Origin of the sequence: Maribacter sp. Asnod1-A12 (genome assembly GCF_045063735.1) — a bacterium.
Classification (GTDB): domain Bacteria; phylum Bacteroidota; class Bacteroidia; order Flavobacteriales; family Flavobacteriaceae; genus Maribacter.
The window spans coordinates 1,381,714-1,439,384 of record NZ_JBEFNZ010000006.1 but is presented as its reverse complement, the minus strand read 5'-3'; the positions used below and the strand labels follow the sequence as shown (position 1 = coordinate 1,439,384).

The window sequence follows — 57,671 nt, the reverse complement described above, 5'->3', positions numbered from 1 at the left end:
TAACTTTTCGATTATAACCTCATAATAGAGGTTTTCATGTCGAGTCCATATTTTAACCTCTAGAAATTTTTATATCAACCTAGACACCTAATCCTTAACATTTTAACAATGTTTCCCTGAAACTGATGAATTAAAGAGAGTGACTTATTATTTTAGATAATGAATTAATAATATTCTATAATTCTTTCAACAATTTTATTAGGAACATTGTTCTGATAGTCCTTTAATTCTATCCAATTATTATAATCATCATAAATATGTTCATAATAAAAACTATATGTTTCATCAGGTGGAAAATGATTCAATGAAGTTGTTTCATCACCATATTCGTTATATGATTTAGAAAATGTATACTCTAATTTATTTTTAGAACCATACCTTGATATTATAGTTTTTTTATCTTTTTTATTGTACTCATATTTTTCCGAAGAAATCAAATTACCGTTTGATTCAAATAGTTTCCATTCTATTCGATTTCCTTTATCATCATATTGATATATCGATTTTTTACCAATATTTTCTTTTGAATTAAAACTAACTGTTTGAATGTGATTTTCATTTTTGTCATATTCATATAATTGTCGTGAATAAACCTTTCCGTCTTGATTGTATTGTATTAACTCTTGAATATCACCGTTCGAATTATTTCGATATTCTATTTTCCATGACAACCTCCCTTTAGAATCTAAACCTTTAGTTTCTACCAAAATATTATTATCATATACCTTCAACTCCTTACTTTCAATTTCACCAGAAAAATTAAATTCTTTTACTTCAATTTCATTCAAATTATCATCGTACAAATAAGTTGTCCTATTATTAAAACTACCATCCTGATTATAATATGTATATTCAGTCATATATCCAGACTCGTTGTAACTTATCTTTGTAGTCCTTCCTCCATAATCTACTTTTTTTATTTCTCCAAAATTAGATTTAATATTATATTCTGTTTCAACAAGAGATTTAACTTTACCTTTTAACCCCCTTAAATCTAAATGGTTTTTCTGTTGATTTTCGAGTTTACATCCAAACAGAAATACAACAATTATAAATGGAACTATCTTTATATTTAGTTTATTCAAATTAACAAGATTAAGTGGTATTAGTACATTTTCATTTATAGTATTTTTTCAATTTTAGAAATTAAAAAAAGTACCTATAAGTTTTTTAAAACATTGTCACACATCCATTTTTCTAATTCTTCGTCACTACCACCTTGAGGAGAGGGACTTACAGATTCAAGAATAAGTTCAATGTTTTTTGAATTACATATCTGAAACAATTCACTCTTGAATTCTGTCCATTCTTTCTCCCTAACATTGAAACCAAGATTACCATTTGTACTACCAAGAGTATTAATAACCTTTTTAATCGATTTGGTTGAAGAAAGTATTTTTAAAATTTTCTCATTATAATTTCTTTTGATATTAATAATATGAGATTCATATGACAGTTTTGATCTCAAAATATCATTGTCACCAAAATTTCCAAATACCTTTTTTTCAAGAAATTGGTTTAGGACATGTTCATCTTCTGATGAGAATTCTATACTTTTAATTAAATCAAGAAACATGAACCCAGTTTCCTCTAATTCTTGAAATCGACTTCCTGGATTATCCTTGAAATATTTTGTGTTATCATACTTTAATTTCCCTATTGATGTCCAAAATCTATTACCTCGACCTCTTTTTGGAATTCTACTATAATAAAAATCTGTTGGTGTTTTGTCTTTGGGGTTGAAAGGATTGAAAGAACCCAAAATCAACGTCTGTGGTTGTTTTGGTTGTTTGGAATCCCAGTTAAAAACTTCTGAGATATGAGTAACTACCTTTTTCATGTTATATTTTCTATTTTAAATACAACTCAAATAAGACGTTAATATTTTAATAAGTTATGAGATAATAAAAATGGTATTGTAGTATTTTACTTAATTAGGTTTCTTGTGATTATGTAAATCATTATCAATTTACCCTTAAAAAGAGATTTTTAAATCGAGGTCATTTTTTATAATAAAAAATTAAATTAAATCTGTGATTTTTTTATGGTACACCTCTTCCGGTATTAGTCCTTTGTCAAAAAGGGATTTAAGTTCTGTTAATTTACCTTCAATATCAGAATTTGTATTTTTAATATCAACTTCTTTATCATCACTCAATAAACTTTTCATTTTGTCTAATTTGATCTGGTCTATTTCCAAAACATTAATATCAAACATTTTCATTCCTTCCTCATCAATTTCTTCTGTTAAGGTATCATAATATCTCTTGAACACTTTTTCAGTTGTATGACCACTGAGTTCCATCAATACCCTTGGTTGAACTCCAGAGTTTAACCCTTCTCTAATAAAAGTTCTTCTCATGATATGAGAAGTTAAAAAATTATAAAGAGGTTTGGGATTATCAGAATCATCTTTAACTTGACCCTCCAGATTAAATTTTGGAAAACTTACTTTCCTTTCCAAACCAACTAACTCTCCAATAGTTTTTAGATGTTTGTTAAACTTTTGGTTTGAAATTGGGTTTCCTCTTTTCGTTCTTGGAAACAAATATTCCGATAACCCTTTATTTAATGAGTATTTTTCATAAATCTCCCAAGTCATTTTATTAATTGGGACTTTAATCTCTTTACTCATTTGACTCTTAGTCATTCTATATCTTAAAAATCTTCTACCCTCATCTTCATCAATAACTATATTTCCTTTTTTAATCTTAACCAAATCACTGAACCTACACCCAATACCACAACCAAACAACAACATATCTCTAATTACTTCGAGATTAGTGTACTCCCTAATCTCATCGTTTTCTAAAACATCATTAATGTACTCTGTCGTTAGTTCAATATGGTAATCATTATCTCTATTAAACTTGGTGAATTCAATCAATTTCAAAATTTCATTCCTATTCAAAAAAATGACTTCCCTTCTGAAATCCCATCTCATTTTTACAACTCGTATTCTATGATTCGTGTACTTCTTATCTTCCCTACACCAATTAATCATATTTACAAGAATTTTTAATCTCTTTCTTATAGTTGAAGGTTGTTCCTCCAGTTTATTGAGATGTTCAATTAAAGAGTATTGATATAAATTATCTATGTCTGTTATCAATAATTTGTATCCAACCTTCTTTTGATAATTATAGGTGAAATCTTCTATTCGTTTTAAACATGTACGAATCGATTTCTTATAACCTTCACGATTTCTATTTTCTACTGAATTAACCCAATCTCTGAATTCTTGTAAAACATAGAGGAAATGTAAGTTGTTCAGAGATTTTTTTACCCTTTCTTTCTCTTTTTGATTCAAAAAGGATTTAACTGTTTCTATATTTGGAATATCTCCACCAAGTTGAATTTGATGAATTATATCCTCAACTTCTTTAACCTTATTTTTTATAAGTAGGTTTTTGGTTTTCTGATTTGTATCCGAAGATTTTATAGGGTTTTTTGAATGGGTAGATTTCCAATTATCGTTCCAATCCCTTAAAGTAGTTTTAACCCCGGTAGAAACATTCAGTTTTCTCTTATCAAAATAATAATATACATTGATTGGGATTTCTTCATTCAAAGAATAAAGAGATTTTTTCTTTTTAAGATTTAAGTTGAAGTATACACTCATAACGGTCTTTCTAAGATAGTGAAAAAACCAATATATGGAACTCTATATAGAACTTCTAGTAGATTTAAAAAAATAACCCCTTGAAAATCAAGGGGTTATTTGTTGAAAAGTGGTCCCACCTGGACTCGAACCAGGGACCACCTGATTATGAGTCAGGTGCTCTAACCAGCTGAGCTATAGGACCGGTTATAATTTTGAAATACGTATTCTGATTAAAATCAGTAAGACTGGTGCTCATACCAGTTGCATTACAAAACCCGCAAATTGCGGATGCAATATTACTACTTATTTTTAACTGACACAAACAAAATAATGCTTACTCTCTAATTTCTTGACACAACTCTACCAATACTCCATTCGCTGTCTTTGGATGAACAAATGCTACTAGCTTGTTATCAGCTCCTTTAATGGGTTTTTCATTCAATAATGTGAAGCCTTCTTTTTTTAAACGTTCCATTTCTGCAACGATATCTTCTACCTCAAAAGCTATATGATGTATGCCTTCCCCTTTTTTTTCTAAAAATTTGGCAATGGGTCCGTCTGGTACTGTGGCAGCCAAAAGCTCTATCTTATTAGGTCCGTTTTGAAAGAAAGAAGTCATTACACCCTCAGACGCTACTTCTTCTTGTTTATAGGGTGCAATACCCAATAATTTCTCGAAAAGCGCATTAGAGTCTTCCATGTTCTTCACCGCTATGCCTAAATGTTCAATCTTTTTCATGCCTTATTTGCTTCAGTGTACATCATATAGGGGTTAAGATACAATTTCTATGTATTTTTGCAGTATGGAAACGCAAAGACAACGTAAAATAGCTGGGGTCATTCAGAAAGATATTGTAGACATTCTACAAAAGGCTGCCATTGATGGCGGACTACGTAATACGCTTATCTCTGTTTCCAAGGTTTCGGTAACTACAGATTTATCTATCGCAAAAATATACTTGAGCATTTTCCCTAATGAGAAGTCCGGTGAATTGATGGAAGGTATAAAATCTAACCAACCGCTTATTAAACATGAGCTTTCTCAACGTACCCGCAACCAATTGCGTAGAGTACCTGAGTTATTATTTTACCTAGACGATTCTTTAGATTACATAGAGAATATAGAAAAGTCGTTAAAACGCGAAGAGAATCCAATAGAAAATAGAGATTTGTTACCTAAACGTAAAAAGAGCTGATCGGTTGAATTTTCCTCTCTATATCGCTAAAAGGTATGTGCGTTCTAAAAGTACCCAGAACGCGGTCAACATTATTAATTTTATCACCTTTTTAGTTATAGTTATCGGCTCTGCAGCACTTTTTATTGTGCTTTCGGCTTTCGCTGGATTAAAAACTTTTAGCCTTTCGTTTACCGAATCTTTTGATCCAGATCTAAAGGCTTCTCCCGTAACCGGAAAGATTTTTACTATAACGCCCGAACAGGAACAACGTTTGCTATCTGTTGACGGTCTCGCATTTTACGCTAAAGAAATAGAAGAAAAAGTATCTCTTGAACACCGAGGTAAAAATCATATTGCATACATAAAAGGTATCGATAGTAATTACACCAAAGTAACCGGTGTTGACAGTACACTCTATATTGGCGATTGGACCATTAATGATACCCAAGTAGTGGCAGGTTTAGGTATTGCCAATATTTTAGGTGTAACCATCAACCAGTTTCGTAGCCCAATGCAGATTTATGCTTTTAAACCCGGTAAAGGTTCTCTTTCACAAACCATGAACACATCAACGCTCTACAATCAACTACCTATGGTCATTGGCGGTGTTTATGCCGTAGAGGCTGATTTGGATAATAAATATGTATTTGCCGATTTAAGATTGACTCAGGCTTTATTAGAAAAAGATTCGCTTTCAATTTCAGGTATTAATTTTAAAATGGATGAAGGTGTTGAACCAATTTCGGTTAGAGATGAAATTCAGTCTATTCTAGGTGCCAACGTGCAATTGAAAAATAGACAACAACTGAATAGTACACTCTATAAAATGTTGAATACCGAAAATGTAGCCACCTATCTTATTTTTACCTTAGTACTTATCATTGCACTGTTTAATGTTGTAGGTGCTATTATAATGATGATTTTAGATAAGCAACAAAATTCTAAAACACTATATAGTCTTGGTACGACCATTAAAGAATTACGCCGAATTTACTTTGTACAAGGAGTTCTTGTTACTGGTTTTGGCGGATTAATTGGTGTGTTACTTGGTGTGCTGATCGTATGGTCTCAACTTGCGTTTAGTTGGTTGAAAATTACGCCTTCGCTGGCTTACCCTGTAAAATTTGAATTCATCAACATTGTCATAGTGCTGGCAACCATTTTAGTATTGGGCGTAATTGCTTCTAAAATAGCTAGCAGTAGGATCAATAAGAAATTGGTTGATTTATAAGTGACCTTGCTTTTAAGCTGAACAAGCGCTTCATTTTTATTTTATTATCTTCAACCACACTAAGTAACTAACCGACCAATGAAGATTTTAAAAGTTCAATCCAAATTTATTTATCTATCCCTTTTTTTAATAGGTTTCATTTTTAACTCCAACGCTCAAAAAGCAAGCGGATTTTATGAAAAAATGCGCGAATTCAGTTACCCGTTCTCCCCTGCACCCTCCGGAGTGACTTATTACAAAATGGATCATGATTTAAAATCAGGTAGCATTACCATGAAAGACTACCGTGGCGAAATAGTGACCATTGACAACTTCAATCATAAGCGCCCTACCTATCATCCAAATTATAAAAATTATAGCAATCCGCTAAGTGTACTTCAAAAATATGATGAACGAAAAAGCACTAAATCAAATACTATTTTTTACAATTTAAAAAGTAGTAATATCGAACTCTACTATAAGAAAGGCGAGACTGATACTATTTATGATGTCTTCGCAAATTTTACCGCTAGTTACAATGCTAAATATGACGGAAATACCATTGCCAAAGACTCTTTAATCTTTAATGATAAAGTAGGCGAAATCGTAAGCAAGCTTAATGGTAAAGATTTTGCCATTGTAGCCGTTAACAAAAGTAAAAATGCTGCTTATGACGCTAATGACAATGTACTAGTTACGGTTCATAATGCATATCAAGGTTTTATACGAAGGGCACAATTATCTTATGGCAAGAAAAATATGGCTTTTATCAAACTTAAGAAAACCAAAAAATTGAATTCCGCAGACGAGGTAAATACACTTACCGAAGCCATAAGAAATTTAAAGAACATAGATACCGGTCTTAAAGCCAGAAGCAGTAGAAATGAAGAAGTACAAAGGTTAATTGAAAAATTTACATCTTTAATGGATTCTGAAGATTACAAAGAAAATGATGATTATAAACTATTTGTACATGGTAATTTAGGTTCCTTTTACTCTCTCTTAGAAGATTTCAAAAAAGCAATTGCTCAATATGATTTAGGTACTTCTTTTAGCAGCCGCGGAGGTTTAAGTTCTTATATGTCTGACGGAAAAAAGAAAGCTCAATTTAAAATGCAACGAAAAGCGATTCTTTTTTCTCCAGGAGAAAATACAGTAAAACCCGAATACAGCGACAAGTACAATACATTCTATCAAGGCAAATAAACCTAAAATATCAAAGTAATGTTCAAGAAAATCATCGCATTAACAGCAATCGTACTTTTTCATTTTCAAATACAGGCGCAATCTTTAAAGTCTAAGGCATATAACGTTTACCTGCCCAATTATGCAGAACAACTAGCTCCTAAACAAAGTGAAACCTATTTGGCTGAGGTTATATTAGGACCTGAAGAAGTGTTGAACTTCACTAAAAGTGAGTTTAAAAAAGCACTTCAGCTTGAAGATTTTAAGGAAATTACCGGTGATCAATCACCGGATCTGTTCTTTGCCATTAACGGTATTTCAGAGAACGACTTAGAAGTTACTGGAACTATCGCTCCTGTATCAGGTGACACTTACAGCATTAATATATCTCCGAAGGATAATAAGAGTGTAAAACTACTTTTCTATTACAACGAAAAACTAACACAATTATGGCAAATACCCCTTTTACCACAAGTTGATGTAAGGGGAAACAAAATACCGACAACTATCAATTTCAAGGAAGATGAGAAAGAAAAATATCTGATGCTAGAAAGTGGTCGTGCCGTGCCAGATATTAGTCCTTATATGGTTGAAATGTTCTTGGACAAAAAACTAGGCAAAACTTTTATAAATAAGATTGTGAATACCATTCAAGGTATTTACGACAATAATATGGAGAAAACCTATACCAACTTCTATTATATAAAAGATAAGAAAAACAGTGCTTTATCCGATGAATCCAAAGAGCAACTTACGGCAATGTCGCAACTTTCTGAAGCTAAGTTTTCTACCTTGATAGATGCAAGAGCTAGCAAATCTAAGATGGTAGAACATATTGCCTATTGGAAAGGTCTCTTACCCAAGTATGAGGATACCGGTGATAAAAAAATCGCAAAAATTAGAGGGGGTATTCTAATGAACTTATACCAAATGTCTTTAATGACCGAGAATTTTAAAACAGCGAACAGCTATTTACAACAAGCTACCGATGTCAAATTTAAATCAAGTACCGTAAAACAAGCTCAAATTGATTTTGCCAAACTTTATGCTAATTATAAACTTAATTACAATGAAGCATCTGGCGAAAGAAAATACAGTACAGGTTATGAAACAAGTAAAGCTGCTAAAGTTTTAAGGGTACTTTAATTCCGAATAATACTTAAGGATTTACAAATTCGTGATCTCCAAATTTTTGCAATACCTCATCAAAAGCGGCAAATACCGATGCTGAATCATCACTGGTCACCATTTTCATACGATACTCCTTAAAGTTGGGGATACCCTTGAAATAGTTAGTATAATGCCTACGGGTTTCAAATACCCCTAATATTTCGCCCTTCCAGTCTATTGACATCTGCAAGTGACGTCGAGCAGCTTCTACGCGTTCTGCCATAGTTGGCGGTGCTAAGTGTGTTCCTGTTTCAAAAAAGTGCTTTATTTCCCTAAATATCCAAGGATAACCAATACTTGCACGACCGATCATGGCGCCATCCAATCCGTATTCATCTCGCATTTTCATAGCTGTTTCCGGGGAATTTACATCACCGTTACCAAATACGGGTATATGCATTCTTGGGTTGTTCTTGACATCCCTAATTGGGTTCCAATCTGCACTACCCTTGTACATTTGTGCACGGGTTCTACCATGAATAGCAATTGCGGCACAGCCTACATCTTGCAAACGCTCTGCAACCTCAACAATTTTTATAGAGCTATCATCCCAACCCAGTCTAGTTTTTACCGTAATGGGCAAATTGCTATGTTCTACCATTGCCTTGGTCAAAGAGACCATAAGGTCAATATCTTTCAAAATACCAGCTCCTGCTCCTCTAGAAACAACTTTCTTTACAGGGCAGCCAAAATTTATATCTATAATATCTGGTTTAGAATTCTCAACAATCTCTACAGATTGTAACATACTATCTAGATTGGCACCAAATATTTGAATACCTACAGGACGTTCTTTTTCGTAAATATCTAACTTCATGACACTCTTTGCGGCATCACGAATCAATCCTTCCGAAGAAATGAATTCTGTGTATACCACATCGGCACCTTGCTCTTTACAAAGGGCACGAAATGGCGGGTCGCTCACATCTTCCATTGGTGCTAAAAGCAGCGGGAAATCAGGCAGTTGTATGTCTCCTATTTTGGGCACTGGCGTATTTTAATTTTGGGTTGCAAAGTTATATAAAAATACGGGAAGGGCATTACTACCATTTTTGTATAAATTGTGGTCTTTTGAAGTGGATTGCTGAGGTCTGAAATACATGTTTATAGAAAGGGTGTAAATTAGTTACTAAATTAGGTCTTCGACTACGCTTAGACTGACATTTTATCACTTAATTCTCTTGCCAATTACTTTATGAACAATACACTTCTTATCGTCTCGCTTCCTTTTGAGCCTGTTGTATTTGGTGTAAAGTTAAATATGCATCTTATTCTAGAGTACCTGGCTTTCTTTATTGGATTTCGATACTATGGTTTTCTTAGAAAAAGAAGTGCTGATGTCATTTCATCTAACAACCGGCTTTCTATAATAGTAGGTGCCGTCTTTGGGGCTTTGTTTCTCTCACGCGTAGTTGCCTTTTTTGAAAATCCTGTAGCTTATATTCAAGAAGATTGGCTATACAATCTGAACAATAAAACTATAATGGGCGGACTCTTTGGTGGCCTACTGGGTGTGGAGCTTGCCAAAAAAATCATAGGGGAGAAGCATTCGTCTGGAGACCTGTTCACATTACCCATTATTCTAGGAATTATTATTGGTAGAATCGGCTGCTTTTTAGCAGGTATTAAAGAGTTTACCTATGGGAAAGAAACCTCCTTTTTTACAGGAATGGACTTAGGTGATGGTATTCAAAGGCATCCTATTGCGCTGTATGAAGTGGTGTTTTTAACGGTACTTTTTATGATTATCCGTAGACTTAAAAATTCGAATCATACTTTTAAAAACGGTGATTTATTTAAGCTCTTTATGGTTTGTTACTTTAGCCTTCGTTTCTGTATCGAGTTTTTAAAACCCAACAGTTTTTATTTCTTAGGACTGAGCAGCATTCAAATATTATGTTTAATTTGTTTGGTTTACTACTATAAATTCATCCTATAGGGAATTACATATGTCCGAAAGAAACTATACGTATTATGACTTTACTTTAAGCCTTTGCCCAGAATGTTTACGACGGGTAGATGCCAAAATCGTTTTTGAAAACGAGAAGGTATACATGCTTAAAAATTGTAAAGAGCATGGTAGATCTAAAGTACTTATAGCCGATGATATTGAGTATTACAAGAATATTAGAAACTATAATAAGGCTTCTGAATATCCTAAAACATTCAATACAGAAACGCATTATGGTTGCCCATATGATTGCGGTCTTTGCCCTGATCATGAACAACATTCTTGTCTTACGGTAATTGAACTTACCGATCGTTGCAACCTTACCTGCCCAACTTGTTATGCAGGATCCTCTCCTACTTATGGTAGACATAGAACGCTTGAGGAAATAAAAAAAATGCTCGATGTCATCGTAAAAAACGAAGGAGAACCAGATGTAGTGCAGCTGAGCGGTGGTGAACCCACTATACACCCGCAGTTCTTTGAAATTCTAGATTATGCAAAATCACTTCCTATTCGGCATTTAATGTTGAATACCAACGGAATAAAAATTGCAAAAGATTTTGAATTCGCAAAACGATTAGCCACTTATGCCCCAGATTTTGAAGTGTATTTACAGTTTGATTCTTTGGACAACAAAGTGCTACGAACTTTAAGAGGCGCAGACCTTGAGGCTGTTCGTTTACAAGCCCTTGAACATCTTAACAAATTAAACCTTTCTACCACTCTTGTTGTTGTTTTACAAAAAGAACTCAACGATCATGAAATGGGAAGCACTATAGATTTTGCACTAAAGCAAAAATGTGTGCGCGGAGTTACTTTTCAACCTACTCAAATAGCTGGGCGATTAGAGAACTTCGAAGTAGATGAAAATCGTATTACATTAACCGAGGTACGACGAAAAATATTAGAGCAATCTCCCATTTTCGAATCTGATGATTTAATACCCGTGCCTTGTAACCCTGATGCTTTGGTGATGGCTTATGCCTTAAAACTGGGAGATGAAGTGAATCCGTTAACGCGTTTTATAAATCCTGATGACTTATTAAACGAAGGAAAAAACACTATTATCTATGAGCAAGATGAACAGCTACATGGTAAAATGATCGAGTTGTTCAGTACTGGAAATTCCGTTGAAAAAGCTTCTGAAAACCTAAAGAGTATTATGTGCTGTTTACCAGAAATTGATGCGCCTGAGCTCGGGTATGACAACTTGTTTCGCATCATTATCATGCAATTTATAGATGCTCATAACTTTGATGTACGTGCCATAAAAAAATCATGTGTGCACATTGTAAATAAAGACTATAAAATTATTCCGTTCGAGACTATGAACCTCTTTTACCGAGATGATAAAATTAAGCGATTAAAGGAACTACAAAACGAAATGCTATGATTTTAGAAGTTGGTAATCTTGATGGTCTTGCTACATTTTTGTTTCTAATCATGTTCGGTCCCGCAATATTGTTCATCATAATCGGGGCGATTTTGTTTTATTATAAAAAGAAAAAAGCGGGTAAGGTCTTTATGATATTAGCAGGCGTGTATTGCCTAATAAGCCTTGGTATATGCGGTGCTATGCTATCGTAGAAAATGTTATAATCGCTTATTTTCGTCTGTATTCTTACTTTTAGAATTATCGCGAATTTTTGTGTTCCCGAATTTATATCTAAAACCCAATACAAATAATCGACTTTCAGGCCTAGTACTTGTAGCGTTATTTTGGTCAAGGTAGTTTCTTGTAGAAAAAGTATTTCCGTTATTAAATATATCTTCTACTCCTATTGAAACACTAGCATCTTTATTCCAAAAAGTCTTTCTAAAATTTATACCAAATTTACTATAGGCTCTATATCTAGCATTACCTCTAACGTACGGAGAAATATAGGTGAATGCCATATCTGCATACAACGATTCATCTTTTAATAACGTAAAATAGTTATTAGCTCTTACATATGTAGTCCAAATAGAATTCTCAATAATAGCATCTGTTGCTATATCATTAAACTTATTTTGATTATAATATTGGCTCACCAAAAAATAAAAATACCAATATGAGGTAAGGTATTTAGACACGCTTACATCTGCACCAAAATTATAATTGGTTTCTAAATTTAGATATTGTGCTTTAAGGATATTGGTATCATTATCTTGAATAAATTGTTGTACTTGTTCGTCTGATTTTATACTGGTAAATAAGGCAAACTTAAAGTCCTTGTCGTACACATAATCAACTTCTGCGTATGTGCGGTAAGCTGGTTTTAAATTAGGGTTTCCCTCAAAGATAGAATTTGCGGATAAATAATATTGAAAAGGGTTAATACTGCTATATCTGGCCCGGGTAATTCGCCTATAGTATTTTACCATGAAAGCATTTTTCTCTTTCGTATAAGACATTGACAGGTTTGGGAATAAATCAAAATAAGAAGTCGTGTTCGTCAACGATAAAACATCTAAATCTCCCTTTGTATCTGTATATTCTGCTCTAAGACCTACATTTAACTTCCATTTTTCCCAACTGTTGCTAAGACTGACATACCCTGCATAAATTTGTTCGTCGTAATTGAAAATACCAGATTCCGTAGGGTCGATACCTTCAAAGGTATCATCGAAGCCTGACTGTAATATACTTGCTTCTGAGTTTATATTGGCAAACCTTAAACCGGTTTCCATAGTAGAATGCTCTGATAATGGTAAGGTAAGGTCTGTTTGGGCACTGAAAAGATTAATGATTTGGTCTGATCCTACATTTAAAGTATTCTCAGAAGTATTCTCTGTAAAACCCTCTACAATATCATTATTTAATTCTTGACTATCTTTAGAATCATAATATGTAAAATGTGCATTTGTTGCTATTTCTGCTCCTTTATCATTCAATTTATGCACCCAATCTAAATAGTTAGAGGAGTTATAAGTATCATCGTTTAATATATTGAGACCTTTTAAACGCGCTATTAAATCTACATCTGTATTTTCTATATCGGTCGTAGAAGTATATAGGGTGTTGCCATTGGGCGAAAAACTTGAGGTGGAAGAAAGGCTAATCGCATTTTTGTCATTTAATTCAACATCTAAAAAAAGGTTTAGATTATGACTTTTTTTCTTAGTTATAGATTTTTGCTCTGCTGTCCAAATCTCACTTTCCTGTCCGTCTTCAAAAAATGTGGTAACATCAGAATATCTGGTCCAATCCTTATCATGACTAAAGCTATAATTCGTTGAAAAATCTATCTTTTTACCTTTAAAGAAGTGATCTGTACCTACAGTATGTTTTGGTAAAACTCCTTGCGTATATCTATTAAAAACAGCACCATTATACCCTGCAACCAAGTTTTTCTTCATTTTAATGTCAATCAACAATCCGCCTTCAGCACTATATTTTGCAGGGGGACTTGTTATTACTTCTATAGATTGTACATTACTTGCTGAACTGCCGCTAAGTAAATTAATAATATCACTTTCTGGTAAGTTCACTAGCTTACCATTGATCATCACATTAACATTAGGGCTACCATTAATGTACAATCGATTATTCATTACCATTACACCAGGAGTACGTTTTAGAACACCCCAGATATCTCCATCAGAAATTGCTGTGTTTTCCACATTAAAAATATGCCGGTCCGCCAGCTGTTCTAATTTTGGTTTGTTTTGAGTTACAACCACTTCGTCTAACTCTTGGGCGCTTTGAAGAATTAAAGGTTTCAGTTCTATGTTTTCTGTAACTGAAATATTAGCACTCTCAACAGTATTTGCTATATAACTAGCGACAATATTATAAGTGCCAGAGGTAACAGCTATAAACTCATAAAAACCTTGATCATTAGTAACCGTTCCTTTTATAAATTCACCTTCACCGGTAAGTAAAATAACGTTGGCTAAAACTATGGCTTCATTATTTTCATCAATAACCAAACCACTGACCTTAAAATCTTGAGAAAATACTAGGGTAATCGTAAAAAAAAATAGTAGTATTAAATAAAAATCCCTAATCATTTAGTGTACAAATTGTATTTAAATGTAGGAAAGTAAAATTGAATAATCTTACAGTATTCTTAAGTTTTTCTTAACAAAAAATCAAGTTGTTGATTGTGAGTAGTTTAACCTTACTCAAGACGCTCGCGCTCTATTTTATCTATATCACGTTGGTTGTCCTCTAAGCGGAAATTGCCAAAGTTGTAGGTAAAGCCAAACTTTATATATTGGGTTTCTGGAGAATACAAATATCTGTTGTCTTGGTTATAATACTTAGAATTTTGATATGAATTATAATTTCCCAATAAATCATTCGCACTTACACTTAAAATAGCTCTATTATTTAATATAGATTTTCTTAACCCAATAGTTAAATTTGTCGATTCATCCTTTATAAAATTTCCTTGCAACCACCCAGACATGTAAACAAAACCTAATTCTCCCTTAAAACTACCGTCTTTAGAAAGCGTTAAGTAATTTGTAAGGTCTATATACACGCCATTGAAATCGTTTTTAAATGAAAACTCATCACTTTGAAGTGCTAAAAAAGTTTCGTCTTCATGAAAAAGTGAAACATAACTATACAGATACCAATTATTAGTAATAGATTTTCCATAAGTAAAATCCACTCCATATGAAGTACTGTTTAAAACGTTTTGAGTGATATCATTTAAAATTAAATTTTCATTGTCTTGAAAGGTAAGTGTAGAAATATATCTACCGTTGTCTCGATAATAGAAATCAAAATAATACTCTTGGTTAAGGGTATAATTCAGGTTTAAATTATGACTGAAGCTAGGAATTAAATTAGGGTTTCCCTCGACAATTGTTCTCTCATTTACATAAGTTCGAAACGGGTTGAGGTCCTCATATCTAGGGCGTTGTACTTTTCTTGAATAATCGAAAGACAAACTATTATTCTCATTAATGGTATGAAGAATGTATATTGAAGGGAATAGTTCAAAATAGTTAAGGTCATTTATGCTAGATACATTGACCGACACCCCAGAACTTTCTGTTTGTTCTGCACGTAATCCTGTTTTTATGCTCCATTTTTCCCAGTCTTTAGATAAACTAAAGTATCCCGCATATACGCTTTCATCATAGGTGTAGTCATCAGACAAATTGGATATAAACTCCGTTCCGTTATTCTCTAAAAAATAATCTAATTTACTTTCAGAGTCTATAAAAGAACCTTTTGCCCCTGTTTCAAAAAATACACTACCTAAATAATCAGTGTAATCTATTTGAGCGGTCTTTATTTCTATATGTTGATCGGCAATAGTCGAGAAATTAAAATCGCGCAGAAATGAGCCGTTAGGTTGAAAATAATCTGAGTTTACTTCTTGATTTCGATCTAAATCAAAATTTGTGTAATGTGCATTTACTGTTAAGTTCCCTTGGTCTTTAAATTGATGTTTAAAAGTAAGATCACCGGAAATATTATTCTTTCTTTCATTAAACAAACTCTGTGTTGTAAATAAAGAATCTAAAACACCCGATGCATTTCTAATTGTAGTTTCCTGGAAAAAATCGGCATCCCTTTTTGGTTGAAATAGAGCATTACTTGTAAAACTTAAGGTATTGTTATCATTAAAACCATAATCAATAGCCAAACCCGCACTATGTGTATTGCTTCGGATTATTTGATCAAAATCAGTATCCCAAACAGAAACAATACCGGTATCATCCATGAAATTAGTATTGTTCAGTGTGTTTTTAAATTCCTTCTTAGGAGTAAAATTATAACTGGCGTGAACATTTAACTTTTTGGTTTTATAAAAATGCGATGTTCCAAAATTGTACTTTGGAAAAACTCCTTGTGTATACCCCGCATTTACATTGCCTTTATAACCAACGGATACATTTTTACTAGTAACGATATTTAAAATAGATCCACCCTCTGCATCATAACTTGCTGGCGGATTATGTATAACCTCAACCGATTTTATATTCTCTCCTTGATAATTTTCTAACAAGCTTCTAACCTCTTCTGAAGACAATTGCACTTTACGATTGTTGATATAAACTGTAGTGGCTTGATTTCTGACTTTCAGTTCATCATTCATCATAATCACTCCTGGTGTTTGACGAAGAATGTTCCAAGAACTGTTCTGAGAAATAACAGTATTTTCTACATTGAAAACAATACGATCCACTTCTCTTTTAACTACAGGTTTGTTACTGGTTACGGTTACCTCGTTTAATTGCTCTGCTTCCTGTTCTATGATCAAGGCTCCAATTTTAGTGTCCTTTAAAATTTCAAGAGGCAAATTATTAGAGACTTGACCAACATATGATGCTTTTAAAAAATAAAGTCCTTCATCAACCTCAGAAAATAAAAAAGCACCATTTTCATCTGCAGAAGTAACTTTTACCAAAGTTGAATCTGTAACGGTCAATAAAAACACGGAAGCAAATGCGATAGATTCTTGGTATTGATCTTTAACCTCTCCTTTTAATTCAAAGGATTGACTATACCCAAAATGGGACATCCCTATGCAGAAGAATAAAATAGCTGTTAGTAGTTTCAATGGTGACTCGGGGTTGGTAATCAAATCTAGTAAAAAAAACGTTGTAATCCTTTACAATATATGTAATCCAAACCAATCTTTACAACAATAAATAGGTAACTACACTCAAGCTTAGCGCTATAAATTAGATTATATTTGCAATTGCTCTTTAATGCCTTGGCAAGAATCTGGGTATAAAATAGCTTTATTATTACTGTTACCGCTATGAAAAACATTAGAAATTTCTGCATTATTGCACATATTGACCATGGTAAAAGTACCCTGGCAGACAGACTGTTAGAGTTTACCGGATCTGTTACGGATCGAGAGAAAAAAGAACAGCTACTGGACAGTATGGATCTTGAGAGGGAGCGTGGTATCACTATAAAAAGTCATGCCATACAAATGGACTACACCTATAAAGGTGAGCAATATATTTTAAACTTAATTGACACCCCTGGCCACGTAGATTTCTCTTACGAGGTTTCTAGATCCATTGCGGCTTGTGAGGGTGCCTTGTTAGTTGTAGATGCGGCTCAGAGTATACAAGCGCAGACGATTTCAAATCTATATTTAGCATTAGAAAACGATTTAGAAATTATACCTGTTTTAAACAAGGTAGATTTACCTAGTGCCAACCCAGAAGAGGTTACTGACGATATCGTTGACCTTTTAGGGTGCGATGCAGATGAAGTTATACCTGCATCTGCAAAGACCGGAATTGGTATTGAAGAAATATTAGCAGCTATTATTGAGCGTATTCCTGCTCCTACCGGTAATCCAGATGAAGCGCTACAAGCTTTGGTGTTCGATTCTGTATACAACCCTTTTAGAGGTGTTGAAACTTACTTTAGAGTTATAAACGGTGAAATTAAAAAAGGACAGAAGATAAAATTCGTAGCTACTGACAAAGACTACTTTGCCGATGAGGTAGGAACTTTAAAGTTGACCCAAGAAGTTAAAAAGAGTGTAAAAGCTGGTGATGTTGGTTATTTAATTACTGGGATTAAAGATGCTCGTGAAGTTAAGGTCGGTGACACCATTACTGATGCCGCTAACCCTACTAAAAATGCAATTGCAGGATTTGAAGATGTAAAACCAATGGTATTTGCAGGGATTTACCCTGTTGATACAGATGAGTTTGAAGAGTTACGTGCTTCAATGGAAAAATTACAATTGAACGATGCCTCTCTTGTATTTGCACCAGAAAGTAGTGCTGCCCTAGGTTTTGGGTTTAGATGTGGTTTCTTAGGTATGCTTCACATGGAAATCATTCAGGAGCGTTTAGAACGAGAGTTCAATATGACGGTAATTACCACAGTACCCAATGTTAGTTACCATGCATATACTCGTAAAGATCCTGAAACACCTATTATTGTAAACAATCCTACAGATTTACCAGACCCTTCTGGTATAGACCGTGTAGAAGAACCTTATATTAAAGCCACTATCATTACAAAATCTGACTTTGTTGGTAATGTAATGTCTTTGTGTATAGAGAAAAGAGGTCAAATTACGAACCAAACGTATTTGACTACCGAACGTGTCGAACTTAATTTTGACATGCCTTTGGCAGAAATCGTTTTTGATTTCTATGACCGACTCAAAACTGTTTCCAAAGGCTATGCTTCTTTTGATTATGCACCAATAGGTATGCGTACCTCTAAATTAGTACGTGTAGATATTCTTTTAAACGCACAACCGGTAGATGCCCTTTCTGCTCTTATTCATGCAGATAATGCTGTTCATATCGGTAAAAAAATGTGTGAAAAGCTAAAGGAACTGATCCCAAGACAACAGTTCGATATTCCTATTCAGGCTGCTATTGGGGCAAAAATTATCTCTAGAGAAACTACGAAAGCCCTACGTAAAGATGTAACCGCTAAATGTTATGGTGGTGATATCTCACGAAAGCGTAAGCTTCTAGAAAAGCAGAAGAAAGGTAAAAAACGTATGCGTCAAGTAGGTAACGTAGAAGTGCCACAAGAGGCATTTATGGCGGTACTGAAGTTGAACGACTAAACATCAGATTACTCTAACCACTTTCAAAAGTCGGAAGTGGTAGAGGTACTGGTCATTGCTTTTTCTTTACACCCTTTTACCGTAATAAGCAATCGGTTTTTAAAGTAATCTATAAAATCGATATGTGCCATTTGCAGGGTTTTCAAAAACATAAGTTCTGTTATCATTGCTAATTACTCCAGTAATTGCTTCTTCTTTTCCTACTTCGTATAGAATGATGTTGGCAAAAGATAGCGGTGTTTCTAATGTGTCTATAATAGTTCCGTTGATGGTGTTCTGTACAACAGAAACAGCTGTGATGAATAGTGCTGTTATTAAAGTTAATAATTCAAATTTCATGACAGGTGGTTTTATTTTTGATATTATAAAACTATGGTCAATACTTACTTGAATAACGTAAATTCTTCTCAATTGGGATAAAAAAGGGGTGAGTTGGGTATTGTTCTAGTTTAGGAACTTTATAAAACACCAAAAAACAAATGCACCAAATAAATACTATAGAAAAACCAGTTAACTGTTATAGTACCTAATTTCGTTGGCAGACCAATTCTATAAATACTTCTTCGTTAGTTGAATTTTCTTCTAACAATGATATTACGGTTTCTAATGACAGACCGTCAAAACCTTCTATAATCTCCCCGTTTACAATAATTTCATCTCCATCTTGGCAAACTGGAAAATCTGTAACATTAGGTCCTGAGCACTCATAACAATTACCAGATGTTCCAAATTCATTTTCCAACTCTGCACACAATTGCTCTGCTGCATCATTAAATTCAAGATCGCTGGGTAAAGTAATTAGATCACCTACAGCCTCACCATCTCTATAAATTCTAATATTATTTACTTCATCTTCACATATTTCTACCCCATCAATAGTACATGATACACAGCTATTTGCATCACTTTTATTACATGATACAATAACAATCATAACGATAATAAGAATTATACTTTTTCTAAGGTTTTTCATTTTTCAACATTTTAAAGGTTAGTTTCATTTTATCGGATAAAACTAATGTTGAAAGAATTGGGGTACAATACCCTAATAATTGTATTTAATTCTAAAGGAAAACCATTAGAATCATTACTTTGTATTTTTTTATAAAAGTATTAAAACCTTTATTTATAGGGGTTTGAGATAGTAATTTAAGCTAAAAAGTAACGCTATTTGTTATTTTTACTTTCTTCTTTATCAGGATCTTCCAAAGGAAATATTTTACCTAAATATGCCAATTTATACCCTTTCTGAATATCTGTAAAATCTTTACTGAAGGCTGTTATTATTTGTATATCGCCATCTGGATCAATAAGGAATAAAGGAACAATATCAGCATCTGCCTTTGTAATTTCAATCAAACCTTCATAATGTTCTGTATCATGAAGTTCAATTTCGTGTATTGCCGGAAATTTTCTGGCAGCTTCGGTCAGCTTTATAAAATCATCGGTATGTGAAAACAAGCCCTCTTTTGGATTGTTCTCTGGATCTGCCATTTCGTCGGTATCTACCAACCTAAATGATCCGTTTTCACCGAATGCATGTTGAAATTTATCTATAGCATACTTGTTTATATCAGAATTTGCGGTCAAGGCCATTAAATATCCAATATCGTTCAGTTCTATATTATCAGTTAAATTGTCTGAATATATATTTGCAGATATAGCTTCTAACCCTTTCTTATTCGCCTTATCAATATTAGACTGATTATTGTCTATTAGTACTACATGTCTATCGTTTTTATGAAGATATTCACCTATTAAGCGAGATACTTTCGAAGCGCCCAGAATTAATATTCCTTCAGACTTATTTAAGAAAACACCAATTAACTTTGCAAATATTCTTGCTGTAGTTGCATTTAATAAAACGGTACCTAAAACAATCATGAATACAAGCGGAGTAATATACTCTGCCCCTGGCTCTCCTTTTGACAATAATTTAGAACCAAATAATGATGCTATACCCGCTGCTACAATACCTCTAGGACCGACCCAACTAATAAAAAGCTTTTCATTAAATTTTAAATTTGACCCAATAGAACTGAGAAATACCCCAAGTGGTCTTATAACTAGCACAATAGACAAGAATAAAGCAACCGTTTTCCAAGTAAAAATTAACTGTAAATCTGAGATATCAATATTCGCAGCCAACAAAATAAATAATATGGATATTAAAAGAATACTTAGAGACTCTTTAAAATATAGTAGCTCTTTTATATTTGGCAAATTAGTATTCCCCATTACCATACCCATAACAACAACCGCCAATAAACCCGACTCATGAGCAAAAGCATCTGACATTACAAAAACCCCTAAAACTACAGAAAGAGAAACTACGTTCAGTAGATAATGTGGTATGAAACTTTTCTTTATCAAAAAGGTTAGTGCGTGTGCAAAAGTGAAGCCAAATGTAAAACCGAACAATAAAATCTTCGCGAATTCTATTAATGCAGTAACTGTATAAGCTTGACCCTCGCCTACACTTATAAACTCATAGACCAAAACAGCGGCCAATGCACCTATAGGGTCAATAAGAATTCCTTCCCATTTCAATATTGCAGAAATATCTTTTTTAAGTGGAATATTTCTAAGTATCGGTGTAATTACCGTAGGACCTGTTACAATTATCAACGCAGAAAACAAGAAACAAAGTTGCCATGAAAGTCCAAATAGAAAATATGCAGCCAATGCCGCTCCAAAAAAGGTTGTTAGACTACCAAGTGTAATTAATTTGGTGATTACCGGACCAATATTTTTAATTTCAGAGCGCTTTAGTGTGAGCCCGCCTTCAAATAAAATAATGCTTATTGCTAATGATACAAAGTAGTATAGACCTTCGCCTGGGAATAGACCTTTTTCTCCGTTCCAAATAGGTTCAATAATTTTAGAACCATCTTCAGTATAAAATGTTGATAAAGGCCCAACAATTAAACCAATAAGAATAAGTGGTAAAATTGCAGGTAATTTTAAGCGCCATGCCACCCATTGTGCAAGTATTCCTAAAATAATAATTCCCGCAAGCTCTAGCATTTAATTTGTTTTGGATAAAAATAACAATTAAACCGCATTATATACCATAAATATTAAAGCATAGGTCTGCATTTTTAAAGCAATAACATATAGGCTCAACTTAAGTTCTTATAATTTAACCGTAACTTATTGTTCACGACCTTCGAAATAACAACTAATCAAGTTTTATAATCCCATTTATTCGGCTTTGTTTTTTCTTCTTCTTGAAGGTTATAATACAGAATTTACCCTTATTAGTTATTATTTAAATTAGAAGCTTATTCTTCATCATTTAGGTAATAAGACAATTGAAAAACGTCGTAAAAAAAAAAGAGATTTTTAAAAATTTTATTTTTCATTAAGGCAAAATTTACCCCTTATTCAACTATATTTTCAACCTTATAAGGTTGCAAACCATCAAATTATATTAATACTTATCTTACAAAAGATAAAGAAAAAACGTTATTATGAAAAAGACTTTTTTTAACTTCGTAGAAAATGTTAATTTCTAAATACCTTTTCATTTAACACCGGTTCTTAAGTTTTAAAAGATAAGATAGTAAAGATCTAACATTTTTTCATACCCTTTATACTATGTATTCAAAAAATGGGTGTATTATTATAATTCAAACAACCTTAAATGGCTGAACACCAAAAGCGTAACATCTATAAAAACCCTTTATTTTACGGGTTATCGGCTTTCTTTATTGTGTTCTTTATTACCCAATACATTGCTTATCAAAAATATCAACTTCGCCAGAATAAAACGCAGCAATTAATTGAGCAGAGAGTTTCGAAACTAAAAATGGACCTACAAAATGTACTAGGTCAAAGTTTTTATGCAACTCAAACCCTATCGTTTATTGTTGATCAATATGGAATTCCTGATAATTTTGATAGTATTTCGAGATTATTATTAAACAGCAATAAAAGTATTGATGCCTTGGAACTGGTGAACGGTGACGGAGTAATTACCCATGTTTACCCTCTAAAAGGTAACGAAGTATTAGGATTAAATATATTAAATGATCCAGACAATAAATATGGTGCAAAAACGACTCTAGAGAAAAAAGATTATTACACTGCTGGCCCTATTCAATTAAAACAAGGTGGTTCTGGTATAATTGGTAGAAGACCATTATACAAAAAAGGGAAATTTAATGGTTTTGTTGCCTCTGTGGTACGCTTAAGTACAGTGTTAGAAGCAATTCATTTAGATTCTATTGAAAATTCGGAGTTTGACTATACTTTGGTAAAAATAAACCCAGATAAGACAGAAGAAACTTTTTATACCACAAATAACATCTCTAAAGAAAATGCAGAGGTGGTGCCACTTATAACAAGTAAAGGTGAATGGAAATTATATATAACCTCAAACAGTTCTAATTCAAATTCAACTATTATTCTATTTTCGGTATTAGGTTTATTACTGTCATTTGTTTGTGGTATTCTCTCTTGGTTTCTGATGAGACAACCCGCGAAACTCAATAGACTAGTAGAGCAAAAGACGACTTCACTAAAAGAAAGTCGAGAAAAATATCGATTATTGATAGAGGAAGCTTCAGACGGTATTTTCTTAAATGATTATAATGGTAAGGTCTTAAAATCCAATTCTTACGGAGTGCAAATGTTTGGTTATACTAAAGAAGAATTACTTACAAAAAATGTTAGTGATCTTGCTTCACCAGACGAACGTATAAATTTAACTTCTCGTTTTAAAAAAATGTTTGATGGAGAAACTCATCGGTCTGAACGTAAATTATTAAAAAAAGATGGAACCCTCTTCTACGGTGAAGTAAGTGCAAAAAGAGTTAACGAAACAACATTTATAGCTATTGTAAGAGACATTACCGAAAGAAAAAAACTTGAATTTATTGCCGAAGAAAACTTGGTGAAATTTAGCAAAGCTTACAATAATGGTTTTGTAGGAATGGTGATTTTAGACCATAATAGAAATTTTATAGATGCCAACCCTTACTTCTTAAATTTAATAGGTTATTCTTTATTAGAAATAAAAGGTAAAACTATTTCAGAGCTTGGGCTTATAGATGTTGAAGAGATTTTAAAAACAAATCCTCACTTTAACTCCTCTACAAGTTCATGTCGTGTTGAAAAGGTTGAACTAGAATTTATCAGTAAGAATGGTGAAAAATTATACTTAATCAATTCAATTGAACCTTATGAACACCTAGGTAAAAAATATTGTTTAAGTACTTATATAGATCATACCGAAGCAAAAAAAGCAAATCAAGATATTCTACAAAGTGAAAAAAAATATAAACAATTTACTGAACGTATTTCAGATGCTTTCGTTGCTTTTGATCAAAATTGGTGTTTTACAGATATAAATGCGAAAGCAGCCAAAATTGTAGGAATGGATGCTATAGAAATGATTGGTAAAAATGTATGGAATGAATTTCCGGTATTTAAAAACTCTGAAGGTCATTTTAAATTTAAGGAGGCAATGAGAAAACAGGTATACAGCTTTTTTGAGCAATACCACCCTACAGTCGACCGATGGATAGAAAACCATTTATACCCATCATCAGAAGGTATATCTATTTACTTTAGAGATATTACCAAAAAGAAAAAAGCAGAACAAGAAAAGCAGAAGTTGATTTCTGTAATAGAGAATAGCCCTGGGTTTATTGGTGTGGCAACTTTAGAAGGAGAACCTATATTTTTAAATGATGCCGGTAAAAATATGATTGATTTACCGTCTGATTTTGACTTTAAAAAAGCTACAATATTTGATTTTTTCCATGATGAATATAAAGAGATAATAAAAAATGAACATTTACCATCTATCATGTCTAAAGGATTATGGACGGGCGAAGTTCCAATTAAAAACTTCAAAACTAAAAAATCTATTCCTCTAGAATTCTCTGGTTTTATCATTAAAGACAAATTATCTAACGAACCAATTGGTATTGGTTCTATAGGGTTTAATTTAACTGAACGAAAAAAAACGGAAAAAGAAATATTAGACCTTAAAAGCAAAACCGATGCAGCTATTCGTATCGGTAAAATCGGCTACTGGGACTTTGATTTAGATTCCGAAAGCTTTATTTGTTCTCCTTTAATGTATGACATATATGATATAGAACAAGGTACAGTATTAACAATTTCATTTCTTGAAAGTATAATGCATCCAGATGATGTAGAAGAACATCGTAAAAATATAGAGCTAATTATAATAGAAAAAAGCACTCATACCTTCACTTATAGAATAATTGTTAAAGACGGCACTATAAAGTATTTATTGGTAGAAGTTGAAGTCGTAAGAGACCCTCATAATATGGCTGTTAATTTTAAAGGTACCGTTATAGACATAACTCAGCAAAAAAAAGCAGATAACGAAATTTTAGATCTTCAAAACAAAATGAATGCCGCTATTCGAATCGGTAAAATTGGATATTGGGATTTCAATTATGAAAAAGAAACTATCAATTGGTCTTTAAGAATGTATGAAATTTACGACATAGAACCTGGTACCGAAATAAGTTTACAATTAATTGAATCTCGCTTACACCCTGACGATGTTGAACTTCATAGAAATGTAGTGAACAAATTGGCTATAGAACACGATGCTTATTCGTTTACTTATAGAATTATTGATAAAAAAGGAGCTATTAAATATCTTTTAATAGATATGGAATCCGTAGCGTATAAAGGTCAAAACACTAAATATAGTGGTACAGTACTTGATATTACGAAACAAAAAGAAGCCGACAATGAAATTATAGCCCTGCAAGCCAAAATGAATGCAGCCATTAGAATTGGTAAAATCGGCTATTGGAATTGGGATATGAGCGGCGATGTTATTGAGTGGTCAAAAGAAATGTATGAAATTCATGAAATTGATCCTAGCACAGTTATCACCGTTTCATCACTTAAGGAAATCATTTATCATGAAGATTGGGATATGATTAATCAATCTATAACCAATAGAAAAGAGTCCGTACAACAATCCACAAGTATATATAGAATTTCACTTAAAGATCATACTTTTAAATATTTTTTAGCGTCTTCAGAAATGACTTATGACGAGGAAAATAACCCTATATTTTATCGCGGTACAGCCATGGATATTACCAGTAATATATTAGCTGAACAAGCCTTAAAAGAAAGCCAAGAAAAATTTACCAAAGCATTTGAAACTAATTTGATGGGTATGATCATATTAGACGATCAAAGAAGAGTTATCGAAGCAAATAAAATGGTTTATTCCTTGTTAAAAACCACAAAGAAAAAGCTAATTGGTAAAACTATTTTAGAATCAAAAGAACTTATCGTTAACGAAAATGAAAGACAAAGACTATGGAACAAGCTTAATAAAGAAGGTGAAATTGTTAATGAAGAATATAGAATTGAACTAAAAAATGGTGATAAGAAAACTCTTTTAATTTCTATGGCTCCTCTTAATGAAGAAGGTAAAAAAAGTTTTCTGATCAATTTAGTTGATGATTCTAAAAGAAAAGAAGCAGAGAAAAATCTTGAAAACCAATACTATGAACTTCAAAAAACAAATTCTGAATTAGATAGTTTTGTTTATAGTGCTTCTCATGAATTAAGAGCCCCTTTATCTTCTGTTTTAGGTTTAATTCAATTAATTAAAATGGAAGAAATAAATCCAAAATTATTTCAGCATTTGAATATGATGGAAAAATCAATTGATAGATTAGATAGTTTCATTAAAGATATCATTGAATATTCGCGTAATAAACATATCGACCTTAAGTTAGAACTTATAGATTTTACCACCTTAATAAACCATTCTTTAGAAAGTTTATGGTATTTAGAAAATATAAACAATATAAAAGTTCAAATAAACATTAACGATAATGTAAAATTTGTGTCAGATAGTAAGCGTATTTCAGTTTTAATGAATAATTTTATATCTAATGCAATTAAGTACCATGATCTTAACAAGACTACACCTTCTATTTGGATTACCGTAAAAACTACCAAAAAAGAAGCTGTCATTGTAATTAAAGACAATGGAGTTGGTATGGCTAAAGACCAAGTAGAGCGAATTTTTGAAATGTTTTATAGAGTATCTTCTAAAGTTATGGGTTCTGGAATAGGTCTGTATATTGTAAAAGAAGTAATTTTAAAACTTAAGGGCACAATAAAAGTAACATCAAAATTTGGAGAAGGTTCTACATTTACCTTAACCATACCAAATGACACAAGTAGATTATAACTATGGCTAAGGATATAAGCATATTATTAATAGATGATTCGGAGGTGGATAATTTCATAAATAAAGCCATTATTTCGAAAGAGGATAATATTTCAAAAATAACCACAATAACTTCAGGGCAAGAGGCATTAGAACATTTAAATACTATTTTAGATAGCCCAGAAGCTTATCCTGATGTAATTTTTTTAGATATTAAAATGCCGGGAATGAGTGGATTCGAGTTTTTAGATGAGTATATTAAACTACCTGAAACTCTTACAAATCATTGTAAAGTATATATTTTAAGCTCTTCTATAGACACAATAGATTCAACTAAAGGAAAAGAATACCATGTAGTCAAAAAACATTTAACCAAACCTTTGGCTCATCATCAAATAGGAGATTTACTATCAGAAAGTTAACCCTCACACAAAAATTAGCTAATATTAATTTTTTCTTGATAAATTAGAGAAGGTCTATTAATCTATGGGTTAAATGATAATACTTTCTTAATAATCCCAAGAATACCTTCACTTTTATTATTTTGCCCCCTATGAAAATTTATCCTGTTGAAACCGGTAATTTTAAATTGGACGGTGGTGCTATGTTCGGTGTAGTGCCTAAAACAATTTGGCAAAGAACAAACCCGGCAGATGATAATAATTTAATCGACATTGCCGCTAGAAGTCTTTTAATTGAAGATGGCGACAGGTTAATATTGATTGATACAGGTATGGGCAATAAACAGTCTGATCAATTTTTTGGCTATTATTACCGCTGGGGAGATTTCAATTTAGATATTTCTTTAAAAAAATATGGCTTTCATAGAGATGATATTACCGATGTCTTTTTAACACATCTTCATTTTGATCATGTCGGTGGTGCCATACAATGGAACAAAGATAAAACGGGATACGAACCTGCTTTTAAAAATGCTAAATTTTGGACCAATGAAAAACATTGGAAATGGGCAACAGAACCCAACCCAAGAGAAAAAGCTTCTTTTTTAACTGAAAACTTAATACCAATACAAGAAAGTGGTCAATTAAATTTTGTTGACCATGCAACCGAAAACTTTTTAAAAAATAGCCCACTAGGTTTTGATATTCGTTTTGTAGATGGTCATACAGAAAAGCAAATGCTCCCTCAATTTTCTTATAAAGAAAAGACCATTATCTACATGGCAGACCTTATACCTACAGTAGGTCATATTCCTTTACCATATGTTATCGGTTATGACACAAGACCTTTGATTACCATGACCGAAAAAGAGCTTTTTTTAAATGAAGCCATAGAAAATAATTATTATCTATTTTTTGAGCACGATGCACATAACCAACTATGTACATTAAAACAAACCGAAAGAGGTGTAAGGCTTGATCGGGTATATACTTTTAACGAGCTTTTCAATTAACTATACACTAATATTTACAAACTATAAATAATTACTAAAAGTTGCCCTTATATGATGAATACATATTCTAAATCAATTTTCGCACTTTCAATTGCGGCGGTACTAACTAGTTGCGGAAGTACAAAAACAGTAGGAGGGAGCGGTTTAGTTCTTACTCCAGTAGAAAATATAGATGCTACTCCTTTAAAAATTTCTGACCTTACTACTATTGAAAAGAATAACTGGGGACATTTAGATTTAGTTACAGATACAATACCCGGCATGAGCGTTGATAAAGCTTATGCAGATATTATTAAAAATAAAAAAGGCACAAAAACAATTGTTGCGGTTCTAGATTCAGGTATTGATTTAGAACATGAGGATCTTGTAAATGTATTATGGACCAACGCCAAAGAAAAAGCCGGTAATGGCATTGACGATGACGGCAACGGATTCATTGACGATATCCACGGTTATAATTTCTTAGGCGAATCTTATAACGAGCAGTTAGAATATGTTCGTATGCTTCGTTTGAATATCGGAGACGCAGCTACTTTAGCTAAAGCTAAAACTAAATTAGACTCTAAATACAATGAAGCATTACAAGGTAAAGAACAGTACGAGTCAATTTATCAAGCAGTAAAAAATGCAGATAACGATGTAAAAAAATATTTAAAGAAAGATACTTATACTAAACAAAATTTATCTACTATAAATGCAACAGATGAAACTATGCAGCGTAATGTTGCCATTCTAAACCAAATGTTGAGCATTAATGAAACTATACCTGGTGTACTCGATGATTTAAATAAAGGTCTTAAATATTACACAGAACAGCTTAATTACAACCTAAACAAAGATTTTAATGGTAGGGAGTCTGTTGGTGATGATGCCTATGATATTACCGATGTAGATTATGGTAACGGAAACCCAAATAATAGAGTAGATGATGAAAGTCACGGAACACACGTAGCGGGTATAATCGCTGCTGAACGTAACAACGGTAAAGGTGTTAACGGTGTTGCCAACAATGTAGCAATTATGAGTATTAGAGCAGTGCCTAATGGTGATGAATACGATAAAGATATTGCAAGAGGTATTCGCTACGCTGTTGATAACGGTGCAAGAGTAATCAATGGTAGCTTTGGTAAGTCTTTTTCCCCTAATGCAGAATGGGTAAATGATGCTATTAAATATGCTGCAGATAATAATGTACTTTTCGTACATGCAGCTGGTAATGATGGGGCTGATTTAGATAATCCAATTAATGCCAACTTCCCTAATGATCAAATAAACAACGGACCAGAAATTGCTGATAACGTAATTACAGTAGGTGCTTTAAATCCTAAATATGGATCAGAATTGGTAGCTAGCTATTCTAATTATGGTAAAATAAACGTTGATATTTTTGCCCCAGGTACAGATATCTATTCTACGTACCCCAATAACGATTACGAATATTCTCCGGGTACTTCCATGGCTTCGCCAGGTGTTGCAGGTGTCGCTGCTTTGGTTATGTCTCAGTACCCAAGTTTAACGGCTGCTCAAGTGAAAAAAATAATTTTACAATCTGGTTTATCCATTAAAACAAAAGTTGTTTTGGGTAATAATACTGGAAAAAGCGGTTCTTTAGATGAGGTTTCGACTTCAGGTAAAATCGCAAATGCTTATAATGCTTTGGTATTGGCTAGTAAAGTAGCTGCCGGTCAGGTTAAACTATAATAATTTATATTACTCATATGATTAAATCATTTTTTACATTTCTAACAGCAATTTTCTCAATAGGATTGTTAGCTCAAAACAAGACAGATTATTGGCAACAACATGTTGATTATACCATGGCGGTAGATATGGATGTTGAAACCTTTCAATATACAGGTACACAAACTTTGGTATACACCAATAATTCTCCAGAAGAGCTTAAACGTGTTTATTTCCATTTGTATTTCAACGCTTTTCAGCCAGGCAGTGAAATGGATATTCGACTACAGACAATTGCTGATCCAGATGATAGAATGACTACTCCAGACAAGAAAAGTAGAATTGCTTCTCTTACTGAAAGTGAAATAGGATACCTGCATGCTACCTCTTTAACACAAGATGGAAGTAAGGTTACTTTTTCAGAAGAAGGAACCGTGTTAGTTGTTGATTTAGTTAAGCCAATAGCGGCTGGTGCAAAGTCTACTTTTAATATGAAATTTAAAGGTCAAGTGCCTTTACAAATTAGACGTTCTGGTAGAAACAGTGAAGAAGGTGTTGCATTGTCCATGAGCCAATGGTATCCAAAATTAGCAGAATATGATTTTGAAGGTTGGCACGCAGATCCATATATTGCACGTGAGTTTCAAGGTGTTTGGGGAAATTTTGATGTAAAATTGACTCTTGACAAAGACTATACCGTTGGTGGAAGTGGTTACCTGCAAAACCCTAACGAAATAGGTCATGGGTATGAAACTCCTGGTACCAAAATCAAAAAACAAAAGGGCAAGACCTTAACATGGCACTTTAAAGCTCCAATGGTACATGATTTTATGTGGGCCGCAGACCCAGAATACATTCATGATATTCAACAAGTACCTGACGGACCAGTGCTTCATTTTCTTTACAAAGACGATGCTAAAATTTTAGAGAACTGGAAAAAACTTCAGCCTAAAACGATAGAGGCTATGCAGTTTTTTAGTAAAAACATTGGTAAATACCCATATGATCAATATTCGGTTATTCAAGGTGGTGACGGCGGTATGGAGTATGCCATGTCAACACTTATTACCGGTAATAGAAAGTTTGGTAGTCTAGTGGGTGTTATGGCTCATGAAATGGCGCATTCTTGGTTTCAACATATATTAGCTACAAACGAAGCTAAACACGAGTGGATGGATGAAGGATTTACATCTTTTATTTCTAAACTTTGTATGACTGAAATTATGGACTACGAAAAAGAAAATCCTTTTGAGGGTACTTACAAAGGGTATAGAAATTTAGCCCTTTCAGGTAAAGAACAACCACAAGGTACATATGCAGATCGTTACGCTCTTAACTTTGCCTACGGTGTTTCTGCATACAGCAAAGGTTCTATATTTTTGTCTCAGTTAGGCTATGTTATCGGTCAAGATAAATTGATGGAAACTATTCGTAAATATTATGATGAGTTTAAATTTAAGCATCCTGTGCCTAACGATTTTAAACGTGTTGCAGAAAAAGTATCTGGTTTTGAACTAGACTGGTATTTAACAGATTGGACACAAACTACAAATACAATTGATTACGGTATTAAAGAAGTTACGGCATCAGAAAACAACACTAAAGTTACCTTAGAACGAATTGGTCTAATGCCAATGCCTTTAGATATTTTAGTAGTGTATAATGATGGTAGCAAAGAAACTTTTTATGCTCCTTTACGTATGATGCGAGGAGAAAAAGAGAACCCTTATGAGGGTATTGAAAGAACTGTTATTGAAGATTGGCCATGGGCTTACCCAAGCTATGATTTTGAAATCAATAAACCAATAACCTCAATACAAGCAATCGTTATTGATCCTTCTCAATTAATGGCAGATGTTAATTTAGAGAACAATGTTTGGCAAGCAGAGTAATTTCTTCTTCTAAACTTTAAGATATTTATGCCCCCAAATTGGGGGCTAATTCTTTTTTAAAACTTCTTTTATAAATGGATGCATCCTTCGGAAAAAAGGAAAAACTAAAAAGTAAAATACTCATTACCCAGTTGTTTGAAGAGGGTAGGGGTATTTCTGTTTATCCGTTGAAACTAATTTATCAATCCGTAGAGAAAAAAGAAGTTCCCATTAAAACCGCCGTTACGGTATCTAAGCGCAATTTTAAAAGTGCCGTAGATAGAAACCACATTAAACGTTTGCTAAGAGAGTCTTATAGACTTAACAAAGGCTTGGTTTTTAACAATACAGATACAAACTTTGCGTTTCTATTTTTATACCTTGGTAAAGATATGCCCACCTTTGAGCAGTTAGATCATAAAATGAAGCTCGTTTTAAACAAGTTTAAGCTACAGATTGATGAAAAAAATAATTAGTAAAAAAGTACTAGTACCCATAATTGCCATCGCTTTCCTTTTTGTAGGAAGTAGTTATAAAAGCGACTTTTTTGAAATAGCCAAACAGATAGAAATCTTTACCACCTTGTTCAAAGAACTGAACATGAATTACGTGGATGAAACCAATCCGGCAGAATTAATGGATACCGCCATTAAAAATATGCTGAACGAATTGGATCCCTATACCAAATTCTTAAACGAACAAGATGTTGAAACGTATCGCATAAACAATGCTGGTGAATATTCTGGTATTGGTGCCATGGTACGCTCTTTTGATGATAAATTACTGATTATTGAACCACACCAGGGATATCCCGCAGATAAAGCAGGATTAAAGGCCGGTGATGAGATAATACAGATAGGAGATATCAAAGTAGCGGATTTTGAAGATAATGCCAGTGAGCTTTTAAAAGGAGCTAATGGGTCAACTATAAATGCTACTTATAAAAGACAAGGTAAATTAAACACTACAAGTATCACAAGAGAAGGGATAGAAGTAGATGCTGTTCCTTTCTTTAAAATGATCGATAACAAAACAGGGTATATCGTTCTTGCAAAGTTCAATGCCAAAGCAACGGAACAAACAAAATCCGCCTTATTGGATCTGAAAGGAAAAGGGGCCGAAAAAATCATTTTGGACTTAAGAGGAAATCCTGGTGGTTTGTTATCTGAAGCTATCAATGTTACCAACTTATTTGTTCCAAAAGGGGAATTAGTGGTTACTACAAAATCTAAGGTTAAAAAATTCAACAGAGAGTACCATACCAACAACCAACCTGTAGATGAGGAAATTCCTTTAGTGGTATTGGTTAATGGAAGTAGTGCCTCTGCCAGTGAAATTGTTTCCGGTAGTTTACAAGATTTAGATAGAGCGGTAATTATGGGTGCCAGAAGCTTTGGAAAAGGCTTGGTACAACGCCCTCTTAAACTAACTTACGGTACACAGTTAAAGGTTACCATTTCTAGATATTACACTTCTTCTGGTCGTTGTATACAATCATTGGATTATTGGAACCGTGATGAAAGTGGTAAAGCGGTGCGTAATACTACCTTCAACGATTTTACTACTCGTAATGGTAGAAAAGTACAAGACGGTGGTGGTATTTTACCAGATATTGAAGTAGCTACTTCCAAAACTAATGACCTAACTTTGGCATTGCTACAGAACAATGTTATTTTCGATTATGCTACCAATTACCATTATACACACGAGTATAATGATGTTGCCGATTTTAAATTCACAGATGCTGATTTTAATGCTTTTAAAAACTATGTAAAGCAAAGTAGTTTCTCATTCGAGACCAAGGCAGAAGAAGCTATTAAAAAAGCGCTCTCAGGCGATGAAAACGACTTTTTAGGGGCTGACGTTAAGGATAGCTATAAAACATTGTTAGCGAACATTGAAAAAGGTAAAATCAATGCTTTAGATAAATACCAAAGCGAGATTCAAAAGAACCTAGAAGATGAAATCGTTAAACGTTATTTCTACAGAGATGGTTTATACCAATATTACTTAAATAATGACGACGCTATTTTAGCTGCTACCGAATTATTAAGTAATAATTCTAAATACAGTGCTATTTTAAAATAGAATAGCTCTTAAGTTATCTTAGATTTCTTTTTAGTAGTTGCATGCTATTTATTAGGCATTCTTTTAATCTGTCCTAAAATAGGTATTCAAAGTACCATGAACCAATCTTGCTTTTTTAAGATTGTTTGTGGATTTTGCGAATGTATCATATTCCATTCAATGCCAGTAGACTGTTCATTTATTATTCCTACTTTTAAATGTACAAACTAACGCCAACAGCAATACCTTAATGCAATATGAGAAATCTACTTTTATTAGCTAGTTGTATTTTAATACTTCAATCAACAAAAGCGCAAGACTCGAAAAAAGATGCTAAACCTATACCAGAAGCTAAATCTTTTGTAACAAAACATAAGGGCACTTTTAGCGGTACAACAATTGATTATACCACTACGGCAAAAGAAACTTTTTTAACCAATAAAGAAGGAGATTCTATTGCTACTTTTTGGTCAGTTGCCTACACTAAAACTAGTATGGGCGATGTTACTAAAAGACCGGTAACCTTTGTTTTCAATGGCGGACCAGGATCTGCTTCAATGTGGTTACACATGGGATTCTTTGGACCCAAAATTGTTAAGGTAGATTCTGATGCCAAATCTGATGATGGTGCCGCACCATACAACTTAGTTAACAACGACTATGGTTTACTTGATGTTACCGATATAGTTTTTATTGATCCCGTAGGTACCGGTTATAGTCGTTTGGTTGGTAAAGGAGAAGGAAAAGACTTCTACGGATTAAAAGAGGATGTAAATTCTTTTGCCCAATTTATCAGAAAATGGGTAACTGAAAACGAACGTTGGTTTTCACCCAAATATTTAGCTGGTGAAAGTTATGGTACCACACGTGCTGCGGCATTAGGAAAGGCTTTAGAAGGATCTGGCCAAAACATGGCACTTAACGGAATGATACTTATATCGCAAGCTTTAGATTATGCAGGTTCTACATCTATATCAAATAATATTACTTCTTTCATTACCTATTTACCAAGCATGGCTGCCACAGCTTGGTATCATAAAAAAGCAGGTCAGGGCAAGTCTTTAGAAAGCTTTACTCAAGAATGTAGAGATTTTACATACAATACCTACATACCATCATTATACAAAGGCAATTCTTTAAGTGATACAGAAAAGAATACTTTGGCTGAAAAGCTTTCTTATTTTACAGGATTGGATAAAACATATATTCTACAATCTAACCTGAGAATACTGATGGGTCGTTTTCAGAAAAAATTACTAGAAGATAAAGGTTTAGCAATTGGCAGACTTGACGGAAGATTTATGGGTAATGAAGAAGATAAGGTATCTGAAAAACCACATTTGGGAGATGCAGCTAGTTATCAAATAAGTGCTGCCTATACTGCTAGCTTAAATCATTATTTCGCTTCAGAATTAAAGGTGAAAATGGATAGACCCTATATTACTTCTGGTGGTGGATCTAATTGGAGATGGAGAACAGTACCCGACGGAAAATATTGGGAACCAATGCCTGTAAATACTGCACCAGATTTAGGTGAAACCATGCGCAGAAATACAGCTATGAAAGTTATGGTTGCTAGTGGCTATTATGATTTAATTACTCCGTTTTTTGATGCTGAATTTACTTTTGATAGAAACGGAATCGTAAAAGATCGTGTACAAATGAAGTATTATGAAGCTGGTCATATGATGTATACACATGAACCAGATTTTATTAAATTAAGTAAAGATATACGTGAGTTTATTTCAGCTAATTAATTAAAATAATTACCCTATTTCTTTAAAACAACCACATGCTGATTATTACATTGTAGATTGTAAAATTTGACAATATCTCTAACATGCTTTTTCTTGAACTCTTTGTTCTGAATCTTAGTTACTAGTTCAGGGCAATCGGCAAAATAATCTGAAGCAGCATTTTTAAAATTTTTACTAAAAAGTTGATTCGATCCTAAATGGGTTACTTCTCCGTTTACTCCTTTACTGACATAGAGATTTTTGATATCATAGTAATTTCCGTGCATCATGTTCATTTGACCATTTGCACTACCAACAAACATAGGGGCAGAATAACCTGTTTGCTCTAAAACATATAAGTTAACAGTGCCTATTTCTAATTCTCTTACGACATTGAAATAGCCTTTTTTTGTCTCTAGATAAATATTAGGTAGATGGCTCTTCCCTATCATTTATAACTGCTTGCTCTAGATTTTCAAAATGATATTTTTCCGGTTTGTCTCCTTTATTTTTTTTAAATTTTACCTGGTCGCCATTTACAAGCTTTGCCATTCCCTTTAATTGTTTGCCATCTTTGAAATATAAAGTTGCAGCATCTTTTTGGGCAATAGCAATAGATGATTCAACAAAACAGCAGATTAAAACTAAGAGAGTTGTTTTTTTCATAGCAGGTAAATGAGAGATAACTATGATAAAACGGGTACAATTTTACTATGTTATAATTTTTATCTTAAAATCGATGAAACGCCATTTTAATAAATGAACTACTTAATCTTTAATAGGCATAGTAATATTTAAGTTTTGAAGCAAAGGATCTTCTTCATTTAATAAGCGCTGTGTTCTTAAATATCTACCTACATTAAACGCATCATAATTTAGTGCATCTTTATCTACACTACTTATACGTACCATTTCAGATGAATGTATAAATTGATTATCACCGATCCACATACCTACATGCACTACTTTTTCTGAAGTGGTTTCTGTTGCTTTTCTTCCAAAGAACAATAAATCTCCTTTCTGCAATTTGCTGAAATCTGCAATAGAATCTATTGGTTTACCAGCGTGCACTTGTTGAGAGGCATCACGCGGAATTACCATACCATTTAAATAATAGATAGTCTTTGTGTAGCCACTGCAATCAACACCTTTTGTAGAAGTTCCTCCCCACAAATACGGTACTCCCATTAATGTTTTTGAGGTTGCAATAAGTGAATCTGCATTAAAATTCAAGTTTGAAATCCACGTGTTATATGCTACAGATTCGTCTTTAGAAATATACCCTTGTCTACCATCTGGAAATTCAATTTTATAAAAATCATCGTTACTACTTAACAGTTTTAATAAGCTACCGGCAACAATATCAGATGTTCTTTCTTTAGCTTCTTCTGAATTAAATGCATGCCCATAAGTATCAGTGTAAATGATTTTATCTGCTGCAATCCAATTTTTAATTTCCTGTGCGTTCATTAATTGAATTCCGCCTGGATCTACCCATGCTAAATACTTATCTGGCGTTTGTATCAAATACCAATCTCCTTCTTTTTTTAGAACATTAACAATGGTACCTAAAGTTACCTGTGTTGCCAATTCTGCTGAATGTTTAGGGTTACTTCTAAGATTGGCGGCAGAGATATTAATAACTGCATTGGTCATACCTTCTAGCTCGGCGCCAGGTAAAATTTTAATATCGTTAGTGGTTTTTATTCCCTTTTCTTTTAAAAGATTATTCAAAGAATCTACAGCCAATGGTAAGTTAGTTTCACCAACTAAGGTAAAACCTGATGGACCATCTAATACTTCTAAATTAAAAAGTGCGGTACGTTTATCTGGTGCAAATGTGTTTTTTATGATTTCAATTTCTTTGACCAATAATTTCTTTTCGTCTATATGTACACCACATGCCGTATTTAAAGCAATCAAAATCAATACAAAAGACCTCTTTAAGATAATTCTCTTCATCCGTAAAATAATTTCTAATAGTATTAGCCTTGTGAAATTATGTAATTTTATCGCAAATGAAGAAACTAAAGGTCATAGAACTTTTTGCTGGCGTTGGCGGATTTCGCTTAGGATTAGAGGATACCGAGAACTACGAAGTAGTTTGGAGTAATCAATTTGAGCCTAGTACGAAAGCACAACACGCCTCTAAAGTCTATGAAGCTAGATTTGGTCATGAAAACCATAGAAATGAAGACATTTCTGAAGTACCTACCAAAGACATACCAGATGGCGATATCTTAGTTGGTGGTTTTCCTTGTCAAGATTATTCAGTTGCCGCCACTTCAAATAACTCTAAAGGACTTATTGGTAAAAAGGGAGTTTTATGGTGGAGTATCCACAGAATACTATCGGAAAAGAAAAATCCGCCTAAATACTTATTTCTTGAAAATGTAGATCGGTTATTAAAATCTCCATCAAACCAAAGAGGTAGGGATTTTGCTATCATGCTTAAAAGTTTAGATGACTTAGGCTATGCCGTAGAATGGAGAGTTATTAACGCTGCAGATTATGGAATGCCACAAAGACGTAGACGTATTTTTTTCTTAGGATACCATAAATCTACACCCTTATACAAACAATTTAAAAAGGCCAAAGCCGAAGATTGGATTTTTGAAAAAGGAACTATAGCAACGGCTTTTCCAATAACAAGCACTTCTTCAAAAATGATTTCTTTTAATATTACTGATGACCTTGTTACACTATCTGAGAATTTTAATCTAGGCGAAAAATTATCTCCATTTCAAAATACCGGAGTATTCATTAAAGGAAAAGCATATACTACCAAAACTACAGCCAGTTATATTGGAAAAAGAACGGTTTTGGCCGATGTTCTTGAAAAAGGAATTATACCTGAAGAATTTTATATTCCTGAAGAGGAGCATGATAAGTGGTACTATCTAAAAGGTGCTAAAAAAGAAAATAGAACTTCTAAATCTGGATTTGCCTATCATTATAATGAAGGTAACATGATTTTTCCTGATGCTCTAGATAATGCCTCTAGAACAGTTATTACAGGTGAAGGAGGTAAAAGTGCATCGCGCTTTAAACATGTTATCAACACCAAAAAAGGACTTCGTAGATTAACTCCCGTAGAACTGGAACGTTTAAATATGTTTCCCGATGATCATACTTTACTAGAAGGAATTTCTAATACCAAAAGAGCCTTTTTCATGGGTAATGCACTTGTAGTAGGTGTAGTCAAAAGAATAGGTGAAGTGCTTTCAGATAAAATTAAATCAACATAATATTTCTTCCTTTTTTTAAGTAAAAGGGAACTATTCTAAATAAAAATTATACCTCATTAAAATCTGTTTTTAAACTCAACATATTGTTAATCAACGTTTAAAATTAGGAATTGTCCTTTTTTTTGTTATTTTATTAGGTATGGTAAAAGTAGAAAAGTCAGAAAACGTAGAATTTTTAGAAAAGTCAATTCAACATTTAGAAGCTACTGGTTTCGAGAATATCAAAGCTGATATGGAAGGCTATGAAACTCCTAAATCATACTCAAGAAAAGGTTTGGAAGACAATGTTACTCCAGATATTGTAGCTATTAAAAACGGTAGAAAATATTATTTTGATATTAGCTTAAAATCTCCAAAAACCAGATTACTGAAATCTAAGTGGTTGTTTTTAGATACTTTGAGTAGAATGAATTCCAACAGATTTAGAATTATTACTACCAAAGGGCACTATAAGTTTACAGATAATATGCTTGAGGATATTAACCTAAGTAATAAAACACCTATCAAAATTTAAATCTTTGAATGCAACATATTAAAAAAGACCGCTAAAAGCGGTCTTTTTTATTTTTTGATCATTGCTATATGTGGTATACCATCTTCTAAATACTCTTCTCCCGTTGATTTAAAACCTAAGTCAGTATAAAATTTGGTAAGGTATTTTTGAGCTGAAATCTTTATTTCATTTTTATTAAACTGTTCTTCAACAGCTTTAATAGAGGCTTGCATTATAATTTTTCCAAAACCAAATTTTCTATACTCTTTGTGCACCGCCACTCTACCTATACTAGCTTGTTCAAAATAATCACCTGGCTTAAAAATACGGGTATATGCTACTACCTTATCATTTTTATATCCTAGTACGTGAATTGCTTTATCATCTTTACCATCTATATCTAAATAAACACAATCTTGTTCTACCACAAAAATATCACTACGTAACTGTAACACATTATATAGTTCTTCAATATTAAATTCTTTGAAACTTTTTACCTTAATATCTAACATGAGATTGTTCAATTAACTAGTTATGTTCATATCTATTATAAAATAACTAATTGATTAATATGTACTTATAATAACTATTTTAGGTTATCAACATAGTTGTAATAACTAACTTTATAAAGGAATCTTTTCAATTCTACGTTCATGCCTACCGCCATCAAAAGAAGTGTTTAAAAAGGTGGATACCATTTCAAGTGCTTGAGGTAGTGCAATATATCTTGCGGGTAGACATATTATATTTGCATCATTATGTTCTCTTGCCAATTTGGTGATTTCCTTTGTCCAACAAAGAGCAGCTCTTACATTTTGTTGTTTATTAGCGGTCATATTAGCCCCATTACCACTGCCACAGATTAAAATACCGAAATCTGCCGTACCATTTTCAACATCTAGCGCTACAGGGTGGGCAAAATCTGGATAATCAACGCTATCAGTGCCATCTGTACCATAATTGATAACTTCAATTTGTTTAGATTTCAATAAACCTATAATAGCTAACTTGTATTCTGTACCAGCGTGGTCGTTACCAATAGCTATTTTCATATGTATAATATTTAAAGGTTAATAGTTCATGTTTATATCCAGTGGGGGTGGAACAAAACCGAGCTAAAGGTACAATAATCAGACATTCACAACAAAAAACGAGGAGTTCACAACAATAGTTATCATGTCATTAATAAAAATTGTTAATTAGTATGTTATAAGCAAGATTACGTAATGCATAAATTGTTTAGAAAAAGTTGCTAAAAAATTTGGTTATTAAAGTTGACATCTGCTTACACTTTTAATCCTCTGAAGACGAATTTAAATATTAGAAACTATTAGAGGATTTTCATCAAATTAACACCCCTAGTTAACATTAAAATTACATTTAGTTATTAATAAATTCATGTTAATAGCACTTATAAACCATGTTTAATAACTTCTCAAAATACTGATTTTCAATTGTAGATTTATAAAACATATTGTCAACAAGTATTAGTATCTCATAAAGACAAGTAATATTGAAATAAGTTATTCTAGATATTAACAAGCTATAATAAGCATTAATATTTAATTTAATTTAAAAGAAAAAATGTCTAATATGATATATATGTTAATAACAACTCGTTTACTTAACTTTTCTATAAGAAGTTGAATAACAGCTAGTGGATTATAATTCGTAATTTTCCAATAAATTAAAAGTTTAATGTCGAAGAAGAATAAGAAGGCGAAGAATCATAGAAAGAACGAAATTACAAGAGGAATTTTTACTGTTCTTGAAAAGGAACCGAATAAGAGTTTCAACTATAAGCAGATTGCTGCTAAAATTAATGTTACAGACGCTCAAGATAGAAACACCCTTATTAAAAGGTTAAATGAGCTTAAAGAGAAAAAAAGAATTCAAGAAATAGATCGTGGTCAGTTTAAGGTTTTAGAAAATACAAAGTCTTCTCATGAAGGAACTGTAGATGTTACCGGAAAAGGAAATGCATATATAGTTGTTGATGGTATGGACGATGATATTTTTATACCTGCCAACAAATTAAATAAAGCCTTTCATAAAGATAAGGTTGAAGTATATATCTATCCTCGAAAAAAGAGTAAAAAGCTTGAAGGTGAAATAGTTAAAGTACTTGAGAGATATAAGACCACTTTCGTTGGTATTGTTGATATGCAAAAGACTTTTGCATTTGTTAGACCTTCAGATTTTAGAATGTATACTGATATTTTTGTCTCGAAGGATAAATTAAATGGTGCTCAAGACGGTGAAAAGGTTTTAGTTGAAATTACTGATTGGCCAGATGATGTAGATTCTCCTTTTGGTAGAGTTACTGAAGTATTGGGTATTCCTGGAGAGCATGATACAGAGATTCATTCCATATTAGCAGAGTATGGTTTACCATATTCATTTCCTGCGGATGTTCAGAAATTTGCAGATGGTTTAGATACCAGTATTAAAGAAGAGGAAATTAAAAAGCGTAGAGATTTACGTAATGTTCTCACGTTTACAATAGATCCAAAAGATGCTAAAGATTTTGATGATGCCCTTTCTTTTCAAAAATTGGAAAATGGTAATTATGAGATAGGTATCCATATTGCGGATGTTTCTCACTACTTACAAAAAAATACCATTTTAGATGATGAAGCCTATGAAAGAGCAACATCTGTTTATTTAGTAGATCGTGTGGTACCTATGTTACCAGAAGTGCTTTCTAATAATGCTTGTTCATTAAGACCTAATGAAGAAAAATATACTTTTTCTGCCATTTTTGAATTAGATAGCAACGCTATTATAAGAAATCAATGGTTTGGAAGAACTGTAATCGATTCTAACGAACGTTTTGCATATGAAGAGGCTCAGTATATCATCGAGAACGGTAATGGTAACATACCAGAGGATATATCCATTAGAGAAGCTGCATACACGGTTTCTAATGATGTTGTAGAGGCTACGTTAGAAATGGATAGACTTGCTAAAATTATGCGCTCTAAGCGTATGGATCAGGGGGCACTTTCTTTTGATAAAGTTGAAGTTCGTTTTAATCTAGATGAGAATAGTGAACCTATTGGCGTTTATTTTAAAGAATCTAAAGATGCTAATAAGCTTATTGAAGAGTTCATGCTTTTAGCAAATAGAAAAGTGGCTGAATTTATTGGTAAGCAAAAACCTAAAAAGACATTTGTTTATAGAATCCATGATGATCCAGATCCAGATAAGTTAATGGCTTTAAATGGTATCGTTTCTAAATTCGGACATAAATTAGATTTCAAGGATAAAAAATCCATAAGTTCTTCTTTAAACAAATTACTACAAGATGTAAAAGGTAAAAAAGAGCAGAATATGGTAGATACGCTTACGATACGTAGTATGAGTAAAGCGATTTATACCATAGATAATATTGGTCATTATGGGTTGGCTTTTGATTATTATACCCATTTTACTTCTCCAATTAGAAGATACCCAGATGTAATGGTACATAGATTATTACAACATTATTTGGATGGTGGTAGTTCTGCAAATGCTGAAGAATTTGAGAAAAAATGTAAGCATTCTTCTGATATGGAATATCTAGCATCAAGTGCTGAAAGAGATTCTATTAAGTATATGCAGATTAAATTTATGCAAGACCATAAAGATGAAGAATTCCGCGGAGTTATCAGTGGTGTTACAGAATGGGGAATTTATGTTGAAATCATTGATAATAAATGTGAAGGCATGATTCGTATTAGAGACATCAAAGGAGATTATTATATCTTTGATGAGAAGCAATACGCTATTGTTGGTGAACGTACCAAGAAAAAATACACTTTAGGTGATGAAATAACCGTTATGGTTAAAAGTACCGATTTAATAAAAAGGCATTTAGATTTTGCTTTGATTCCTGATAACTTAAAATAATTTGGAATAGATTTTGGTATATCATGGCTGAATTAAGTAAACCCTTTGTTTATAAGTTGTTTACTTACATAAATTACATATAACAAAATGAAACAAGTTTTAGTTTTAATGTTTCTCTTAGGATGTCTTTCGGTGGTTGCCCAAGACAATAAGGTTACCCAAAACTTAGAACCTTTTAAAGAGTTAAAGGTTTTTGATGGTTTGAGTATTAACCTAATTAAATCTTCAGAAAACAAGGTTATTATTACTGGAGAAAATACGGGTAAAGTTGCTATTGTTAATAACGAAGGTATTTTAAAAATTAGAATGCAAATAGGTAAAATTTTCAGTGGTTATAAAACCTTTGTAGATTTATATTATGCTGGTGATATTGTGGTAATCGATGTAAATGAAGATGCTAGAATAGTTACGGAAGATATCATACAACAAGATGTTCTAGAATTGAAAGCTCAGGAAGGTGGTGAACTTGTGGTAAATGCAGAGGTTGAACAAATGCTGATAAAATCGGTTTCTGGCGGAGTTATTAGAACTGCAGGTTCTTCAAATTTACAAGACGTTCAAATAAATACTGGTGGTGTTTATGAAGGCAAAGGTTTTGTTACCAATTTTTCCACTATAAATGTAAACGCCGGTTCTAGGGCAGAGATAAATGCTAAAGATTATGTCAAAGCAACGGTAAAAGCCGGTGGTGAAGTTTTGGTATTTGGTAACCCTGAGAAATTGGAAGAGAAAACGGTATTTGGCGGTACTATTAAAAGAATGCAATAGTTCATGTTAGAAGATATACAGGCAGCAATTCCACTAGGCTTTTTCCTAAGTTTTATGGTTGGTCCAGTTTTCTTTGTCTTGTTACAAACTAGTGCGGTAAAAGGATTTAGGGCTGCTCTAATCTTTGATATTGGTGTATTATTAGCCGATATACTTTTTATTCTTGTTGCTTATTTTAGTAGTTTCCAGTTATTGGAAAATTTAAGTAATCAACCTGGTCTTTATGTTTTTGGTGGTGTAATACTTCTTGTTTATGGCTTGGTAACTTTCTTTAAAGTAGACAAAAAGGAGATACCTGTAGATTCCAAGAAAATTAGAAAATCAGATTATTTCGGTCTTTTCGTAAAAGGTTTTCTACTGAACTTTATTAATATAGGTGTATTGGTTTTCTGGTTAGGAATAATCATAATTGTAGGTCCTACTTTAGATAATCAGCCTAATCGTTTTTTCACCTTTTTTGCAACTGTGCTTCTCTCCTATTTTGTAACAGATATTTTTAAAATACTCTTGGCAAAACAATTAAAGCGTAAGCTCACAGCTAAACGCACAATTTATATAAAAAAGATAATAGGAGTAATATTGGTTATATGTGGAATTGTTCTTATTACAAAAGGTTTTTTACCTAAGGATCAGTTTAACATAGAACAAGAATTAGAAAGATTTGATACACATACTATAGAATAAAAAAAGCCGGTCATTGACCGGCTTTTTAATTAAGAAATTTTGAATTTATTTCTTGTACTTATCGTTTAGTAATTTTACTATTTCATCTGTAAGATCATTAGCTTCTTTACCATAAAGAACACTACCACCATCACCTCCACCTAAAATGTAAGAGTAACCTTTGGCTTCACCATAAGCTTTTATTTCTTCTTTTACTTTAGAAACAATACTATCCATTTCTGTTTGACCTTCCATTTGTAATTGTTGGTCTTGTTGTTGAAGTTGTTGACCTATAATCTGACCTCTTTGTTGCATTGCTGCATATTCTTCTTGAGCTTTTGATTGAGACATTTTTTGAGCTTTCGTTTGAAAAGCTTGAGCTTCAAATTGAAAAGCTTGAGTTATACTATCTCTAGTTTTAGCTAAGGCATCTGCCTTTACTTTGAATTTAGATTCAACATCAATTTTTTGTTGATACTCATCCATCAATTTCACGTTATCTACGTATCCAATTTTTTCTTGTTGGCAAGATGCTAATAATGTGATAGCGAAAATTAAAATTAGGTTTTTCATTTTTTCATTTTTATGTGGTGCAAAAGTAATAAAGCTTTTAGAATGAAAATATTTAAAATTTAAGATAAATACTTAGATTTGGTTTAAAATAAGATTTAGTTATATTAAAATCATTTTTTATTGATTTTAATTATTATTAATAGGTATTTTAAAGAGTATTTAAGACGTTTATTTAATTTTTACAGTAATATATATAGTTTAAGGTATATATGGTCTTAAAACAGCTCTAAATAGGTATTTACTCTTTTTTAAGCACATATATAAGCGAGGAATACTCAGTTGTAGATTTTGCCTTTAAATTTGATACCAAACCACGATAAAATGCTTTCAAATAATTTGTCGAACCATTTTTATATTTTTCGGATAATAGAGAAACATAATATGAATCAAAGTACATTGGTAGTGTATCTTTAACTATAAAATTCTTTTCAGCAAAAATTGTTTTAATTGCTTTTTGGGAGAAATGCCAAAGATGTCTTGGAGTATCATATGCTGCCCAATATTGCTTATAGTATTTTGCATCGTAAGATTTATAGTTTGGTACGGCTATTATTAAAGTTCCATTTTTTTCTAGAAGAGATTTTATTTTTAGAATTTGATCCTCTAAATTTGGTAGATGTTCTAGAACATGCCATAAGGTTATAACATTGAATTTTTGATTGTTTAAATTATCTAAGCTTTTGAAAGTATCTATTTTTTTATTTGATGCCTTTTGTCTTGCTTGATCATTAAGCTCTACTCCTACTGTTTTCCAATTTTTATTTTTAGCATGTATTAGAAACTCACCCGTACCACAACCAATATCTAGAAGTTTTTTTTCTTGATTAGTATAGTGGTTTATGAGTTGAACTTTTTTATTTAAGGTATATTTTTTTACTAGCTGGTAAATTTTTTCTAATAAACTATTACTATCATCTGAATGTGAAATGTAGTTATTAGGGTCATAGTATTTGGATAAATCTTTAGGGACAGGTTTAGTAATTAGCATGTCTGTTTTGGAGTCATGGACTAATTCGAAATTTTCCTGCGTTACTAGAAAATCCTTGGTTTGTAGGTTTGAAATTTTTTCTTGCATAATGTTAGTAGGTGTTTTAATGTATAGTAATTTTTCATTGTTCCACGTGGAACAATTTGCCCTACCTTCCAAGATAAACTAAAAGTACACTGATGTCACTTGGTGTAACTCCACTAATTCTTGATGCTTGAGAAATAGTAACGGGTTGAATTTTTGTCATTTTTTCTCTTGCTTCAAAAGAAAGTGATTTCAGTTTAGAGTAATCAAAATTTTCTGGAATCTTTACTGCTTCTAATCTATGAAGTTTATCAGCGTTTAATTTTTCTTTGGCTATGTACCCAGAGTATTTAATTTGTACTTCTGCTTGTTCAAGAATTTCACTATCAAAATTGTTTTCTTTTACAAAGTTTGAAACTGATTCTAATTGTAACATATGATCTATGGTAACATTAGGTCTTGAAAATGCTTTATACATTTTGTCTGATTGTTTTACTAAAGAAGACTCAACACTTTCAAATATTGGATTGATGTCTTTTGGTAATACACTTGTTTCTCTAAAGAAGTTAACAAGAGCTTCAGACTGTTCTAATTTTTGCTCCATTCTTTTCATTCTAGAATCGGTTGCAAAACCTATAGCATGACTCAATGGTGTTAATCTCAAATCAGCATTATCTTGTCTAAGTAAGGTTCTATATTCTGCACGAGAAGTAAACATACGGTATGGTTCTTCTGTACCTTTTGTAATTAGGTCATCTATTAAAACACCGATGTATGCTTCGTCTCTTTTTAGAATTAACGGATTTTCTTCTTTTATTTTTAGGTGTGCATTTATACCAGCCATTAAACCTTGAGATGCTGCTTCTTCATAGCCGGTAGTTCCATTTATTTGTCCAGCGAAATATAAATTTTCAACTAGCTTAGTCTCTAGTGTATGCTTTAGTTGTGTTGGCGGAAAGTAGTCGTACTCTATCGCATAACCTGGTCTAAAGAATTTTACTTTTTCAAATCCTACAACGGAACGTAATGCTTTGAACTGAACATCTTCTGGTAATGAAGTTGAAAATCCGTTTACATATACTTCTACAGTTTCCCATCCTTCTGGTTCAATAAACATTTGGTGACTGTCTTTGTCTGCAAACCGGTTTATTTTATCTTCAATAGATGGACAGTATCTAGGACCTAAACTTTTTATTCTACCATTGAACATTGGTGATCTATCAAAACCTTCGCGTAACAAATCATGTACTAGAGCACTAGTATGTGTCATGTAACAATCACGTTGATGTGCTAATGGTTTTGTATTTGTATAAGAAAACTTTTCAGGAATTGCATCACCAGGTTGTACGATCATTTTAGAATAATCTAAAGATCTTCCATCAACTCTTGGAGGAGTTCCGGTTTTCATTCTCCCACTTTCAAAACCTAATTCTACTAATTGTTCTGTAATTCCGGTTGCTGCTTTTTCTCCTGCTCTACCTCCACCAAATTGTTTTTCACCAATATGTATCAATCCATTTAAGAAGGTTCCGTTGGTCAATACTACTGCTTTGGACTTTATATTAATCCCTAAAGAAGTTTTTACTCCAATTATTTTATGATTTTCTACTAACAATCCTGAGACCATTTCTTGATAAAAATCTACATTAGGTGTACGTTCTAACATTAAACGCCACTCCTCTGCAAAACGCATTCTGTCGTTTTGCGTTCTTGGGCTCCACATTGCAGGACCTTTTGATTTATTCAACATTTTAAATTGAATAGCAGATTTGTCAGATACAATTCCACTATATCCACCAAGAGCATCTATCTCTCTAACAATTTGTCCTTTTGCAATTCCACCCATTGCAGGGTTACAAGACATTTGTCCTATATTCTGCAAATTCATGGTTACTAATAAGGTTTTTGAACCCAAGTTTGCAGCTGCTGCTGCCGCTTCTGCACCGGCGTGTCCTCCGCCAACTACAATTACATCATATTCTTCTCCAAACATATCTTTATTGTTCCACGTGGAACAGCTTTATTTTTTCATCTTCTTTAGCGCGCATTTCGGCAGTAGCTGTATCCGATTTATCCGAATAACCCATAAGATGTAAAACCCCATGAATCATTACGCGTTTTAATTCATTATCAAATGAAACATTAAATTCTTCTGCGTTTTCTTTTACGCGGTCAATTGAAATATAAAGGTCGCCCGATAGATTTTTTCCTGACACATAATCAAAAGTGATAATGTCTGTTAGATAATCGTGTTGTAAATAATCTTGATTTATTTTAAGCAAGTAGTCATCACTACAGAAAATGTAGTTGAGTTCAATTATAGAAAACCCTTCGGTATTACAAGATGCTGTAATCCACGAATCGAAGTTGTTTTCTGCTACAAGTTTAAAATCAGTTAGGTAATTGTAATTAATCATTTGCTTTGAAGTACTCTTTAACCTTAGATTGAAAATTTTGCCGCAAAGGTAAGCTTTGCCTATTTAAAATTTCAACTTCATTACGATAATTATCTAATAATGAGGGTTTAGTAGTAATAGGATTTGTGAAGTCTTTGGTATTTCTATTACTTTCTCGCTCAGATTTTTCTCCTTGCTTAAGTGCTGCGTTTTCCAATTTCAACAATTCATACTGTATAGTATTGGCTTTGTTGATGGTACGTTGTGTAATTCCATTTTCTAAAAGATCGTTCTCAAAATCTTCCATCTGTTTAATTAATTTTTGACCTAGTTTTTGGTCACCGGAATTAATCATGTTTTCAAGTTGTTTTTCTAATTCCTGTCTTAATTTTTGCTGATTTTGATAGATTTCATAAATTTCTTTTAGCTCACTTTCACTCATTGACCCTTGCCCTTGCCCGTTTGTACCGTTAGATCCATTATTTCCTTGACCGTTTTCTCCACCCTGTCCATTTTCACTGTTTTTTCCGTTTTTTCCTTCTCCATTTTTCCCATTTTCACCGTTATTTCCATTCTCTCCTTCTTTTCCGTTAGCCCCTTGTTTACCACGTTCGCCTTGTTTTCCACCTTCACCACTTTCTCCATTTTCACCCTGTTTTCTTTCTCCACTTTTACCTTCTTTTCCTGCATTCCCAGACTGACCTTTTTGTCTCATTTTTTCACCTAATTCTTGTTGACCTTTGATGATATCCGGCAATTGAAAACCACCTTCACTTTCTCCAGAACCTTTTCCCATTTGCATACTCGAATTCATATTATCCATTACTTCGGCAAGAAAATCTGCAAGACTATTTGCTGCTGTTAAAACATATTTTTGATGAGAAATACCTTGAAACATTTGACCATCTGCCATAGTTTCTAAAGATTTATCAATGTTGTAATACACTTCGGTAATTTGTTCATTTACAAATTCTGAAAGTTCAGCCTGTCGAAGTGATAATGCAAAAAGACTATCATCTACATGTTCAAATAAACCCTTCAATTCATTTTGATCACGCACGGTTTCAGAATACTGGGTTGCATCTTGGTCTTCTCTAGCTGATAATCGATCATATAGGATTTCTTGTTTGAATGAAAATATGATTAGGTTATCAAGAATTTGTCTCAGCATTTCCGCATCTTCAGTTACAGATGAACCACCGCCTCCGCTTGAAGATGATTCGCTAAGTTGTTCACTCATTTCTTTCATCTTTTCTGCAGCAGATTTTTGCTTCTTATTCGCATCAGTACTGTTTGGTTTATTCTTGTAGTTCGGTGCATCTTTTTCTAGTTGTTCCAATGCATTTTTTTGGTCTTCTTTTATGCCTTCTTTTTTACTTTTTTCAATATTTATATCAATCGGTTTTTTGAGCTTTTCATTATCTTTTTTAAGGTCATCCATTTCAGCTGAAATCTCATCGAATTTTTTATTTAATTCTTTCTGTTTTTCAGCGGTATTATTTTCTTCATTTTGTTGAGAAAGCTCTTCTTGTTTTTTAGCTAATTCTTCTAAATCGCGTGCAATCTGAGATGCCTTTTCAGTTACATAATACCGTTTGGTTAATTCTAATAACTGTTCAAGGCTACGTTGACTGTTTTGTTGTTTTTTACCTAGTTCTTCAAGTTTTTTGGTAAGGTCTTCTTTCTTTATTTTATCAGCTACTTTATTAAGTTCTTCAAGGAGTTGCTGGTTTTTCTTAGCTTGTTCTTCTTGGCGTTCTAAGCGCTCTTGTAACAATTGGTTTAATTTGTCATCTTTATTTTCTTTACTCAGATTTTCTTTTAATTCTTTGCTGAATTTTTGCATCAGCTGTTCTTGCTGTTCTTGTTTTTTTAGATAGTCTTTTATCTGATTTTTATCATTAAAATTTAGACTGTTTTTTTCTTTCTGATTTTGATTAATCTCTTCTAAAGATTCCTTCTGTTCTTTAGATTTCTCTAATGATTTATCAAGGTCTTTTATGAGAGATTGTTGGGACTCTAAATCTTTGTTTTTTAATTGGTTTTCATCTAGTAATACCTGCTGGTATATTTGGCTTTTTATCGTCTTGCCATTATGTATGGCATCGTTATCCGTAACCTCAAAATAAAAGCCATAATTTTTGCCAGCTTCTAGCTCTAAACCAGATGGGAAAGTGTAATAGAATTGTTCGTAATTAGAAGTAGTTTTTAATAGGTTAACCGTATTCTTCTTTTCTTCTTTTCCTACTTCAAAATACACTACATCTATTTTTCGTAAACCATAATCATCACTTGCATTACCAGTGTAGTAAGAAACATTAGGATTTAAACTATCTAGAACCTGATTAACCTTCATTGAAGGGTATGCATCTTTTATTACTTTAAAATTATAGGTTAGACGTTCGTAATCTTGTACGTTTTTGTTGGTAGTTGTTAGTTCATAATTTAGATTAGAATAAATTCGTTTTTCTAATTGAAAGGTGTTTTTTTCTTTATTTAATGGTATTACCGTATCTTTTGTAGAAAGATTAATCTTATCGGTATTTTCTCCATTTATCTTCCACTGTATTTTGGTGCCTTCAGGTATTACAGCGTTTCCCGTACTTTTAATAGTTTCATTTGGTTTGTTCAGGTACGATGGATAGGTAAGATTCATGGTAAAATCTAAAATAGAAGGTGTCGCTAAAGCTGTTAAGGTATAATCTCTAGAATTTACTTCATTTGCTTTGAATTTGAAGTTCGTTGTGGATATTGGTGGGGTGAAAACATATTCATACAAACCATTGTTTTTTTGTAGAAGCATCTGTTTGCCATCTATTTCAATGTATACGTTCTCTGGTTTTACTTCCCCTCTAGTAGCAACCTGTATTGTAAAAGTTTCATCTTGTAAGGTTTTTAAATTATTTGATAATACTTCAAAATGGAACGGTGCTGGTTTTTCATAAGCCATTTCATAGTTGACAACACGTTCGTAACTGCCAAAGAAAGTATTCCAGTTTCCAGAAATGAATAAAAGTGCTATTATGGCTATAGGAATTATAGCATATTTCAAATATTTTAAAGAATCTCTAAAATCTATTGCGTTTGAAAATGGAATTGGATCTAATTGTTTTGATCTTTGATTTATACTGGCTAGTAATAATTCAGATTGTTGTGGGTCATTTGTTAGATCTAATAAGTTGGTAAGCTTATCTCCCACTTCAGGAAAATGCTTTCCTATCATTTGAGCAGCATCTTTTGGACCAATACCCTGTTTCAATTTAAATAAGTAAAAAATTGGGGTTAATATGTATTTAAAAAGTAGAAATAGCTCAACCGCTATAAAAATTCCGAAAAGTATCATTCTTCCGGTGGTGTTCATCCATAGAAAATATTCTACTCCTAAAATCAATAAGAAAAACAATAATCCTAAGGCAAAAAACAATAATATACCTTTCAGTAGAACTTGAGAATAATGTTTTTGAATAAACTGATTTAAACGCTGTAATATGTGCTGATAGTCTTGCAATTGTTCTTTTTTATACCAAGATAACGGTTATCACCTATGTTTGTTGGGAAATATTTGTTAAATCAAAACACTGACCTGTTGATAACTACACAACTACATGAAACTAAGTAGCTGTTTTTTGTGAAATTCCTATTTGGCATTATTAAGTAAAAAGTTAGGGATGTGTATCTTTGTAGCCTTATAAAAATACTATGTCTAAAAAAGTTCGTGTTCGTTTTGCCCCTAGTCCTACTGGACCATTGCATATTGGTGGTGTTCGTACTGCCCTATTTAATTATTTATTTGCCAAAAAACATGGCGGTGATTTTATTCTAAGAATAGAAGATACCGACCAGAATAGATATGTTGAAGGTGCTGAGCAATATATTATTGACTCTTTGAATTGGGGCGGTATTCCTTTTGATGAAGGAATTGGTAAAGACGGTGGTTTTGGTCCGTATAGACAGAGCGAGCGAAAATTATTGTACAAAAAATATGCCGATGAGTTAGTTGAAAAAGGTAAGGCATATTATGCTTTTGATACTTCTGAAAGCTTAGATGTTCATAGAAAAGAACATGAAAAACAAGGCAAAACGTTTATTTATAATTGGCACAATAGATTAAAGCTCGATAATTCACTTTCATTAATGCCAGAGGAGGTAAAAGCCAAGTTAGATAATGGTGATGATTATGTAATTCGGTTTTTGACTCCGCCAGATGAAACGTTACTTCTACAAGATTTAATACGTGGGTCCATAAAAATAGACACTAATGTTTTAGACGATAAGGTATTGTTTAAAAGTGACGGTATGCCTACATACCATTTAGCGAATATTGTTGATGATCATTTAATGGAAATAAGCCATGTAATTCGTGGTGAAGAATGGTTGCCTTCTATGGCATTACACAAACAACTGTATGACGCCTTTGGATGGGATGCTCCAGAATTTGCACATTTACCTTTGATTATGAAACCTGTAGGAAAAGGAAAGTTGAGTAAACGTGATGGCGAAAAAATGGGCTTTCCGGTTTTTCCCCTTTCTTGGAATGAATCTATTGGGTATAAAGAATCAGGTTATTTTCCTGAGGCGGTTATAAATTTCTTGGCATTATTAGGATGGAACCCTGGTACGGAACAAGAATTATTTTCTTTAGATGAATTGGTAAAAACCTTCAGTCTAGACCGTGTAAATAAATCTGGAGCTCGATTTGATCCAGAAAAAACCAAATGGTACAACCAGCATTATCTTCAAGAAACTGCTGATAATGAGTTGGCTAAGTTATTCTTACCAACAGTAAAGGAGCATATTTCTGATAGTGACAAACTAGATTTAGCGTATGTTACCAAAGTGGTTACGCTAATAAAAGAGCGCGCAAATTTTGTTTCAGATTTTTGGGACTTGAGCGATTATTTCTTCGTAGCGCCTAATGAGTATAATGCGAAAGCTGCAAAAAAACAATGGAAAGAAGATACCGCTTTAATCATGAACGATCTTATTTCTGTATTAAAATCCATAGAAGATTTTTCTTCTGAAAACAGCGAAACCATAGTAAAAGCATGGATTGGCGAGAAAGAATTGTCTTTTGGAAAAGTGATGCCACCTTTACGGCTATTCTTAGTTGGTGATATGAAAGGACCACATATTTTCGATATCATGGCCATGATTGGTAAAGAGGAAAGTATCTCTAGAATAGAAACAGCTTTAAATAAATTGGGATAAAATAAAATTTTCAGGAAAATGAAGCAGTCTTTATTTTCCTGAAAATTCACTTAAAACTTCCATTGCTTTTTTTGTGTCTTTGGTTGATACAAAAATATGGTCGTGATAATATGCCGCAACAACATTGCAACTGATATTATGTTTTGTTAGTGCTGTAGAAACTGCAGCTGTTAAACCAACAGCATCTAATGCAGAATGAACGGTAAGTGTAATCCAAGATGCAACAAATTCGTATTTAAAATTTAATTCATCGGCTTTGGCTTGTTCTAAGATGATAGTTATACCTTCTTTTTCTTTGAACTCGAATAAAATATTGTCCCTAGAAATATGCTGAATGTCTTTTACAGATATAAAAACATAATTCCCTTTGTTCAAACTAGGTTTTAAAGTCCTTAAAAGTATATTTAAATCGGTTTCTCCTGCCATTTTAGCGTTTTTGCTGAATTTTCAAAAAAATTTCGACCCTTCGGGTCAATTTACCAAAGAGAACCGCTTAAAAAACCTCATTTGACGATTAAAAAAGGTCCGCGGCAAAATTTTATTCGCTTACCCATCTATTTTCTGCCCAAGTTTTCATTTCTGCGGCCGATAAAAATGTCCAAGCAATTAGTCTACTTAGTTTATTTCCCTGCCCCATTGGTGTAGTTTTGTGCTCCACAACTCCTACTTTTTCTAATCTATCATAAAACGCACGTAGATTAGATTGCTTTGAAACCAAAGTTGAAAACCAGGCACAATTTTTAGAATATTGCGCACTTTCATTAATCATATTCAGTACAAATCGTTTTTCTCCGCCATCTGTCCAAAGTTCTCCACCTTGACCGCTAAAATTCAGCTCGGGTTTCTTGACCCTTTTTTTCTTTAGATTACTTAATTTTCTAAGTGTTCCGGCTTCCGCTTCCGCTTGTGTAGCATGAAATGGTGGGTTACAGATAGTTAAATCTATTTTTTCATCTGTTTTTAAATTTCCAGAAAATATATGTTCAGGTTTCGGTTGAATTCGAAATTCGACTTTACCATGAAGAGAAGGGTTTGACGTCACAATTTTTTGTGCTGCTTCTATCGCCTTTGGGTCTATATCAGATCCTAGGAAAGACCAACCGTAGGCATTATTTCCAATTATTGGGTATACACAATTTGCTCCTACTCCAATATCCAGGCATTTAATTTTATCGCCTTTAACCAAATTTCCATCGTTACTGGCTGCTAAGATATCAGCAATGTGGTGAATATAATCTGCTCTTCCTGGTATTGGAGGGCACAAGAAACCATCTGGTATATCCCAGAAGTCTAATCCGTATTGTGAAATTAAAATTGCTTTATTTAGGGCTTTTACAGCAACCGGGTTAAAGAAGTCTATTGTAAAGTTTCCGTACTTATTTTTAGTTACAAATGGCTTTAAATCAGTGTTTACCAATTTAAGCGCCTTCAGATCGTAATGACCGGTATGTTTGTTTCTTGGGTGTAAAGTTGGTTTTTCTAAACCCTCTTTTTTCTTGTGGTCTGCCATAATTATTGAGCCTTATTAAGACCCCAAAGCTAACCTTAATTTTTAAGCTGTTGTTTTATTTTTTTCGCATACGTTTTGGCCCATACCACAACCAAAAACCTGTTATCGTAAAAAGAAGAAGTGCAAGCCCCATTATTGTAGTGTAAAATACTTTTATTTGATTATCACTTGTGCCCACATAATTATCTAAAATTGAACCATCATGTATTTGTTCTAAGAGGTCAGAATATCTACGTTCTATATGAAGTAATTTGCCTGTTGCCCCATCTAATTGCAGTCCCCAGAGATGATTTTCATAAATGAATTTCACCATTCCCTTTTCTTTTCTGATGTCAATTCTATCAATTTTAGTGGATAAATCTTTAGAGACGTTTTCTAAAAGATAGGTATTAGCGAGCGTGTGTAAACTATCAATAGGTAACCAATGTTTTAATTCTGTAGAAGTGCCTTCATACGATTTAGATAGAATTATTCCCCCACTGTGTTTTTTCCATCCTAAAAGAAGTCCGGTGATAGAGATAATAAAGAAGAAAATGAACAAAGCTGCACCAGTGGCTCTATGTACTTTTCTAAAAATACGTAGCCATTTTGCTTGTCTCTGTCTTTTGGTGATTTTAGGCATTATTTTGGGTCGGTTAACGGGCAATATAGACAGATTTACAAAACCGTTATTAGAAGGAATTGTTAAAATAAAAGGTTTAACAGTTAAAGGCGCTATAACATTAATAATCGCTGGTTTGGTTAATTTAAATCTTGATTTTCTTTTTCAGGACTTGTTTCAAATTCTTCTACTTCTTTTTCCTCATCTGTAGAAGACCATTCTTCTATATTTTCATGACTTTTTGCGACGTCATTTGTATATAACAGGGCATTGAACAAGGCTCTATAAGTACCCATGGATTGCCCTCGCCATTGGGGTTGAAAACCAAAAAGAACAACATGCCCGTTTTTATAATGAACATCAAGCGCTGCCGCTTTTTTGTTCATGTATTTTTCACCAACTAAATAGCCCGATAATAATGGGGATCCTTTTTCTTGATATTTAGATAGAATTTCGCCCTTAAAACCCTCTAGAGTTTTAAACACGGGGCTTCCAAAAACAAAAACACCTGATTTTTCTGGCATACCAGCCATAACTGGGTGTAATGTATTATTTGTCACTTCTAAAATAGAGCCGCCTGTAAAAAACTCGTTTTTCTTTAGTTTTTCTACGTTGTTTTCTACCGGTAAATGAAATTCTTTTATAGCGAAATCAGTACTTTTATTTAAACAAACCAATGTACCACCAGAACTAATAAAAGATTCGATATTTCTAACACCCAATCCTTTTAAGCCGCCAACATATTGTGGTGGAGCCATGCCTTTTTGAAAACCATTTTCTATAGTACCCGGTTTTTCAGATGCTAGTAAAATAACATCGAATTTTTCATTTAAATTTCCATTGTTAACGTCTGCATTTCTAATGACGGTATATGGTATTTTAAAGTTATCCAATAACCATCTTGTCCAGCCCATATCCATACTTGCTTTCCATGGATCATAAACCGCTATTCTAGATGTTACCTTTGTTTTTGATTTACTTGAAGTTACTTTCGCATTTAAAGCATATTCCTTCACCCATTTTTGCATTTGTGATCTTGATGTGTTGCTTATGGCATAAGTTTGTTGTTTTGAGTTGTAACTAACCGGAAGATTTTTGCTCATAGCATCGCCAATAACCCTGAATGAATTATTTTCTTTGGGATAGAGAACCATGGTGCCTCCACTACCTTTTAAAGTTCCTGGTAAGGGAATAATACCTGCTGCAATTTCATTGGTATCAAAACCTGCCCCACCAATAAAGTCTACCTTACTTAAATCAATATCGTTATTGTAATTTTCGACTAAAGCAGTTCCCTCAACAGGCTTTAAGCTAGAATATACCAATTGTGATAAAGGAGTCATCGCTGCAATAACTTCTACTTCCATTTGGTATGGCAATGTCCACCCTGCTGCATCATATGGCTGTTCCAACGGTCCATCTGGTGATTCTCTTAAATCTGGATATTCTTGAATATCTATAAGTTGCCTAGCTAATTCTCCAAATTCTTGTGCCATGGGTATAACCCATGTGCCTTTAGGGTATTCATTTCCTTCAAAAGAAAT

The 57,671-nt window shown here is 32.9% G+C and carries 46 protein-coding genes and 1 tRNA gene (1 of these 47 running past the window's edge); 22 read left to right on the top strand and 25 right to left on the bottom strand.

The genetic code is table 11. The features are described 5' to 3' along the window. Nucleotides 1-164: 164 nt before the first annotated feature. The 5 genes from ACJJVP_RS05955 to mce form a co-directional block, all read right to left on the bottom strand. Complete coding sequence (locus ACJJVP_RS05955; RefSeq protein ID WP_405411675.1) at nt 165-1,085, bottom strand: hypothetical protein; 921 nt, start codon at nt 1,083-1,085, stop codon at nt 165-167. Nucleotides 1,086-1,159: 74 nt separating this feature from the next. Further along, nucleotides 1,160-1,840 (bottom strand): hypothetical protein, encoded by a 681-nt coding sequence (locus ACJJVP_RS05950; RefSeq protein WP_405411672.1) that lies wholly within the window; start codon nt 1,838-1,840, stop codon nt 1,160-1,162. A gap of 180 nt (nt 1,841-2,020) precedes the next feature. Continuing rightward, nucleotides 2,021-3,622, bottom strand: coding sequence for a tyrosine-type recombinase/integrase (locus ACJJVP_RS05945; RefSeq protein ID WP_405411670.1), 1,602 nt, complete (start codon nt 3,620-3,622; stop codon nt 2,021-2,023). 110 nt (nt 3,623-3,732) lie between these two features. Continuing rightward, a tRNA-Ile gene (locus ACJJVP_RS05940) sits at nt 3,733-3,806 on the bottom strand. A gap of 132 nt (nt 3,807-3,938) precedes the next feature. Continuing rightward, nucleotides 3,939-4,343: a methylmalonyl-CoA epimerase gene (gene mce / locus ACJJVP_RS05935; RefSeq protein ID WP_405411669.1), complete on the bottom strand. Its 405-nt coding sequence runs from the start codon at nt 4,341-4,343 to the stop codon at nt 3,939-3,941. A gap of 64 nt (nt 4,344-4,407) precedes the next feature. Between mce and rbfA the strand changes: the two genes are divergently transcribed. The 4 genes from rbfA to ACJJVP_RS05915 all read left to right on the top strand — a co-directional run bounded on the left by rbfA (nt 4,408) and on the right by ACJJVP_RS05915 (nt 8,323). Beyond that, nucleotides 4,408-4,800 carry a 30S ribosome-binding factor RbfA gene (rbfA, locus tag ACJJVP_RS05930; protein WP_036150772.1) on the top strand — a complete coding sequence of 131 codons (393 nt, stop codon included), beginning with the start codon at nt 4,408-4,410 and terminating at the stop codon, nt 4,798-4,800. Nucleotides 4,801-4,804: 4 nt separating this feature from the next. Further along, a complete protein-coding gene (locus ACJJVP_RS05925; protein ID WP_405411666.1) occupies nt 4,805-6,013 on the top strand; it encodes an ABC transporter permease in 1,209 nt (402 codons plus the stop codon). 78 nt (nt 6,014-6,091) lie between these two features. Continuing rightward, a complete protein-coding gene (locus ACJJVP_RS05920; RefSeq protein ID WP_405411665.1) occupies nt 6,092-7,198 on the top strand; it encodes a hypothetical protein in 1,107 nt (368 codons plus the stop codon). 18 nt (nt 7,199-7,216) lie between these two features. Then, nucleotides 7,217-8,323 carry a hypothetical protein gene (locus ACJJVP_RS05915; protein WP_405411664.1) on the top strand — a complete coding sequence of 369 codons (1,107 nt, stop codon included), beginning with the start codon at nt 7,217-7,219 and terminating at the stop codon, nt 8,321-8,323. Nucleotides 8,324-8,336: 13 nt separating this feature from the next. Here the strand turns inward: ACJJVP_RS05915 and dusB are convergent, their stop codons facing one another. Then, a complete protein-coding gene (dusB, locus tag ACJJVP_RS05910; protein WP_405411661.1) occupies nt 8,337-9,335 on the bottom strand; it encodes a tRNA dihydrouridine synthase DusB in 999 nt (332 codons plus the stop codon). A gap of 207 nt (nt 9,336-9,542) precedes the next feature. Here dusB and ACJJVP_RS05905 point away from each other — a divergent pair, with 207 nt between their 5' ends. The 3 genes from ACJJVP_RS05905 to ACJJVP_RS05895 are packed head-to-tail and all read left to right on the top strand — an operon-like array spanning nt 9,543 to nt 11,885. Then, nucleotides 9,543-10,286, top strand: a complete 744-nt coding sequence (locus ACJJVP_RS05905) for a prolipoprotein diacylglyceryl transferase family protein (protein ID WP_405411659.1) — start codon at nt 9,543-9,545, stop codon at nt 10,284-10,286. A 10-nt stretch (nt 10,287-10,296) separates the two neighbouring features. After that, the gene (locus ACJJVP_RS05900; RefSeq protein ID WP_405411657.1) at nt 10,297-11,691 is read left to right on the top strand and encodes a radical SAM protein; all 1,395 of its coding nucleotides are present in this window, start codon (nt 10,297-10,299) and stop codon (nt 11,689-11,691) included. Further along, the gene (locus ACJJVP_RS05895) at nt 11,688-11,885 is read left to right on the top strand and encodes a hypothetical protein (protein WP_036150782.1); all 198 of its coding nucleotides are present in this window, start codon (nt 11,688-11,690) and stop codon (nt 11,883-11,885) included. Before ACJJVP_RS05900 ends, ACJJVP_RS05895 begins: the two co-directional genes overlap by 4 nt. 6 nt (nt 11,886-11,891) lie before the next feature. Here the strand turns inward: ACJJVP_RS05895 and ACJJVP_RS05890 are convergent, their stop codons facing one another. Both ACJJVP_RS05890 and ACJJVP_RS05885 read right to left on the bottom strand, forming a co-directional pair. Further along, nucleotides 11,892-14,291: an outer membrane beta-barrel family protein gene (locus ACJJVP_RS05890; RefSeq protein WP_405411656.1), complete on the bottom strand. Its 2,400-nt coding sequence runs from the start codon at nt 14,289-14,291 to the stop codon at nt 11,892-11,894. A gap of 110 nt (nt 14,292-14,401) precedes the next feature. Next, on the bottom strand, nt 14,402-16,804 hold the full coding sequence (locus ACJJVP_RS05885; RefSeq protein WP_405411653.1) for an outer membrane beta-barrel family protein: 2,403 nt from the start codon (nt 16,802-16,804) through the stop codon (nt 14,402-14,404). 204 nt (nt 16,805-17,008) lie between these two features. On the opposite strand from ACJJVP_RS05885, the gene lepA reads away from it, so the two are divergent. Continuing rightward, nucleotides 17,009-18,805, top strand: a complete 1,797-nt coding sequence (gene lepA / locus ACJJVP_RS05880) for a translation elongation factor 4 (protein ID WP_405411651.1) — start codon at nt 17,009-17,011, stop codon at nt 18,803-18,805. A gap of 99 nt (nt 18,806-18,904) precedes the next feature. Here lepA and ACJJVP_RS05875 read toward each other — a convergent pair whose 3' ends face one another. From ACJJVP_RS05875 to ACJJVP_RS05865, 3 genes are all read right to left on the bottom strand, one after another. Then, nucleotides 18,905-19,144, bottom strand: coding sequence for a hypothetical protein (locus ACJJVP_RS05875; RefSeq protein WP_405411649.1), 240 nt, complete (start codon nt 19,142-19,144; stop codon nt 18,905-18,907). Between the two features lie 187 nt (nt 19,145-19,331). Continuing rightward, a complete protein-coding gene (locus tag ACJJVP_RS05870; RefSeq protein ID WP_405411648.1) occupies nt 19,332-19,778 on the bottom strand; it encodes a hypothetical protein in 447 nt (148 codons plus the stop codon). Nucleotides 19,779-19,972: 194 nt separating this feature from the next. Further along, complete coding sequence (locus tag ACJJVP_RS05865; protein WP_405411647.1) at nt 19,973-21,832, bottom strand: cation:proton antiporter; 1,860 nt, start codon at nt 21,830-21,832, stop codon at nt 19,973-19,975. Between the two features lie 619 nt (nt 21,833-22,451). Here ACJJVP_RS05865 and ACJJVP_RS05860 point away from each other — a divergent pair. The 8 genes from ACJJVP_RS05860 (at nt 22,452) to ACJJVP_RS05825 (ending at nt 35,785) form a co-directional block, all read left to right on the top strand. After that, nucleotides 22,452-27,017: a PAS domain S-box protein gene (locus tag ACJJVP_RS05860; protein WP_405411645.1), complete on the top strand. Its 4,566-nt coding sequence runs from the start codon at nt 22,452-22,454 to the stop codon at nt 27,015-27,017. A gap of 2 nt (nt 27,018-27,019) precedes the next feature. Then, nucleotides 27,020-27,418 carry a two-component system response regulator gene (locus tag ACJJVP_RS05855; protein WP_405411643.1) on the top strand — a complete coding sequence of 133 codons (399 nt, stop codon included), beginning with the start codon at nt 27,020-27,022 and terminating at the stop codon, nt 27,416-27,418. A 131-nt stretch (nt 27,419-27,549) separates the two neighbouring features. Beyond that, a complete protein-coding gene (locus ACJJVP_RS05850; protein WP_405411641.1) occupies nt 27,550-28,410 on the top strand; it encodes an MBL fold metallo-hydrolase in 861 nt (286 codons plus the stop codon). Between the two features lie 51 nt (nt 28,411-28,461). Continuing rightward, on the top strand, nt 28,462-30,111 hold the full coding sequence (locus ACJJVP_RS05845) for a S8 family peptidase (protein ID WP_405411638.1): 1,650 nt from the start codon (nt 28,462-28,464) through the stop codon (nt 30,109-30,111). Between the two features lie 17 nt (nt 30,112-30,128). Beyond that, the gene (locus ACJJVP_RS05840) at nt 30,129-31,982 is read left to right on the top strand and encodes a M1 family metallopeptidase (RefSeq protein ID WP_405411636.1); all 1,854 of its coding nucleotides are present in this window, start codon (nt 30,129-30,131) and stop codon (nt 31,980-31,982) included. A gap of 74 nt (nt 31,983-32,056) precedes the next feature. Continuing rightward, nucleotides 32,057-32,437, top strand: a complete 381-nt coding sequence (gene rnpA / locus ACJJVP_RS05835) for a ribonuclease P protein component (protein WP_036150808.1) — start codon at nt 32,057-32,059, stop codon at nt 32,435-32,437. Continuing rightward, nucleotides 32,421-34,049, top strand: a complete 1,629-nt coding sequence (locus ACJJVP_RS05830; protein ID WP_405411633.1) for a S41 family peptidase — start codon at nt 32,421-32,423, stop codon at nt 34,047-34,049. Before rnpA ends, ACJJVP_RS05830 begins: the two co-directional genes overlap by 17 nt. A 236-nt stretch (nt 34,050-34,285) precedes the next feature. Further along, on the top strand, nt 34,286-35,785 hold the full coding sequence (locus ACJJVP_RS05825; RefSeq protein WP_405411630.1) for a S10 family peptidase: 1,500 nt from the start codon (nt 34,286-34,288) through the stop codon (nt 35,783-35,785). Nucleotides 35,786-35,799: 14 nt separating this feature from the next. Here ACJJVP_RS05825 and ACJJVP_RS05820 read toward each other — a convergent pair whose 3' ends face one another. The 3 genes from ACJJVP_RS05820 to ACJJVP_RS05810 form a co-directional block, all read right to left on the bottom strand. After that, nucleotides 35,800-36,216, bottom strand: a complete 417-nt coding sequence (locus tag ACJJVP_RS05820; protein WP_405411627.1) for a hypothetical protein — start codon at nt 36,214-36,216, stop codon at nt 35,800-35,802. After that, nucleotides 36,191-36,430 (bottom strand): hypothetical protein, encoded by a 240-nt coding sequence (locus tag ACJJVP_RS05815; protein ID WP_405411624.1) that lies wholly within the window; start codon nt 36,428-36,430, stop codon nt 36,191-36,193. The genes ACJJVP_RS05820 and ACJJVP_RS05815 overlap by 26 nt, the downstream gene beginning before the upstream one ends. 102 nt (nt 36,431-36,532) lie before the next feature. Next, nucleotides 36,533-37,726, bottom strand: a complete 1,194-nt coding sequence (locus ACJJVP_RS05810) for an NlpC/P60 family protein (protein WP_405411622.1) — start codon at nt 37,724-37,726, stop codon at nt 36,533-36,535. Nucleotides 37,727-37,782: 56 nt separating this feature from the next. On the opposite strand from ACJJVP_RS05810, the gene dcm reads away from it, so the two are divergent. Together dcm and ACJJVP_RS05800 are read left to right on the top strand one after the other, a co-directional pair. Then, entirely contained in the window at nt 37,783-39,012 is a 1,230-nt protein-coding gene (gene dcm / locus ACJJVP_RS05805; RefSeq protein ID WP_405411620.1) for a DNA (cytosine-5-)-methyltransferase, read from the top strand. A gap of 139 nt (nt 39,013-39,151) precedes the next feature. Next, complete coding sequence (locus tag ACJJVP_RS05800) at nt 39,152-39,526, top strand: hypothetical protein (RefSeq protein WP_036150827.1); 375 nt, start codon at nt 39,152-39,154, stop codon at nt 39,524-39,526. A 47-nt stretch (nt 39,527-39,573) separates the two neighbouring features. Here the strand turns inward: ACJJVP_RS05800 and ACJJVP_RS05795 are convergent, their stop codons facing one another. Continuing rightward, the gene (locus ACJJVP_RS05795; protein WP_405411617.1) at nt 39,574-40,017 is read right to left on the bottom strand and encodes a GNAT family N-acetyltransferase; all 444 of its coding nucleotides are present in this window, start codon (nt 40,015-40,017) and stop codon (nt 39,574-39,576) included. Between the two features lie 111 nt (nt 40,018-40,128). Next, a complete protein-coding gene (rpiB, locus tag ACJJVP_RS05790) occupies nt 40,129-40,557 on the bottom strand; it encodes a ribose 5-phosphate isomerase B (RefSeq protein WP_405411615.1) in 429 nt (142 codons plus the stop codon). Between the two features lie 646 nt (nt 40,558-41,203). On the opposite strand from rpiB, the gene rnr reads away from it, so the two are divergent. From rnr to ACJJVP_RS05775, 3 genes are all read left to right on the top strand, one after another. Further along, nucleotides 41,204-43,396, top strand: a complete 2,193-nt coding sequence (gene rnr / locus ACJJVP_RS05785; protein WP_405411613.1) for a ribonuclease R — start codon at nt 41,204-41,206, stop codon at nt 43,394-43,396. A gap of 87 nt (nt 43,397-43,483) precedes the next feature. Then, the gene (locus ACJJVP_RS05780; RefSeq protein WP_405411610.1) at nt 43,484-44,164 is read left to right on the top strand and encodes a head GIN domain-containing protein; all 681 of its coding nucleotides are present in this window, start codon (nt 43,484-43,486) and stop codon (nt 44,162-44,164) included. Nucleotides 44,165-44,167: 3 nt separating this feature from the next. Beyond that, nucleotides 44,168-44,848, top strand: coding sequence for a LysE family translocator (locus tag ACJJVP_RS05775; protein WP_405411608.1), 681 nt, complete (start codon nt 44,168-44,170; stop codon nt 44,846-44,848). Nucleotides 44,849-44,893: 45 nt separating this feature from the next. On the opposite strand, the gene ACJJVP_RS05770 is transcribed toward ACJJVP_RS05775, so the two are convergent. The 5 genes from ACJJVP_RS05770 to ACJJVP_RS05750 form a co-directional block, all read right to left on the bottom strand. After that, complete coding sequence (locus tag ACJJVP_RS05770; RefSeq protein WP_405411606.1) at nt 44,894-45,400, bottom strand: OmpH family outer membrane protein; 507 nt, start codon at nt 45,398-45,400, stop codon at nt 44,894-44,896. A 238-nt stretch (nt 45,401-45,638) separates the two neighbouring features. Then, on the bottom strand, nt 45,639-46,475 hold the full coding sequence (locus ACJJVP_RS05765; RefSeq protein ID WP_405411604.1) for a class I SAM-dependent methyltransferase: 837 nt from the start codon (nt 46,473-46,475) through the stop codon (nt 45,639-45,641). Nucleotides 46,476-46,536: 61 nt separating this feature from the next. Continuing rightward, nucleotides 46,537-48,405, bottom strand: a complete 1,869-nt coding sequence (gene mnmG / locus ACJJVP_RS05760) for a tRNA uridine-5-carboxymethylaminomethyl(34) synthesis enzyme MnmG (RefSeq protein ID WP_405411603.1) — start codon at nt 48,403-48,405, stop codon at nt 46,537-46,539. Nucleotides 48,406-48,409: 4 nt separating this feature from the next. Further along, nucleotides 48,410-48,829, bottom strand: coding sequence for an rRNA maturation RNase YbeY (gene ybeY / locus ACJJVP_RS05755; protein ID WP_405411602.1), 420 nt, complete (start codon nt 48,827-48,829; stop codon nt 48,410-48,412). Next, entirely contained in the window at nt 48,822-52,316 is a 3,495-nt protein-coding gene (locus ACJJVP_RS05750) for a hypothetical protein (protein ID WP_405411599.1), read from the bottom strand. Before ACJJVP_RS05750 ends, ybeY begins: the two co-directional genes overlap by 8 nt. A 191-nt stretch (nt 52,317-52,507) precedes the next feature. Here ACJJVP_RS05750 and gltX point away from each other — a divergent pair, with 191 nt between their 5' ends. Then, the gene (gltX, locus tag ACJJVP_RS05745) at nt 52,508-54,016 is read left to right on the top strand and encodes a glutamate--tRNA ligase (RefSeq protein ID WP_405411597.1); all 1,509 of its coding nucleotides are present in this window, start codon (nt 52,508-52,510) and stop codon (nt 54,014-54,016) included. Nucleotides 54,017-54,046: 30 nt separating this feature from the next. Here gltX and ACJJVP_RS05740 read toward each other — a convergent pair whose 3' ends face one another. The 4 genes from ACJJVP_RS05740 to ACJJVP_RS05725 form a co-directional block, all read right to left on the bottom strand. After that, nucleotides 54,047-54,442, bottom strand: coding sequence for an ACT domain-containing protein (locus ACJJVP_RS05740; RefSeq protein ID WP_405411595.1), 396 nt, complete (start codon nt 54,440-54,442; stop codon nt 54,047-54,049). Nucleotides 54,443-54,554: 112 nt separating this feature from the next. After that, a complete protein-coding gene (gene rlmF / locus ACJJVP_RS05735) occupies nt 54,555-55,526 on the bottom strand; it encodes a 23S rRNA (adenine(1618)-N(6))-methyltransferase RlmF (protein WP_405411592.1) in 972 nt (323 codons plus the stop codon). 55 nt (nt 55,527-55,581) lie between these two features. Further along, a complete protein-coding gene (locus ACJJVP_RS05730; RefSeq protein WP_036150867.1) occupies nt 55,582-56,148 on the bottom strand; it encodes a PepSY domain-containing protein in 567 nt (188 codons plus the stop codon). Nucleotides 56,149-56,267: 119 nt separating this feature from the next. Continuing rightward, nucleotides 56,268-57,671, bottom strand: partial view of a M14 family zinc carboxypeptidase gene (locus tag ACJJVP_RS05725; protein ID WP_405411589.1) — the 3' portion only. 1,371 nt of this gene lie beyond the right edge of the window; only the last 1,404 of its 2,775 coding nucleotides appear in the window; the start codon falls outside the window, past its right edge; its stop codon occupies nt 56,268-56,270.

Bases quoted from the DNA above. Each gene is read 5' to 3' on its own strand.
- ACJJVP_RS05950 (WP_405411672.1), bottom strand. From the start codon at position 1,840: ATGAAAAAGGTAGTTACTCATATCTCAGAAGTTTTTAACTGGGATTCC.
- ACJJVP_RS05945 (WP_405411670.1), bottom strand. From the start codon at position 3,622: ATGAGTGTATACTTCAACTTAAATCTTAAAAAGAAAAAATCTCTTTAT.
- mce (WP_405411669.1), bottom strand. From the start codon at position 4,343: ATGAAAAAGATTGAACATTTAGGCATAGCGGTGAAGAACATGGAAGAC.
- rbfA (WP_036150772.1), top strand. From the start codon at position 4,408: ATGGAAACGCAAAGACAACGTAAAATAGCTGGGGTCATTCAGAAAGAT.
- ACJJVP_RS05920 (WP_405411665.1), top strand. From the start codon at position 6,092: ATGAAGATTTTAAAAGTTCAATCCAAATTTATTTATCTATCCCTTTTT.
- ACJJVP_RS05915 (WP_405411664.1), top strand. From the start codon at position 7,217: ATGTTCAAGAAAATCATCGCATTAACAGCAATCGTACTTTTTCATTTT.
- ACJJVP_RS05905 (WP_405411659.1), top strand. From the start codon at position 9,543: ATGAACAATACACTTCTTATCGTCTCGCTTCCTTTTGAGCCTGTTGTA.
- ACJJVP_RS05900 (WP_405411657.1), top strand. From the start codon at position 10,297: ATGTCCGAAAGAAACTATACGTATTATGACTTTACTTTAAGCCTTTGC.
- ACJJVP_RS05895 (WP_036150782.1), top strand. From the start codon at position 11,688: ATGATTTTAGAAGTTGGTAATCTTGATGGTCTTGCTACATTTTTGTTT.
- ACJJVP_RS05890 (WP_405411656.1), bottom strand. From the start codon at position 14,291: ATGATTAGGGATTTTTATTTAATACTACTATTTTTTTTTACGATTACC.
- lepA (WP_405411651.1), top strand. From the start codon at position 17,009: ATGAAAAACATTAGAAATTTCTGCATTATTGCACATATTGACCATGGT.
- ACJJVP_RS05875 (WP_405411649.1), bottom strand. From the start codon at position 19,144: ATGAAATTTGAATTATTAACTTTAATAACAGCACTATTCATCACAGCT.
- ACJJVP_RS05870 (WP_405411648.1), bottom strand. From the start codon at position 19,778: ATGAAAAACCTTAGAAAAAGTATAATTCTTATTATCGTTATGATTGTT.
- ACJJVP_RS05865 (WP_405411647.1), bottom strand. From the start codon at position 21,832: ATGCTAGAGCTTGCGGGAATTATTATTTTAGGAATACTTGCACAATGG.
- ACJJVP_RS05860 (WP_405411645.1), top strand. From the start codon at position 22,452: ATGGCTGAACACCAAAAGCGTAACATCTATAAAAACCCTTTATTTTAC.
- ACJJVP_RS05855 (WP_405411643.1), top strand. From the start codon at position 27,020: ATGGCTAAGGATATAAGCATATTATTAATAGATGATTCGGAGGTGGAT.
- ACJJVP_RS05850 (WP_405411641.1), top strand. From the start codon at position 27,550: ATGAAAATTTATCCTGTTGAAACCGGTAATTTTAAATTGGACGGTGGT.
- ACJJVP_RS05845 (WP_405411638.1), top strand. From the start codon at position 28,462: ATGATGAATACATATTCTAAATCAATTTTCGCACTTTCAATTGCGGCG.
- ACJJVP_RS05840 (WP_405411636.1), top strand. From the start codon at position 30,129: ATGATTAAATCATTTTTTACATTTCTAACAGCAATTTTCTCAATAGGA.
- rnpA (WP_036150808.1), top strand. From the start codon at position 32,057: ATGGATGCATCCTTCGGAAAAAAGGAAAAACTAAAAAGTAAAATACTC.
- ACJJVP_RS05830 (WP_405411633.1), top strand. From the start codon at position 32,421: ATGAAAAAAATAATTAGTAAAAAAGTACTAGTACCCATAATTGCCATC.
- ACJJVP_RS05825 (WP_405411630.1), top strand. From the start codon at position 34,286: ATGAGAAATCTACTTTTATTAGCTAGTTGTATTTTAATACTTCAATCA.
- ACJJVP_RS05820 (WP_405411627.1), bottom strand. From the start codon at position 36,216: ATGATAGGGAAGAGCCATCTACCTAATATTTATCTAGAGACAAAAAAA.
- ACJJVP_RS05815 (WP_405411624.1), bottom strand. From the start codon at position 36,430: ATGAAAAAAACAACTCTCTTAGTTTTAATCTGCTGTTTTGTTGAATCA.
- ACJJVP_RS05810 (WP_405411622.1), bottom strand. From the start codon at position 37,726: ATGAAGAGAATTATCTTAAAGAGGTCTTTTGTATTGATTTTGATTGCT.
- dcm (WP_405411620.1), top strand. From the start codon at position 37,783: ATGAAGAAACTAAAGGTCATAGAACTTTTTGCTGGCGTTGGCGGATTT.
- ACJJVP_RS05800 (WP_036150827.1), top strand. From the start codon at position 39,152: ATGGTAAAAGTAGAAAAGTCAGAAAACGTAGAATTTTTAGAAAAGTCA.
- ACJJVP_RS05795 (WP_405411617.1), bottom strand. From the start codon at position 40,017: ATGTTAGATATTAAGGTAAAAAGTTTCAAAGAATTTAATATTGAAGAA.
- rpiB (WP_405411615.1), bottom strand. From the start codon at position 40,557: ATGAAAATAGCTATTGGTAACGACCACGCTGGTACAGAATACAAGTTA.
- rnr (WP_405411613.1), top strand. From the start codon at position 41,204: ATGTCGAAGAAGAATAAGAAGGCGAAGAATCATAGAAAGAACGAAATT.
- ACJJVP_RS05780 (WP_405411610.1), top strand. From the start codon at position 43,484: ATGAAACAAGTTTTAGTTTTAATGTTTCTCTTAGGATGTCTTTCGGTG.
- ACJJVP_RS05775 (WP_405411608.1), top strand. From the start codon at position 44,168: ATGTTAGAAGATATACAGGCAGCAATTCCACTAGGCTTTTTCCTAAGT.
- ACJJVP_RS05770 (WP_405411606.1), bottom strand. From the start codon at position 45,400: ATGAAAAACCTAATTTTAATTTTCGCTATCACATTATTAGCATCTTGC.
- ACJJVP_RS05765 (WP_405411604.1), bottom strand. From the start codon at position 46,475: ATGCAAGAAAAAATTTCAAACCTACAAACCAAGGATTTTCTAGTAACG.
- mnmG (WP_405411603.1), bottom strand. From the start codon at position 48,405: ATGTTTGGAGAAGAATATGATGTAATTGTAGTTGGCGGAGGACACGCC.
- ybeY (WP_405411602.1), bottom strand. From the start codon at position 48,829: ATGATTAATTACAATTACCTAACTGATTTTAAACTTGTAGCAGAAAAC.
- gltX (WP_405411597.1), top strand. From the start codon at position 52,508: ATGTCTAAAAAAGTTCGTGTTCGTTTTGCCCCTAGTCCTACTGGACCA.
- ACJJVP_RS05740 (WP_405411595.1), bottom strand. From the start codon at position 54,442: ATGGCAGGAGAAACCGATTTAAATATACTTTTAAGGACTTTAAAACCT.
- rlmF (WP_405411592.1), bottom strand. From the start codon at position 55,526: ATGGCAGACCACAAGAAAAAAGAGGGTTTAGAAAAACCAACTTTACAC.
- ACJJVP_RS05730 (WP_036150867.1), bottom strand. From the start codon at position 56,148: ATGCCTAAAATCACCAAAAGACAGAGACAAGCAAAATGGCTACGTATT.